The organism is Actinotignum sp. usb-actsch-213 (assembly GCF_059085665.1).
The window spans coordinates 57,672-105,282 of the sequence record NZ_JBHNSQ010000049.1 but is presented as its reverse complement, the minus strand read 5'-3'; the positions used below and the strand labels follow the sequence as shown (position 1 = coordinate 105,282).

General features: G+C 61.6%; 39 protein-coding genes and 1 tRNA gene (1 of these 40 running past the window's edge). 30 read left to right on the top strand and 10 right to left on the bottom strand.

The genetic code is table 11. The features are described 5' to 3' along the window. The first annotated feature begins 1,069 nt into the window (after positions 1 to 1,069). A complete protein-coding gene (locus AC5RK6_RS06025; RefSeq protein ID WP_320757245.1) occupies positions 1,070 to 2,260 on the top strand; it encodes a cobalamin-independent methionine synthase II family protein in 1,191 nt (396 codons plus the stop codon). Positions 2,261 to 2,442: 182 nt separating this feature from the next. Here AC5RK6_RS06025 and AC5RK6_RS06020 read toward each other — a convergent pair whose 3' ends face one another. After that, complete coding sequence (locus AC5RK6_RS06020) at positions 2,443 to 4,176, bottom strand: S1C family serine protease (protein ID WP_320757246.1); 1,734 nt, start codon at positions 4,174 to 4,176, stop codon at positions 2,443 to 2,445. A gap of 159 nt (positions 4,177 to 4,335) precedes the next feature. Then, positions 4,336 to 6,105, bottom strand: a complete 1,770-nt coding sequence (locus AC5RK6_RS06015; RefSeq protein ID WP_320757247.1) for a dolichyl-phosphate-mannose--protein mannosyltransferase — start codon at positions 6,103 to 6,105, stop codon at positions 4,336 to 4,338. 62 nt (positions 6,106 to 6,167) lie between these two features. On the opposite strand from AC5RK6_RS06015, the gene rsmI reads away from it, so the two are divergent. From rsmI to AC5RK6_RS05990, 5 genes are all read left to right on the top strand, one after another. Next, complete coding sequence (rsmI, locus tag AC5RK6_RS06010; protein ID WP_320757248.1) at positions 6,168 to 7,067, top strand: 16S rRNA (cytidine(1402)-2'-O)-methyltransferase; 900 nt, start codon at positions 6,168 to 6,170, stop codon at positions 7,065 to 7,067. 278 nt (positions 7,068 to 7,345) lie between these two features. Then, a complete protein-coding gene (argF, locus tag AC5RK6_RS06005; RefSeq protein ID WP_284894963.1) occupies positions 7,346 to 8,341 on the top strand; it encodes an ornithine carbamoyltransferase in 996 nt (331 codons plus the stop codon). Positions 8,342 to 8,462: 121 nt separating this feature from the next. Next, the gene (gene arcC / locus AC5RK6_RS06000) at positions 8,463 to 9,422 is read left to right on the top strand and encodes a carbamate kinase (protein WP_435706369.1); all 960 of its coding nucleotides are present in this window, start codon (positions 8,463 to 8,465) and stop codon (positions 9,420 to 9,422) included. Positions 9,423 to 9,439: 17 nt separating this feature from the next. Beyond that, positions 9,440 to 11,170: a YfcC family protein gene (locus AC5RK6_RS05995; RefSeq protein ID WP_284894964.1), complete on the top strand. Its 1,731-nt coding sequence runs from the start codon at positions 9,440 to 9,442 to the stop codon at positions 11,168 to 11,170. A gap of 214 nt (positions 11,171 to 11,384) precedes the next feature. Beyond that, positions 11,385 to 12,350, top strand: coding sequence for a helix-turn-helix transcriptional regulator (locus AC5RK6_RS05990; protein ID WP_284891096.1), 966 nt, complete (start codon positions 11,385 to 11,387; stop codon positions 12,348 to 12,350). Between the two features lie 33 nt (positions 12,351 to 12,383). Here AC5RK6_RS05990 and AC5RK6_RS05985 read toward each other — a convergent pair whose 3' ends face one another. Next, a complete protein-coding gene (locus AC5RK6_RS05985; protein WP_284891095.1) occupies positions 12,384 to 13,196 on the bottom strand; it encodes an isochorismatase family protein in 813 nt (270 codons plus the stop codon). 197 nt (positions 13,197 to 13,393) lie between these two features. On the opposite strand from AC5RK6_RS05985, the gene metG reads away from it, so the two are divergent. Continuing rightward, on the top strand, positions 13,394 to 15,220 hold the full coding sequence (metG, locus tag AC5RK6_RS05980) for a methionine--tRNA ligase (protein WP_284891094.1): 1,827 nt from the start codon (positions 13,394 to 13,396) through the stop codon (positions 15,218 to 15,220). Positions 15,221 to 15,281: 61 nt separating this feature from the next. Beyond that, positions 15,282 to 16,283: a TatD family hydrolase gene (locus AC5RK6_RS05975; protein ID WP_284891092.1), complete on the top strand. Its 1,002-nt coding sequence runs from the start codon at positions 15,282 to 15,284 to the stop codon at positions 16,281 to 16,283. 46 nt (positions 16,284 to 16,329) lie between these two features. On the opposite strand, the gene AC5RK6_RS05970 is transcribed toward AC5RK6_RS05975, so the two are convergent. Then, entirely contained in the window at positions 16,330 to 17,223 is an 894-nt protein-coding gene (locus tag AC5RK6_RS05970) for a hypothetical protein (RefSeq protein ID WP_284891091.1), read from the bottom strand. Between the two features lie 329 nt (positions 17,224 to 17,552). Between AC5RK6_RS05970 and AC5RK6_RS05965 the strand changes: the two genes are divergently transcribed. The 8 genes from AC5RK6_RS05965 to AC5RK6_RS05930 all read left to right on the top strand — a co-directional run bounded on the left by AC5RK6_RS05965 (position 17,553) and on the right by AC5RK6_RS05930 (position 26,251). After that, entirely contained in the window at positions 17,553 to 18,692 is a 1,140-nt protein-coding gene (locus AC5RK6_RS05965; RefSeq protein WP_284891082.1) for a resuscitation-promoting factor, read from the top strand. A 109-nt stretch (positions 18,693 to 18,801) separates the two neighbouring features. Beyond that, the gene (locus AC5RK6_RS05960; protein WP_284891080.1) at positions 18,802 to 18,993 is read left to right on the top strand and encodes a hypothetical protein; all 192 of its coding nucleotides are present in this window, start codon (positions 18,802 to 18,804) and stop codon (positions 18,991 to 18,993) included. Next, complete coding sequence (locus tag AC5RK6_RS05955; protein ID WP_284891079.1) at positions 18,990 to 19,394, top strand: Fic family protein; 405 nt, start codon at positions 18,990 to 18,992, stop codon at positions 19,392 to 19,394. Before AC5RK6_RS05960 ends, AC5RK6_RS05955 begins: the two co-directional genes overlap by 4 nt. A gap of 29 nt (positions 19,395 to 19,423) precedes the next feature. Next, complete coding sequence (locus AC5RK6_RS05950) at positions 19,424 to 19,744, top strand: hypothetical protein (RefSeq protein WP_284891077.1); 321 nt, start codon at positions 19,424 to 19,426, stop codon at positions 19,742 to 19,744. Positions 19,745 to 19,814: 70 nt separating this feature from the next. Beyond that, the gene (locus AC5RK6_RS05945; protein WP_284891076.1) at positions 19,815 to 20,450 is read left to right on the top strand and encodes an ATP-binding cassette domain-containing protein; all 636 of its coding nucleotides are present in this window, start codon (positions 19,815 to 19,817) and stop codon (positions 20,448 to 20,450) included. A 108-nt stretch (positions 20,451 to 20,558) separates the two neighbouring features. Beyond that, complete coding sequence (locus AC5RK6_RS05940) at positions 20,559 to 23,231, top strand: hypothetical protein (protein WP_284891075.1); 2,673 nt, start codon at positions 20,559 to 20,561, stop codon at positions 23,229 to 23,231. Positions 23,232 to 23,423: 192 nt separating this feature from the next. After that, complete coding sequence (locus AC5RK6_RS05935; RefSeq protein WP_284891099.1) at positions 23,424 to 24,377, top strand: ribosomal RNA small subunit methyltransferase A; 954 nt, start codon at positions 23,424 to 23,426, stop codon at positions 24,375 to 24,377. A gap of 26 nt (positions 24,378 to 24,403) precedes the next feature. Then, positions 24,404 to 26,251, top strand: coding sequence for an ABC-F family ATP-binding cassette domain-containing protein (locus tag AC5RK6_RS05930; RefSeq protein ID WP_284891074.1), 1,848 nt, complete (start codon positions 24,404 to 24,406; stop codon positions 26,249 to 26,251). Between the two features lie 105 nt (positions 26,252 to 26,356). On the opposite strand, the gene AC5RK6_RS05925 is transcribed toward AC5RK6_RS05930, so the two are convergent. The 3 genes from AC5RK6_RS05925 to AC5RK6_RS05915 all read right to left on the bottom strand — a co-directional run bounded on the left by AC5RK6_RS05925 (position 26,357) and on the right by AC5RK6_RS05915 (position 29,592). Then, complete coding sequence (locus tag AC5RK6_RS05925) at positions 26,357 to 27,547, bottom strand: ABC transporter permease (RefSeq protein ID WP_284891072.1); 1,191 nt, start codon at positions 27,545 to 27,547, stop codon at positions 26,357 to 26,359. After that, positions 27,547 to 28,608: an ABC transporter ATP-binding protein gene (locus AC5RK6_RS05920; RefSeq protein ID WP_284891071.1), complete on the bottom strand. Its 1,062-nt coding sequence runs from the start codon at positions 28,606 to 28,608 to the stop codon at positions 27,547 to 27,549. Before AC5RK6_RS05920 ends, AC5RK6_RS05925 begins: the two co-directional genes overlap by 1 nt. 207 nt (positions 28,609 to 28,815) lie before the next feature. Further along, a complete protein-coding gene (locus tag AC5RK6_RS05915) occupies positions 28,816 to 29,592 on the bottom strand; it encodes a TetR/AcrR family transcriptional regulator (protein ID WP_284891069.1) in 777 nt (258 codons plus the stop codon). Between the two features lie 70 nt (positions 29,593 to 29,662). Here AC5RK6_RS05915 and AC5RK6_RS05910 point away from each other — a divergent pair. The 4 genes from AC5RK6_RS05910 to AC5RK6_RS05895 all read left to right on the top strand — a co-directional run bounded on the left by AC5RK6_RS05910 (position 29,663) and on the right by AC5RK6_RS05895 (position 32,930). Next, positions 29,663 to 29,733: transfer RNA gene (locus AC5RK6_RS05910), tRNA-Gln, on the top strand. A gap of 68 nt (positions 29,734 to 29,801) precedes the next feature. Continuing rightward, positions 29,802 to 30,884: an NTP transferase domain-containing protein gene (locus AC5RK6_RS05905; protein WP_284891067.1), complete on the top strand. Its 1,083-nt coding sequence runs from the start codon at positions 29,802 to 29,804 to the stop codon at positions 30,882 to 30,884. A gap of 109 nt (positions 30,885 to 30,993) precedes the next feature. Beyond that, positions 30,994 to 31,977 (top strand): ribose-phosphate diphosphokinase, encoded by a 984-nt coding sequence (locus AC5RK6_RS05900; protein WP_274736270.1) that lies wholly within the window; start codon positions 30,994 to 30,996, stop codon positions 31,975 to 31,977. A 191-nt stretch (positions 31,978 to 32,168) separates the two neighbouring features. Next, complete coding sequence (locus AC5RK6_RS05895; protein ID WP_284891066.1) at positions 32,169 to 32,930, top strand: sulfite exporter TauE/SafE family protein; 762 nt, start codon at positions 32,169 to 32,171, stop codon at positions 32,928 to 32,930. A gap of 104 nt (positions 32,931 to 33,034) precedes the next feature. On the opposite strand, the gene AC5RK6_RS05890 is transcribed toward AC5RK6_RS05895, so the two are convergent. Then, the gene (locus AC5RK6_RS05890; RefSeq protein ID WP_284891065.1) at positions 33,035 to 33,622 is read right to left on the bottom strand and encodes a putative endonuclease domain-containing protein; all 588 of its coding nucleotides are present in this window, start codon (positions 33,620 to 33,622) and stop codon (positions 33,035 to 33,037) included. A gap of 1,007 nt (positions 33,623 to 34,629) precedes the next feature. On the opposite strand from AC5RK6_RS05890, the gene AC5RK6_RS05885 reads away from it, so the two are divergent. From AC5RK6_RS05885 to eno, 8 genes are all read left to right on the top strand, one after another. Beyond that, positions 34,630 to 34,782, top strand: a complete 153-nt coding sequence (locus tag AC5RK6_RS05885) for a hypothetical protein (RefSeq protein ID WP_284891064.1) — start codon at positions 34,630 to 34,632, stop codon at positions 34,780 to 34,782. 45 nt (positions 34,783 to 34,827) lie between these two features. Beyond that, complete coding sequence (locus AC5RK6_RS05880; protein ID WP_274736262.1) at positions 34,828 to 35,469, top strand: 50S ribosomal protein L25/general stress protein Ctc; 642 nt, start codon at positions 34,828 to 34,830, stop codon at positions 35,467 to 35,469. A gap of 162 nt (positions 35,470 to 35,631) precedes the next feature. Continuing rightward, positions 35,632 to 36,219 (top strand): aminoacyl-tRNA hydrolase, encoded by a 588-nt coding sequence (gene pth / locus AC5RK6_RS05875; protein ID WP_284891062.1) that lies wholly within the window; start codon positions 35,632 to 35,634, stop codon positions 36,217 to 36,219. 59 nt (positions 36,220 to 36,278) lie between these two features. After that, on the top strand, positions 36,279 to 39,917 hold the full coding sequence (gene mfd, locus AC5RK6_RS05870) for a transcription-repair coupling factor (RefSeq protein ID WP_284891061.1): 3,639 nt from the start codon (positions 36,279 to 36,281) through the stop codon (positions 39,915 to 39,917). 311 nt (positions 39,918 to 40,228) lie between these two features. Continuing rightward, positions 40,229 to 41,779, top strand: a complete 1,551-nt coding sequence (locus AC5RK6_RS05865; RefSeq protein ID WP_320757263.1) for a hypothetical protein — start codon at positions 40,229 to 40,231, stop codon at positions 41,777 to 41,779. Continuing rightward, on the top strand, positions 41,773 to 41,895 hold the full coding sequence (locus tag AC5RK6_RS05860; RefSeq protein ID WP_320757264.1) for an LPXTG cell wall anchor domain-containing protein: 123 nt from the start codon (positions 41,773 to 41,775) through the stop codon (positions 41,893 to 41,895). Before AC5RK6_RS05865 ends, AC5RK6_RS05860 begins: the two co-directional genes overlap by 7 nt. 141 nt (positions 41,896 to 42,036) lie before the next feature. Then, on the top strand, positions 42,037 to 42,381 hold the full coding sequence (locus tag AC5RK6_RS05855) for a hypothetical protein (RefSeq protein ID WP_284891057.1): 345 nt from the start codon (positions 42,037 to 42,039) through the stop codon (positions 42,379 to 42,381). A 219-nt stretch (positions 42,382 to 42,600) separates the two neighbouring features. Beyond that, positions 42,601 to 43,881, top strand: a complete 1,281-nt coding sequence (eno, locus tag AC5RK6_RS05850; RefSeq protein ID WP_016443220.1) for a phosphopyruvate hydratase — start codon at positions 42,601 to 42,603, stop codon at positions 43,879 to 43,881. 631 nt (positions 43,882 to 44,512) lie between these two features. On the opposite strand, the gene AC5RK6_RS05845 is transcribed toward eno, so the two are convergent. Then, a complete protein-coding gene (locus tag AC5RK6_RS05845; RefSeq protein ID WP_284891056.1) occupies positions 44,513 to 44,686 on the bottom strand; it encodes a hypothetical protein in 174 nt (57 codons plus the stop codon). A gap of 173 nt (positions 44,687 to 44,859) precedes the next feature. On the opposite strand from AC5RK6_RS05845, the gene AC5RK6_RS05840 reads away from it, so the two are divergent. After that, positions 44,860 to 45,468: an FtsB family cell division protein gene (locus tag AC5RK6_RS05840; RefSeq protein WP_284913004.1), complete on the top strand. Its 609-nt coding sequence runs from the start codon at positions 44,860 to 44,862 to the stop codon at positions 45,466 to 45,468. Positions 45,469 to 45,470: 2 nt separating this feature from the next. Then, positions 45,471 to 47,021 (top strand): DUF501 domain-containing protein, encoded by a 1,551-nt coding sequence (locus AC5RK6_RS05835; protein ID WP_394532162.1) that lies wholly within the window; start codon positions 45,471 to 45,473, stop codon positions 47,019 to 47,021. Here AC5RK6_RS05835 and nhaA read toward each other — a convergent pair. Further along, positions 47,018 to 47,611, bottom strand: partial view of a Na+/H+ antiporter NhaA gene (gene nhaA, locus AC5RK6_RS05830; protein WP_284891054.1) — the final stretch only. The gene runs 789 nt beyond the window's last position; only the last 594 of its 1,383 coding nucleotides appear in the window; its start codon lies beyond the right edge, outside the window — the gene reads right to left on this strand; the stop codon is at positions 47,018 to 47,020. The two genes, AC5RK6_RS05835 and nhaA, sit on opposite strands and share 4 nt — an antisense overlap.

The window sequence follows — 47,611 nt, the reverse complement described above, 5'->3', positions numbered from 1 at the left end:
AAAGGGGCTGCCGACTTATCTCACCTCGCCGTGCCGGTGAGGAAGATATGTTTTTCCGGGATGTACTTCGCGTGTACGACAAGTGCAGTACAGCTCTGAAAATGCATAGCACCCCAGCAGGGGCTCGTGTGACTATTGGGGTTTGTGAGGCCTGTGAGATTCGCGCGGGCCGGTTGTCGCGGCTTCTGGAAATCGAAGTGCAACGGCAACTACGTTAAGAAATTGTTTTGATGTCGTGGAGCTGCATCCTGTGGGGCTCGCTGTCGTGAGGGTGCATCCTGTGAGCTCTACTGTCGATGCATTGCTATTTATCGGCATCATGGCTCACATCGTCTACGCTTGTCTATGTTGAGCGGGTGATGACGCCAGGGCCGGTTAACAGGATGTACGTGGGTGACAGTTTTTCTGCGGTTTTATGTCCGTGACGTACATTCTGCGTCCCTAACGGTTCAAAATGCGCGGTTTGACACCTCTGCCCAGCCCGTGGCTGTTACGCGTGGGAGCCCGGAGGGAACGGGTTTTCCGTCAAAACATGTCATGCCACGGATATCAAGGAAGCAGGCTCGTTGAGGTACTCAAGCCTCATAGGCAGACTTATCGCTGCTGCAACAGGGCAAATCCCGGATGTAAAACCCACTTTTGTCTATTTATCCATTTAACTACCCACGCACCTGGCCTTATAGCCCAACCTATAACCCTCGTCTCATATAGTGGTCAACAGTTTGACGTGGCTTAATAATTCCCTCTAGGCTACTGGAGGTAGGTGCCCACAACGGGTATCACCTGATAACAACGCCGGCGGTACGGCCCCGGCGCCCCGATTCGGACGGAAAGGATGCACCATGGTTCTCACTGATCCTCGCTCTGCCATGACGATGCCCGCCGCCCGAATGCGAATGCTGGGCTAGCGCGGATTCCACTTGGCCTTCGGGCGATTCCGCGCGCGAGGACATCTCGCCCCGGTCCGTTACGTCTCACTGAGCACCCGCCGCTGCGGCGTCGTATCGTTGATGGGATACGCTGAGACGGACCGATCTCCATCACCACACCCAGTACAAAGGACTTTATAATGACGAAGATCAAGACCACTCATGTCGGCTCCCTTCCGCGCACCGATTCGCTGCGCGCGACCAACGAAGCACACCAGAACGGCCAAATTAGCGACGCTGAATTCAAAGAAAAGCTCGACGCGGAAGTTGCCGGCGTTGTTGCGCGGCAGAAGGACATCGGCCTCGATATTATTAACGACGGCGAATACGGCCACGTCATGACCGAAGTAACCAATTACGGTTCCTGGTGGTGGTACTCCTTCTCGCGCCTGGGCGGGCTGGAATTTACTGATAACGAATTCCACGCGGCTGCCACCGCGGGTGGGGGAGCGGTTGAGCTCGTCCCCTTCGATCAGCGCCGTGATTGGCAGCGCTTCAAGGATGCCTACACGGATCCGGAATCGGGAATTCACCAGGCCAAGCGCCAGGAAGTGGCCATGCCCACCATCACCGGCCCCGTGACCTACATCGGTGCCGAACAAACCCAGCGCGACGTCGATCTTACCCTCAAGGCACTCAAGGCCAATGGGCTTGATGCATCCTCCGGGTTTATCGCGGCGCTGTCTCCCGGCTCCGCAGCGCGTATTTCCAATACGCATTACAAGTCGGAAGATGAAGTCCTCACCGCGATGGCCGATGCCCTCCACGAGGAATACAAGATCATCACCGATGCCGGCCTGACCGTCCAGATCGATGATCCCTCGCTGGCTGAAGGCTGGGACCAGGTCAATCCGGAACCGACCGTTGCGGATTATCGCACCTGGGTGGCTCGCCGCATTGAAGCGATCAACTACGCGCTGGAAGGTATCGACCCGGAACTCGTGCGTCTGCACGTGTGCTGGGGTTCCTGGCACGGCCCCCACACCACCGATATTCCCTTCCGGGACATCGTGGACCTGTGTTTGAAGGTGAAGGCCCACGGCCTGACCTTTGAAGCGGGTAATGCGCGCCACGCCCACGAATGGAAGATTTGGGAAGATATCGCTCTGCCGGATGATAAGGTTCTCATCCCGGGCGTCGTCTCCCACTCGACGAACGTGGTGGAGCACCCCGAACTGGTGGCGCAGCGTATCGAGCATTTCACCTCGCTGGTGGGTCCCGAGCGCGTTATCGCCTCGACCGATTGCGGACTGGGTGGGCGTATTTACCCGTCCATTGCCTGGGCGAAGCTCGAAACGCTCGTGGAAGGCGCCCGCCTCGCCTCGAAGTAAAGTCTCCAAGGCAGCGGGCCTGAACACACCCGCGTCTTGAAGTACCGGAGCGGTATGTCGCTCTATGTGGAACACCGAAGGGGACCTGAACAGCTCAGCTATTCAGGTCCCCTTCTGGTATCCCTGCCGCGTTCCGGTGATCCAGTTCTATGGGGGTGCGGCTCCCGTGTGTCTCTGACCGTTTAGTTGACCGGCGATTCGCCTAGTGTTACCTCAATGGTTTGCGGGGCACCGCCGCCGCGCGAAATTTCCAGGGTGATGGTGTCCCCTACCTTATGGGTGCGCACCTGCTTGGCTACCTGGGCCGGGCTCGAAACCGATTGGCCGTCCAGGCTGAGAATCGTATCGCCTTCCTTCACACCGGCCTTCGCCGCCCCGGAATTTGGGCCGACGGCCAGCACGCTCACGCGACCTTGCTCGCTGAGTCCCACGGTAATCCCGAGGGCCGCATTCTTGCCCACGGTCACGCTATCGTCGCTCTTCCCGGCGCGGATCTGCTCCACGATGGACAGGGCGCGTTCAATAGGAATGGCGAAGCCGTACACCTGGGCGGAGGTGGTGCCCTGCGAAGCTGCACTATTCATTCCCACCACTTCACCCTGGGCGTTCATCATCGGCCCACCCGAGTAACCCGGTACCACATCGGCATCCGTGACGATCATATCCTTGAGGGTGTCAAAGCTCAGGCCGTCCTCGGTAGCCACCCGTACGTCCGTGCCCAGCCCGGTTACCTCGCCTTTAATTTCGGTGAGATAGCCCTGGCCGCGCCCGTTGCCCACAGCGCTGACCTTATCGCCCTGCTTAGCCGGGGTGCTAGCAATTTTTGCCGGGGTGAGCCCGGAAGCATCCTTGAGCTGCAGAAGTGCGACGTCGCGTTTCTCATCATGCCCGATAACGCTGGCAGCATAGGTTTTCCCGGTTGCCGGGATTTCGACCTGGATGGCATCCGATCCCATAACAACGTGGTAATTTGTGAGCACCTGGCCGTCCGCAGTGAGGACAATCCCGCTGCCGGCACCCATGCCGGATCCCATTCGCGCGTTAATAATGGCCACACCCGCCGGGCTAACTTTTTCACCCCGGTCAATCGGCCCATCCGCGCCGTGGTTACCACCCGGTAACTGGGTGGGGAAATCCCGCGGGATCGGCATATACGGTTCGGCCCCGCCCTGCTGGCGTCCGTCATTCGGGGCGGTCAGTCCGTCATTGTATTGGAAACTGAAAGGGTCTTTGACGGAAGGCGAGCTCGCCTGCGGTTCGGGAGCCAGGCCGAAATATCCCACCCCGGTGCCCACGAGCAGCGCGACCACCATACCGATAATGACAAGAATGGCGGTGGTGCCTTTCGACCGCCGTTTGACCGGCGCTGGCCCGAATTGTGGGGCGCCGCCGAATGGCGATGTGCCGCCGAATTGCGGCGCTGCTCCGAATTGCGTTCCGGCCCCGAATTGTCCGCCGTAGCTATACCCGTAGCCGGACTGCTGCTGGGAGGCACCGGGGTAGGAACTGGGATAAGTTCCCTGGTACGTGCCATGAGAGCCCTGAGGATAGGTCCTGGAATAACCCCCGCTGTATCCGTTCCCGGTGTAGTTCCCGCCGGCGTAGCCAGAATAGCTGCCTGCGGGGCTGCCTGCGGGGCTGCCTGCGTTAGCGCCCGCGGAACTGCCAGCCGAACTGCCCGGATAGGGCGGCTGCTCGGAAGTGTTCCCTGTGGAGGGAGCGCTGGGGTAGCGATACGCATTCGTGTAGCTATTCGATTGCGCGCCGCCGGCTTGCGTCCACGCATTTTGCGCGCCGCCGGCTTGGCTTGCGCTGGGCTGGCTCGGATTCACGTTCGGCTGGCCCTGTCCGGCAGGGTTCGCATTCGGCTGCTGCGCGCCCGGTTCACCCGAGTCATTACGCCACTCATCTGTCATGTGAAACGTCCTTTCCTCACTCCGCACCTAGCCGCCGCCGCGGCTGCCGCGGTGGTCCGGTCACATCGGGTAGCATGCCCGCCGAGTCTGGAAAGTTTCTGAACGTTGTCCGAAAATGCGAGCATCGCTAGTTTGCCGCTTGTCCCGCGCCCGCTCGCGCTAAATCCACGACGGCAGCCACATGTGCAGGCGCCAAAACTCATAGGAGACGGTTTGCCCGGTCCAGATCGGGTACCAGAACAGCGCCGCCAGCGTAATAAGAACGACGACGACGCCGCACGCCGTCAGCGTGCGGCGGCTAATCCGGCACCGCCACCAGCGCACGGGATAGGCGCGTATCCCAACCGGCTTATCCCAGACAAAGTCCGCGTGGCTCCAGGCGCCGTCGTCGTATCCATCCGCGCGCACGTGCCCGTTCCCGCGCGCGTGCGGGGCGCCGAGTGCACCGGTGATATAGCCGAGGCCGTAGGTGAGGGCGAGGGCTACGAAGGGGAGGAAAGCGATGGCGTAGAACTGGAAAATAGTGCGATCCATATATAGCGACCACGGCGCGGCCATGGCGAGGTACCCGCTCAGAATTGCCCAGGCGCGCCAGTCGAAACGAGTAAAAGCCACCCAGAGCACCACGGCAAGGGCGAGGAGCGCCAGCCACCACACCACCGGATTGCCCACCGAGGTGACCGCCTGCACGCAACGCTCGCCGCTCGGGCACTGCCCGGCCATTTCTTCGGAAGTCGGCCACCAGAAAGAGACCGGGCGCCACTGCACAAACCACTGCCAGACCGAGGACTGGTAGGTATGCGGGGTGGAGAGCCCGTTGTGGAAGTCCCACATTTGGCTGTGGTAATGCGCCAGGTCATTGAAAGAATTGGGGAGCCACGGGAAGGGGAGGGCCTCGGGGGTGCTGTGGCGCACGCCGGCCGCCCAACCGTGCCCCCAGGAGCGACTATCGCGGAACCAGGAGAACCAAGAGGCCACGTACGTGGCCGCGGCGGTGGGAACCAAATGGATAAAAGCGGGCATTCCCTCCTGGAAAACTCCGGCTCCTACCCAGAGGCGCAGCCCCACCGCGTGGCGGGCAGCCATACCCCAGAAGAAGGCCACCAGGCCAAAAACCGCCACGGCGTAAATCCCGGACCATTTCACCCCGCAGGCCAGCCCGAGGAATATCCCGGTGGCCAGCATCCAGGGGCGCCACCATACCCGCGGGCCCCAGGCGACCGGGCGGCCGTCCGCGCGCACCGGTCCGGCCGCGACCCGGTGCGCCAGGCGCTCCCGGATCCAATCGCGGTCACGTATAAGCGCCCAGAATCCGGCCAGCACGAAGAAAGCCAGGAGGTTGTCGAGGATCCCAATACGGGAGATGGTGATACCCATGCCATCCAGGGCCATCGCGATTCCGGCCACCCCGGCCAGCCACGGGTTGAGGAAGAGCCGCAGAGCGATGCGAACCAGCAGCGCCACCGCGAGCGTGCCGGCCAGCGCCACCATAAAACGCCAGCCGAAGGGGGAAGTTTCCCCGAACATGGCCTGCCCGACCGCCATGATCCATTTGCCGAGCGGGGGATGAACCACGTAGTCCCCGGCCGGTGACGTGTGGGAGAAGTCGCCCGCGGCGAAAGCGGCATCGAATTCGGTGCCCCCCTGCCAATCAACTTCGTAGCCCAGACGCAGCAGCGAATTCGCACCTTTGACGTAGTAGGTTTCGTCGAACATGATGCGGTCGGGGAAACCCAAGCGGAAGAACCGGGTAAAAGCGGCGATAAGGGTGACCGCGCCGGTGATCCACCATCCCAGGCGTTTTTCCCCGCGGGTGAGCCAGTCTAATCCGCGCGGGGCCAGTCCGAGCCGGCCGCGTAGCTCGTCTTCATAGCGCTCCGCGCACTCGCGCGGGAGGTGCCCGATGGGTTCGCTTCGTTTTTCGCTCACGTGCGGATTCTATCGATAACTAGGCGTCCGCGCCGTGGTGCTGCGCGTGGCAGAATAGCAGAATGAGCACAGGTCACTACGCGGGACAGCACGAAGGCCACCACCCCGATCAGCACGAAAGTCAGCACGCGGGAATTGTTCTTGCCGCCACACCCATCGGAAATGACGCCGACGCTTCCCCGCGTCTGCGCGCCGAAATTGCGCGGGCCGACACCGTGGCCGCGGAAGATACCCGGCGTTTTTACCAGCTCGCCGCGCGCCTCGGCATTGAGGTGAGCGCCCAGGTGCTCTCCTATTACGAACATAACGAAGCCGAACGCGGTGCCCACCTCATTGACCTGGCGCGCGGGGGCGCTCGGGTGCTCATGGTCAGTGATGCGGGTATGCCCTCTGTATCCGACCCCGGTTTTCGCCTGGTAGTACGCGCACGCGACGCCGGTCTTCCCGTGACGGTGGTTCCCGGCCCCTCGGCTCCGCTCACCGCGCTCGTCGCTTCGGGTCTTCCCACTGACCGTTTTACTTTCGAAGGTTTCCTTCCGCGTAAAACCGGGGAGCAGGCCGCCGCGCTCGCGGCTCTGGCCAGCGAAGAACGCACCATGATTTTCTTCGAATCCCCGCGCCGCCTAGGTGCCACCCTCGCCAATTTCGTCACCGCTTTCGGTGGCGGGCGCGAAGCGGCGGTATGCCGGGAGCTCACCAAGACGCACGAGGAAATCGTGCGCGGGTCCCTGGCCGAACTCGCGCGGCGTTTCGAAGCGGGGGCGCTCGGGGAAATCGTCGTCGTTGTAACCGGAAGTAGCGCGGCGGAAAGGGAAGAACAGGTGCGCACGCGGGCCGTGGGCGACGTCGCCGAACTGTGTCAGCTCGGCCTGCGCCGCAAAGACGCCGCAGCTTTCGTGGCCGCTCGCACCGGATTGCGCACGAATGAGCTCTACCGCGCCGCGCTCAACGAGGGCGATTAAAGCGCGAAAATATGCGGGTTTAGTGGGGTTTAGGACCTGAAAAACGCAGCTAAACCACGTTCCACCCGCGCTCCACCCGGATTTTCCTAGCGCGCGTGACCCAGATCATGCACAGTAAAAACAACCCCCGGGGAACCGGGGCCGGGACATGATCCTCTCGCCGCGAGGCGGGTACGGGTTGGACAGCCAACAGTGATCCCAGGGGCCAAAGAAGACCCCGTTACCGCTGGCCGCTCTGCCCGAACGGGACCACGGACCGCGCAAGGAAAGGAACGACAATGGCTGTCAATATCCGCGGACGCAACTTCCTCAAGCTGCTCGATTTTACGCCCGATGAAATCCGCTACCTGCTGCGTCTATCCGCGCAGTTCAAGGAACTTAAGCTCAGCGGTACCCCGCACCGCTACCTCGAAGGCAAGAATATTGTGCTGCTCTTCGAAAAGACCTCCACCCGCACCCGCTGCTCCTTTGAAGTGGCCGGCATGGACCTGGGCATGGGAGTGACCTACCTGGATCCGGGCAGCTCCCAGATGGGCAAGAAGGAATCCATTGAGGATACCGCCCGGGTGCTTGGCCGCATGTACGACGGCATCGAATACCGTGGCTTCTCCCAGGAACTCGTGGAAGAAATGGGCGCCAAGGCCGGGGTGCCGGTATGGAACGGCCTGACCGACCTCTTCCACCCCACCCAGATGCTCGCCGATATCCTCACCGTGCAGGAAAACTTTGAGGACGGCATTAAGGGCAAGAAGTTCGTGTTCTTCGGCGATGCGCGCAATAACGTGGCGAACTCGCTTATGGTGGTCTGCTCGAAGCTGGGTCTCCACTTCGTGGCATGCGGCCCGAAGGATCGCATGCCCGAAGAGTGGCTGGTGGATACCTGCAAGGAACTCGCCGCGGAGTCCGGCGGCAGCGTAACGCTCACTGAAGATGCCGCGGCTGCCGCGGCTGGCGCCCACGTGATCTACACCGATATTTGGGTATCCATGGGCGAACCGGACGAGGTATGGGCCTCGCGTATCGCGGAGCTGGAAGCTTACCGCGTCACCCAGGAACTCATGGACAAGGCAGATCCGGAAGCGATCTTCATGCACTGCCTGCCCTCCTTCCATGACACGAACACCACTATCGGCGCAGAAATCGCCAAGAAGTTCGGAGTGACGGAAATGGAAGTGGAAGACCGGGTCTTCGAAGGTCCGCGTTCGCGCGTCTTCGATGAAGCGGAGAACCGCATGCACACCATTAAGGCCGTTATGTACGCGACCCTCTCCTAGGAGGGTTCAGGCACGCGCCCGCGCGGCCGTGCCGAGATAAGCGCGGGCGACGATGCCGGGGGAGCTGGCTGCAGGTAGCAGAGCCACCCCACGGCGCGTCGCCCGCGCGTGAAAAGGACAGATGATGACTCAGGAAAATATCCACACCGCCGGCGAGAAAATTGTGGTCGCGCTGGGCGGCAATGCGCTCGGGAAGACCCCGGAGCAGCAGCTGGAACTTATTAAGGAAACCGCTCGGTCCATCGTGGATTTGGTGGCAGCCGGCAATGACGTCGTTGTCACCCACGGAAACGGTCCGCAGGTGGGCATGATCAAGGTCGCAACAGATAATTCGGCGGCCGCCGGGGAAACACCGTCGATTCCCTTCGCCGAATGCGGCGCCATGTCCCAGGGCTATATCGGTTACCACCTCCAGCAGGCCATTGAGGCTGAACTCGCGGCGCGGCAGATTGCCCGCCCCGTTATTTCGGTGGTCACCCAGACTGAGGTGGACGCCGCAGACCCCGCTTTCGGGCGCCCCACCAAGCCGGTAGGGGCCTTCTTCACCGAGGAGCAAGCCCGGGTGCTCATGGAGGAAACCGGGAACAAGTACGTGGAGGATGCCGGGCGCGGCTGGCGCTGGGTAGTGGCCTCCCCGCTCCCCGTCTCTATCGTGGAACGCGATGTTATTAGCTCCCTCGTGGCGGCAGGCACCATCGTGATCGCGGCCGGTGGCGGCGGCATCCCGGTGGTTAAGGAAGGACCGGGATACCGCGGAGTTGCGGCCGTGATCGATAAGGATCGCACCGCCGCGCTGCTGGCACGGGAGGTCGATGCCGATACGCTCCTCATCCTCACCGCAGTGGAGGCCGTTGCCATTGATTTCAACAAGCCCACTCAGCGCGACGTGCGCGAAATGACGGTGGCTCAGGCCCGCCAGTACATCGAGGAAGAACAATTCGCCCCCGGATCCATGCTGCCCAAGGTGGAGGCTTGCCTCGAATTCGTGGACGGCGTGGCTGGCAAGCGCGCCATTATTACCTCTCTGGAAAAGGCCGAACAGGGTATTTCCGGGGAGAGCGGCACCGCGATCATCGCTTAAGTCCGAAGGACACAATCATGACAACACGCACAAACGATGCCACAGCCGGCAATGGGGCCGGCGGCATGGATAACAACCTCGCCCCGGACGGGCGCGAACACCGCAGCGGCCGGGAGGACGCTGCGGGCGTCGTCGTCGCGGATCATGAAAGCGCTGCCGCAACCGCCGGCAGTGGCGATTCCAATGACGGCGATTCCGGTGCGAAAAAGACACGTAAGAAGCGGCGCGGTATTACGATTCCGGGCGCTTTCACGATTCTTTTCTTCCTCACCATCGTGGCGGCTATCGCCACGTGGCTGGTGCCGGCAGGCTCCTACGCGAAGCTGAGCTACAGTTCGGATACCGGCACTTTCTCGGTGCTGAGCCCACACGGGGATACCACCGAATATCCGGGTACCCAGGAAACCCTGAGCGAATTGGGGATGGATATTGATATCTCCCAGTTCACCTCCGGGGCCCTCAATAAGCCGATTTCGGTTCCGGGATCTTATGAATCCCTCGAGCAGAACCCGGCCAGTGTTGCCGATATTCCGGTCGCCATGGTGCACGGCACGATCGAAGCGGTAGACATTATGGTCTTCATCTTCGTGCTCGGTGGCCTGATCGGGGTGGTGAGGAAAACAGGTGCCTTCGAGTCAGGGCTCATCGCGCTGACGAAGAAAACTAAGGGCCACGAATTCCTCCTCGTCTTCGCGGTTGCCGTCTTCATGGTGGTAGGCGGATCGCTGTGCGGCCTGGAAGAAGAAGCGGTGGCCTTCTACCCAATCCTGGTACCAATATTCTTGGCGATGGGCTACGACTCGATTATCTGCGTGGGCGCCATCTTCCTGGCCGGGTCAATGGGAACCACCTTCTCCACCATCAACCCCTTCTCCGTGGTGATCGCCTCCAACGCGGCAGGTATCCCCTTCACGGACGGCATTATCTGGCGCGTGGGCGGCTGTATCGTGGGCGCCATCGTGGTGGTGTGGTACCTGCATCGCTACGCAAAAATGATTAAGAAGGACTTCACGAAGTCCTATGTGTACGAAGATCACGAAGCTTTTGAGAAGCAGTGGGCGATGACCACCCACTCGGATGATGTGCCAGCCTTCAACTGGCAGAAGAAACTCATCCTCGTGCTCTTCGTCTCCGCCTTCCCGATTATGGTGTGGGGCGTCATGGCTATGGGCTGGTGGTTCCCGACCATGGCGGCATCCTTCCTCACCATCACCATCGCGGTTATGGCGATTTCCCTCTTCGGGAAGGACCGGCTCAATGAGAAACAGCTGACGGACGCCTTTATCGAAGGATCTTCGAGCCTGGTGGGCGTCTCGCTTATCATCGGGCTGGCGCGCGGCATCAATATCGTGATGAACGACGGGCTGATTTCGGATTCGCTGCTCCACTCGGCAACGAACCTGGTCTCGGGGATGTCCGGCCCGCTCTTCATCATTATTATGCTGCTGATCTTCTTCGTGCTCGGTTTTGTGGTGCCTTCCTCCTCCGGTTTGGCCGTGCTGGCCATGCCGATTATGGCGCCGCTGGCCGATGCCGTGGGTATCCCGCGGTGGATCATCGTTTGTGCGTATCAATGGGGTCAGTACGCGATGCTCTTCCTGGCACCCACGGGCCTGGTCATGGCAACCTTGCAGATGCTCGATATGAAGTACCAGCATTGGTTCCGCTTCGTGTGGCCCATGGTGCTCTTCGTGCTCGGCTTCGGCGGGGCGGCCTGCGTGGCTCAGGTGCTTATCTACGGCGCATAGGCGCGAAGAATACGGCTAAAAATAGCCGAAACGCGTGGCTCCGGCGGCCTTGGTACCGCCGGGGCCACCGCGTGCATTCCACGGCCCGGGATTTCCGGTAGCGGCGGTTAATGCTTTTATAATGTGACGGTACGGCGCGAGGCACTCGCGCTCGCGATCCCGCGTGGTGGGCGACCGTGGTGGAATCGCGTGGTGAAGGCGACGGAGCTATGCAATGACGATTGGGCTGTTTTATTACACCTGGATGGTGGGACTCTTCATCCTCATGGGTTCGGCGACGGCGCTTGCGTGTTACCTCGTTTCGCGCCGGCGCATGTTTTTGTGTTGCGCCGCACTTTTTCTCGTCTATTTTTTCGACGTCGCAACCGTGGCCCGCACGGACTTCACCCACCCACGCAATATTGACAGCGTTTACCACATTACCGCGCCCGTGGAATCGATTACCCTGGGCGCGCTACTCATGGGCCTTATCTGGCTTACCTACGCCACGTTCATGACCGAACCGGAAGTGAAAGTGGAGTGGCGCAGTGCCCTTATCCCGGCCGGGATTTTCGTTGTGGGGAGCGCTGGCGCCTTAATGATTCCCGACCCGGGCTGGCGGGAATTTGTGTTCTTCTCTATGCGAGGCATCGTGGTCATAGGGATCCTCAGTGCGGCAACGTGGAATTACCTGCGTGCCACCACCGGGGTAGAGAAAATCCGCCAGCGCCGCCACCGGTGGCTCTACGTAACCACCTGGGTGACGGTACTGGGGACCTTCGCCTGGAATATTACGTTCATTTTCCTCGTGGCACCCCAGGCGCATAGCGCTTCCGCGCTCGCCTTCCTTCCCGAGCGCAATTTCCTGGAAAACCTCATGTATATCTGCTGGGTCATCCACGTGATGCGTTTCGGGGTGCGGGTGCTGCGCATCCACTTCGACCGGCCCCCGGAAACCGTCAACCACCTGGAGGAAGATTTCATCGAATCCTCCCTGGTGTTCTATTCCCAGGCGCGCGGACTATCGAAGCGCGAAGAAGAAGTACTCGGCTACCTTATGCGCGGGAAAACAAATGCCCAGATCTCCACTGAGCTCTACCTGTCTCCCTCCACTGTGAAGGTACACGTGCACAATATCCTCAAGAAAAGCCAGGTAGCTAACCGTGAGGAGCTGGTGAAAGATTTCTGGCGCTCGGTTTAGCGGGCCGCTTGCGGGCCGGCTGGCAGACCCGCGTTATTTCGCGGAGTCCATTCCGGGGCGGTAGTCGATATCGGAGAAATCGAAATCGGACTCATTGACTTCATCCGAAAAGTCGATATCTTCATCCTCTTCGGCGTAGTCGTCGAAATCGTCGTCATCGTAGAGCTCGTAATCTTCGTCGAGGTGCTCGAGTTCTTCCTCGGCAGCTGCTGCGTCGTCGTACGGATCATCGAATTCATCCGGCGCCTCAGACTCTTCGTAAAAACCGAAAGCTTCTGAGGATTGCAGCTGCTCTACGCCCGCTTCGTCCATCTCTACGCGGGCCGCGGCCCCGAGTTCCGGGGAGGTGGGCACGGTGAGGTCGGAAAAAACGCGGGTGCGGAAACCGTTACGGACCGCATCAATCGCGGTAGCGCGCACGCAATGCGATTCGGCAATACCCACCACGTCGACATCCGTGACCTCGGCGGTGCGCAGCACGTCTTCGAGGAGATTGCCTTGCGGATCGGTGCCCTCGAAACCTGAATAGCCCGAGGCGTACTGGCCCTTCTTGAACTGGACGTCAATGGGAAGAGCCGCGATGGATTCGTGCAGCTCCGCCTCCGGGGTATCGGCCACACCGTGGGGCGGCCAGCTATCCACAAAATCCGGATTTTCGGAAAAATGCGGGCCCGGATCAATATGCCAATCCTGGGTAGTGGCGATGAGAGCGTATTCCTCGGCGTTATCGGTGACAAAATCTGCAATGCGTTCGGCAACGGCGTTACCGCCATCTACCCCGAGGCTGCCGCCCTCGCAGAATGTGGGTTGTACATCAACAATGATGAGTGCGCGGGTCTCATCCATAGTCATCCTCCTGATGAAGCGGGTCATCACGCGGTGCGCGGCGGCCGGATGGTCAATCACTGTGGGAGCACCGCGCCCTTATAGTTTAGGCGCGGGGATGCGGGCGCGCTAGCGGGCACGCTTGCCGGTACGCACGCAGGCACGCGTGGTAGCCAGCTAGCGGGCGCGCTCGCCGACACGCTAGTAGAATGGTGGCTATGACTCATATTCTCTCCGCTGTTGCCTGGCCGTATGCCAACGGCCCGCGCCATATTGGTCACGTTGCTGGATTCGGTGTTCCCTCGGATGTGTTCTCTCGCTATATGCGCATGGTGGGGGAGGATGTCCTCATGGTCTCGGGTACCGATGAGCACGGCACCCCGATTTTGGTTTCGGCCGACGCGGAAGGAATCACCCCGGAAGAACTCGCGGACCGCAATAATCGCATTATTGTGGAGGACCTCGTGGCGCTCGGGCTTTCCTATGACCTGTTCACCCGCACCACCACGGTTAATCACGAGCGGGTTGTGCAGCAGATGTTTGAGGTATGCCGCGATAACGGCTATATGGTGGTGCACTCCACCCCGGTTGCCTTCGATCCGGAAACCGGGAACACTCTCCCGGATCGCTATATTGAAGGCACGTGCCCGCTGTGCGGTAACACCTCCGCACGCGGGGACCAGTGCGATAGTTGCGGTAACCAACTCGATCCGCAGGATCTTATCGACCCTGTTTCGAAGGTTTCCGGGAAAACCCCGCAATTCCGCGAAACCGAGCATTATTTCTTGGATTTGCCGGCGCTCGCGGAACGCCTGGGGCAGTGGCTTGATGAGGTGGAAGAATCTGGGAAGTGGCGCCCGAACGTTATCTCATTTTCCAAGCACCTTCTGGAGGATGTACGCCCGCGTGCCATGAGCCGGGATATTAGCTGGGGCATTCCGGTACCCGGGTGGGAAGATCAGCCCTCCAAGCGCCTTTATGTGTGGTTCGACGCCGTTATCGGCTACCTATCCGCCTCTATTGAATGGGCTCGCCGGCGTGAAGCGCGCGGAGTGGGGAGCCGGGAGGATTGGCGGGCCTGGTGGAATGATGCGGAGGCCCGCTCCTACTACTTCATGGGGAAGGATAATATTGTTTTCCATTCCCAGATCTGGCCGGCCGAACTTCTCGCCTATAACGGGGAGGGGAGCCGCGGCGGCCAGCCCGGGGCTTTGGGCACGCTCAACCTGCCCACCCAGGTAGTGGCTTCGGAATTCCTCACCATGGAGGGTAAGAAGTTCTCCTCATCCAAGGGTGTGGTTATTTACGTGCGTGATGTGCTTTCGCGTTACCAGCCCGATGCGCTGCGCTACTTTATTTCCATTGCCGGCCCGGAAACTTCCGATGCTGATTTCACCTGGGCGGAATTTGTGCGGCGTAATAATTCCGAGCTGGTGGCCGGTTGGGGGAACCTCGTCAACCGCACCGCGGCCATGATTGCCAAGAACTTCGGGGAAATCCCGGCGGCCGGGCCGCTCGAGGATGTGGACCGGGAGCTCCTGGAGGTGGTGGAAGCTGGATTCACCACCGTGGGTGATGCCATTGCCGCGCACCGCCAGCGCGCCGCGCTCACGGAAATTATGCGGCTGGTGGGGGAGGCCAACGGCTACGTTTCCGCCACAGAACCCTTCAAGATGAAGGATCCTTCCCAGCGTGAACGCCTGGGCACGGTGCTGCACACCCTCATCCAGGTGGTTTCTGATCTCAATACCATGATGAGCGTATTCCTTCCGCATTCCTCGAATACGGTGGATCGGGTGCTGGGCGGGGCCGGTGATATTGCCCCGATGCCGCGCCTGGAAGAAGTCACCGACCTGGATTCCGGTAAGCCCTACCCGATTATTACCGGGGATTATTCCGATCCGCATCCGTGGGCGCGGGTGGAAGTGCAGGTTGGCACCCCGATCTCGAAGCCGTCGCCGGTCTTCGCCAAGCTGGATACCAGCGTGGTTGATGAGGAACTGGAGCGCCTCGAGTCGTTGTTGAGGGCTAAGCGTGTGCAATGAATCGGTACGGGGCGGGGCCGCGCGTGACGCGGCACCGAATGGAGCGGTTCCGAATGGTGCCGTGCGCAATGAATTAGCGCCGGAAGAATTCGCGGCCCTCTCCGCGAAGGAGAAAAAGCGGGCCCGCCGCTGGTACCTGCCCGATGCTCCGGCCCGGCTTGCCGGCCCGGTTATCGATAACCACACCCATATTTGGGTGCCGGCTGGGGAGGGGCAGGCCGGCGGCTCGGGTCCTGCTCTTACCCCGCCGCGCGGGCGAATGCTGCCGAGCGAGGAAGCTGCCGCCATGGATGCCGCCGGGGTCTGCCACGCGATTACCTGCGCCTGCGAGGTCCCGGATCTGCTGCCAACGGTTGCGGTAGCGGAAGCGGACCGCGCCCATTTTTCCGCCGCGCTCGCGATTCATCCCAATGAGGCCGCCCGGCACCGCGGGATCACCGCGACCGGCCCGGATGGTTTAGCCCAGGAGCTCGCCGCACACCATGCCCTCAGCCTGGAGGATGCCATCGGCAGGGTGGCGGAGGCGGCCCGCTCCAGCGCCGTCGTTGCTATTGGGGAAACCGGGCTCGATTATTTCCGCACTTCCGAGGAGGGCCGCGCTGCCCAAATCGAGGCGTTCCGCGCTCACCTCGCTCTCGCGCGCGAGCTTGACCTGCCCGTTCAGATTCACGACCGCGAAGCCCACGCCGATTGCGTGGAGGTGCTGCGCCGTGACGGTGCCCCGAGTCGCGTAGTTTTCCACGCTTTTTCCGGCGACGCCGCGCTTGCCGAGCTGTGCAACCAGGAAGGCTGGTACGGAAGTTTTGGTGGGCAAATGACCTACCCGGCCAATGATGAGCTCCGCGCGGCCTTCCAAGCTTTTGATCCAGCGCTACTCCTCGCGGAAACGGATGCCCCCTACCTCACGCCGGTGCCCTGGCGCGGCCACCCAAACGCCCCCTACGTGATGGCGTGGACGGTGCGTTTCGGAGCTGAACTACGCGGCATGAGCGAAGCACAATGGTGCGCCCAGCTCCTGGAGAACACCGGGGCGGTGTACGGGGAACTGGGCGCGGCCTTTTAGGTTTGGGGTTTAGCCGGTGCTACGGCTTAGTTAGCTCTGCGGCTCCCTAGCTCTGCGGGCTTTCAGATTCGGGAGTTTGGGTGGAAGGCTCGCTTTGGGCAGTTGGCGCGGCTTGGTCGGAAGGCTGCTGCGCTTGCGGCTGCCCGCTACCTTGCGCAAGGAATCCCTGCTGTGCATAATCCTGCCGGCCGTAATTCTGGCCGTATGCCTGCTGCCCGTAGGCTTGCTGGCCGTAGGCTTGGCGGGACTGCTGGGCGTAAGGCTGCTGGCCCTGATATTGAGCTTGACCCGGGTAGCCCTGGCCGTAGCCCTGCGGGTACCCCTGCATCGGCGCGCCCTGTGCCGGGTACCCCTGCGCCGGATAGCCCTGCCCGTAGGGCTGCGCTGCGGGATAGCCGGGATAGTTTGGATAGCCCGGGTACGCGGGGCGCGCGGATTTCTTCGCGGACGTCCCCGCAGCCACACCCTGAGTGATCCCCACCAGCGCCAGAACCAGGGCCAGTGCGCCGGTCACCCAGAAAAGCACAGTGTACTGCGCCCCGAATTCGCGTAGCGCACCCACCGAACTATCCAAGGAGAGCGCCACGAGCCCACCCAGGGTGATCGCCCCGCCCAGCGGCGCCATCCACGAAAAAGCCTGGGCTGCCCGGCCAGCGGTGAACAAACCGAGCACTCCCGCCAGTAGCGCGAGGAGCAGACCGAAACCGTACAGAATCACGGGCAGCCACACGCCACCCGGATGCGCCAGACCAAATATAGAGGCGTTATCCTCCCCCATAGCTAGGGCCGGTGTGAAACACAAAATAATAAGAGCGATGCTCAGCACGGTGGTAAGAGCCGCCAGGCCGCGCAGTGCGCCGGTGCCACGCTTTGATGCGGAGGGAACGGGGTAGCTCGGAGGGACAGGCTGCTGTGCGTATCCGGGATATTGAGTGCTCATAGCCTTAAATGTAATCGATGTAACGCCCGCGCTGGGGGCGCGTTAGCTATGTCTCCCTGCCAGGGCCTCCCCAGCCCTACCCGGCAATGTGAAATAACGCTCAGATTACGGTGCGTCAGCTGGCGTCGTCGTCGTACCACGCACGCAAAAACCGCGAGAATTCGCGGAAAAGTCACGCGAGCACCATGTGAGCGTTCTTGAAAATCTCAAGAAAAACGAGCCTTCCCCTCCGAATCATTGTCCAAATGTTACGAAATGGTTACACTCGATATAGTTTCGTTATAAAAGTGAGGCCGGAGGGTACTCGCGCAAGCAACGGAGGAAGTTTAGTGGGGCGTCACAGCGCACAGGGAATGGGACTCGAGCAATTCGTTCGGGCTGAGGTTCGTACCCCGGGTCCGCGGTCGCGGGCTCTCATGATGGAACGCGGCGCGGTGAGCGAGGCGGTTCAGGCCGCGTTGGCCATTCGGCCGCAGGCCACCGGTACCGCATTCCAGGCACCCGCCGCGGTGGAGGATTCTGCCGCGAACGCCCAGCTCAACGCGTTCCCGCTTAGTCGGCGCGGGGTTGCTGCGCTCGGGGCCGTGCTGCTGGCCGGTAGCGGTATTGGCCTGATGTCGCATATGTCGATGCCCGCCAATGCGTACGCGGATGGTTTCCCGGTGGCTCGCGCGGCCGGCGCCACGGTTTCCGAATACTCTTTCACCGTTAATTTTGAAGGCGAAGAACGCACCCTCACCACCACGGCGGGCACCCTCGGGGATGCGCTGCAGGAAGCCGGGATCACGGTTTCTGGGGACGACGTTGTTTCGCAGAGCCTCGCCGCGCCGGTAACGCCCGGCTCCAAGGTCACCATCACCCGGGTGGAAAAGCGTGTGGTCACCGAAGAAGTCGTGGACGCGCACGGTTCCACCAAGGTGGACGACGCCGCGCTTGCCAAAGGCACCACCAAGGTGGAAACAGAAGGCAAGGATGGCATTTCTGCCAATACCTACGAAATCCGGGTGGAAAACGGTAAGGAAGTTGCTCGTACCCTGACCTTCTCCGCGGTCAAGCAGGCCCGCGTGGATGAAGTGGTCAAGGTAGGGACTTCGGAAAGTGCCGCCGCGGTGGCGGGCGCGAGTGCTGATGGGAGTGGCGCGGCCTCGGTGGCCAGCGTGGTTCCGGCCGGCACCGCCCAGGAAATTGCCTCGGGTATGCTCTCCGCCTACGGCTGGGGTCAGGACCAGTTCTCCTGCCTGGTCACGCTGTGGAACCGGGAATCGAATTGGAATCACCTGGCGGAGAACCGCTCCTCGGGGGCCTACGGTATTCCGCAGGCGCTGCCCGGCTCCAAGATGGCCTCCGCCGGCGCCGATTGGCAGACCAATCCCGCCACCCAGATCCGCTGGGGCCTGGGCTATATTGAGGGCCGCTACGGCAGCCCCTGCGCTGCGCTCGGGCATTCGAACTCCCGCGGGTGGTACTAAGCCTGTAGCGCTAAGCCTGCAGCCCTGATCCGTTACGTAACCGGTACGCAACTGCCGCTACTCAAGAGCGGTATTGCGCTGGTGCCGGGGGACTTATACGCTCATGATTATGAGCGCCACGATAACGATTAGTGAAAAACTAGCGCGCGATATTGCGGATATCGCGGCTCACTACGGAATGCGCGAAGAGCAGGTGTTACGCGAAAGCCTGGCGGCTCTTCGCAGCGAGCTTGAGGTCGCTGACCAGCTTGATGCACTGTATTCCAAGCGCGCTACCGCGATGGAGCGTTTGGGAAATTGAGGCGGCTCAACGAATGCGCGGTGGAACGCTGGTTGGCGCGGCGTGGATTTTATGTGCGCTCCCGGGCGGGGCTGCGCTCCTGCTTCCAGGGTGCCTTCGGGAAAATGTACGGGGTGGAACTGTACCCGAGTCCGCACGAAAAAGCCGCGAAAATCCTGCTGGAAGTAGAAACCCAGCATCCGCTTTTTGACGGAAATAAGCGGCTCGGGGCGCTGCTATGCGAAGCGATCCTCAACGAGTTCGGCTTCGCATTGATGATGAACGACGACGCGCTAGCTGACATGTGTTTCGCTGTCGCCGGAGGTCAATTACGGGATCTGGAACAGATAGCCGAGTTACTCGAAGAGAATTCGCGGCCGGGGTTTGTTAATGATTTGCATCCAGCACCGAAAGCTGAATAAACGTGACTATCGGGGTATACAGTTACACCATGAATGTGGTGAGAAGCACGGTGTTGGCCGGTGGGATGACGCTTATCTCGATGGTCGGGCTGCGGTCAGCCGGTCTACCCTGGTACGCCTGGGTTATTCAATTTGTGATTCTCGTGGGGGCCGGGTTGGCGTGGGGGAAATTCCTGGTTGGAGAATCTGCGGAATCTGGGTACACACAGGATTTTGAGACTTCCGGGGGTTCACCGGATTCCGGGGGTGTAGCTGGCCGGCAGCAGCGCCGCGCACTCGCCTTGCTGATCGGGGCAGTGGCTGCTGTGGTCCTTATTCTTGTGTATCTCTGCTTGGTTATGTGGGCGTGACCAACCGGGGGTAGGGGCCTTATAAGATCGCATGCTCCGTAAGTAGCTGTTTGAAGGGAGGCGGTTAAAAATGGATTGTAAGACCCTCATAGGTTTTGAAGCTGTGAGCTTGGTGTATTCGGTAGCTGGCAAGCCTAATAAGGTTATTTTTGATGATCTTACTTTCTCGGTGGAGCCCGGGAGCATTATGGCGGTAGTTGGCCGCTCGGGCTCGGGGAAAAGCACCGTCCTCGATGTGGCGTATGGAAAGCTGCCTCCCAGTTCGGGAAGGGTCTCCTGGTGCGATAGGGATCTCAGTTCTTTGCGTGAAAGCGAAGCGCAACATATCCGGCGCGCAAATATTGGGTACGTGGACCAGAAAGCGCTTTTACTAGGCGACCTAACTGTCCTCAAGAACGTTATGTGCGGGGGCGTTGATAAGACCACTGCACACTCATGGCTGGAAAAGCTTGGCGTCGCAGATATTTCGGAAAGCCGGGGAGCGAAGATTTCGGGTGGTGAAGCTCAGCGGGTAGCGCTGGCACGAGCGCTTGCAAAGCAACCTGATCTACTGATCTTGGATGAACCCACCTCGTCGCTCGACCTGGGAAACGCGCACGTGGTTGCCGAGATCTTACAGTTGGAGGCACGGCGGGGAGCCGGTATTCTTGTCGCCACTCACGATGACGTGATTGGGGCCATTGCTGACACGAAAGTGACCCTGTAAATGTTCCGGCCCAGTTGGAAGCGCAGTTCTGTTTACGTGCTCATAGCGCTGTTTTGCTTCGCGTGGGTCTTTGCCTCGCACATGGCATACTCCCTTGCCGGGGCCAAAATGGATGACGAATGGCGTGGACGTTACGACATTCTGGTCACCGATAAAAAGGCAGGCGAAGCTCTCTATTCCTCACGTGATAAAGCCGGAATGACGCTGCTGGAACAAAACTATGCAGCGCAGACCTTGCCGGAGTTGGAATCGCGAATACTCGAAGAAGTGAGAAAAATTGAGGGTGTGTCAGTCGCGGCACCGGTTGGTTTTCTCGGCAGTTACAAAGGATTTTGGGTACTTCCGCAAATTGCGTCGGATGGAATAGATTTCCAAACGTCACCTGTGAAGAGTTATCGCGTTACGTGGCAAGTGCGTGAGTCAGAAACTAAGGTTTTGGATAAAGGGACGGCGCAATATGACCTCGACGCCACAGGAATCATTGCTCGGCCCACGCCCACCGGCGGTGAGCCCACTGGAATTCAGTCGCATATAGGCATGCGACCAGAGCTCTACCGGTATCACTATCCAAGTGTCACCATCCCGGATGAAAACTCGGTTCTTCTCACGGCTTTTGCGCTGCCCGATGTGGCAACCAGTGTCGCAGTAGTAGATCCCGTATCGGAACGTGAACTTTTGGGATCGTCGGGAAAATGGCTCAATCCTCTCATTGAATTTGACAAGGTAGTTGAACGTAAATCAGACCTAGGGGACCGACTTAGCGCAGATGATCTCGCGGCTCTTCCGAACGGTGTTGTAGTTACTCAGCAAGACCTTTCTCTGGCACAGGAAGCAAGATCGGGAGAAGGGAGCGAGGTGATTGCGCCGCTCGCTGCAATGCCAGGAATGGCAGAACGTAGCCGCCCGGTCCCGTGGCGGGCATACGGAATGAACTCTCAGATATTTGGATACGTTGCTAACCAGGAGTTTTCACCGAATATCTCTATTTCTGTTGCCATAGAGAGCATTGACGAGCATGGAAACGCGGTGGACACAGTCGAGCAAAACATTGATCTGGCGCATGACAATGGCCCCTTTGGCTCGCGTGCGTTTTTGCTGCCTCTTCCAGAACAGGGTGGTGAAACCTATGGGCGAATAACTGAAAACTATACCAATGGGGCCTATGTTACTGCCGATAACGTTTTCGCTCCGAAACTCACTCCGGTTCCTGCGGGAGAAACGGTAGCGGAAGATGAAGCTTCGCGGCGAGCTCAGGCTGACGAGGAATATCGGGCTAGCTTTGTGGCGAATCCCGTAGGGATTGCTCCCCTTTATACTTCTTATAACGAGTCTGACTCTCTAGCCACGCAAGTAACTCCGCAGGAGCGTGGCGCAGAGATTACGTATCGCGCGACCTCTCCCTTAGACACCTCTCTTGGCTCGGTTGTTCGTGACGGTGGCGCACCTTTTGAGGTTGGCGAGTTCACTCCGCAGCAAACAAAAACCGATGACATACCTGGCATGGAGCCTCTCGGGGCGCTCGGACTCTATTCTTCAAATCACCTGATACAGGGAAGTGAACGAATCGACCACCTCCGCTCGGGGCTCGGTGTTGCGCTGAACCCACCATCGGCAGTGGTGTCTTACGAAAGCGCGGAAGCCCTTGCAGAGGAACTCCCGATCAACGCCATTAGGGTACGAGTCGCAAATCTTGAGGACCTAACTCGGGAAGATGCGCTAGTAGCTATCGGTAAAGTGGCTGATCGAATCCGGTCCTTAGGTGTAGATGCCAGGGTAGTGGCAGGCTCATCACTCGGGACTGCGAAGATTTGGGTACCGCAAACTGCGGGCCAAACCGATAGCGAGACCGGCCGTCAAGAAGTAGAAGCGCTTGGCTGGGTCGATCATCGCTATGTTGTGCTAGGCGCGGCGGATTTCATGGCAAGCCTCCTCACCACTCTAGTGCACTCAATCGCGCAGGCTGGCGGCTTCCTCATCATCGGCGTGATCGCGGTGGTGGGAGCGGTGGAATTTGCCGCGAGACGAACCAGATTCAATGTTCTCAAAAATCAAGGATGGTCCTCATCCTCATGCCTTGCAACCGTTCTTCGGGAAGAAGCGTGGGGGCTGATTCTCCTCGCATGTGCCCTTGTAACGACGGCACTGTTTTCAGTGGCGGAACAACCTCGATTACTAGCAAGCATCCCACTTGTTTGCGGGGCTGTTATCTATGCGCTCCTTCTTATCCTTCCGCTTCGTTACGCCAGTCGAAGGAGCAGCTCGAATCTTCCGCGAATCTCTCTTCTAGGCTGGTTAACCGTTGCTGAGGGACTGTTTATCGGAGTGTTCTGCTCGCTTCTTGGCGAAGTAGTAACAATGATCGCTTGGTTCCGAAATGGGGCCCGCGGGCTAGATATTGGCGAAGCTCTTGTTGAAGTATTGCTCCCAGTGCTTGTGGTCCTGGTGGCAGCGGCGGGCCTGGCAGTGAGCGTGCTGCTTCTCCTGGCGCGCAGGAAACAAACCGCTGTGCGGGACCTCAAAGAATTTGTGTACTGGAACCTGGGCTGGAGTACAAAGAAGATCCGTACCGTGCAGGCAGGTGTCTCATTCATCGTGGCCATGTGCTGTGCCTTAGTTGGTTGGATCGTCTCCGTGACATTGATCGGAGCCGGAATGGACCGCGGCCTGTATTGGATTGTTTTTTCTTCAGCTGCTGTCGTCCTGGTTCTCATCAACGGTCTCGGTGTGAACCCATCTACTCTCCCGCGCCGTTTTCGCGCGAGTCTACGTTTGCAGCGCTGAGAGGCGGGAAGGGACTTTCGTAACCCTGGGAATCGGCCATTCCTCCGGGCCTCGCTTCGAGAGTGTCAGTTAGCCGGGTACACTGCATCTGTGGTCGCCAATCATATTACTCAACAGGACTCGCCCGGGAACACGCAGCCCGGCAGCACACCGCTCGGTAGCGGCCCGGCCGGTGATACCCCGGCTGGCAGCATCCCGGCTGGAACTGCCCTCCTCACCCCGGTGGACGTGCGTGCGCTGTGCACGGCCCTGAATATCCGCCCCACCAAAACCCTGGGGCAAAACTTCGTGCACGACGGCGGCACCGTGCGCAAAATCGTGCGGGAAGCCGGGGTGGGCCCGGGGGATAAGGTCCTCGAAATTGGCCCGGGCCTGGGCTCTCTCACCCTGGCGCTCCTGGAAAGCGGCGCCTACGTATCCGCGGTGGAGATCGACGCCGCCCTCGCCGCAGCTCTCCCCGATACCGTGGCGCGCCGCCACAGCACTCCGGAGAATTTCGCGCTGTTGCACGCGGACGCCCTGAGTATCACCGGGCCCGAGCAGCTCGCTTGCCCGCCTGCGCTCCGCACTGGCCAGACCGGGGCCGCGGCCACCGGCACCGTAACCGCCAGCACTGGCGGTCCCGGCAGCACGCAGACCTTCGCCCCCACCGCTCTGGTGGCCAACCTTCCCTATAACGTGGCGGTGCCGGTGCTCCTCACCCTCATGGAAGCCCTGCCCAGCCTGGAAACCATCACCGTGATGGTGCAGCTGGAAGTCGCCGACCGCCTGGCTGCCGCCCCCGGCTCCCGCACCTACGGCGTGCCCTCCGTGAAAGCCGCATGGTACGGCAGCGCTACCCGCGGCGCGAAAATCTCCCGCCACGTTTTCTACCCGGAGCCGAATGTGGATTCCGCCCTTGTTCACCTGCGCTTGCGGCCCGTGCCCGGTACCGATGACCTGCGCGAACGCGTTTTTAAGGTAGTCGACGCCGCTTTCGCTCAGCGGCGTAAAACTCTGCGCAGTGCCCTGGGTTCCTGGGCCGGCAGCCCGGCCGCCGCCGAAACTATCCTCCAGCGGGCCGGGGTATCACCCCAGGCCCGCGGGGAAACCCTCACCATTGACGATTATGTGCGGATCGCGCAGGCCCGCGAACTCCCCAACTAAAAACCCCATTCCAAGGACCACCAGCTATGGCACATTTACTTTCGGTACATGACGTGGGCGTCAGCCTGGGAAGCAGCGATATTCTCAGCAACGTTTCCCTGAGTTTAGAGGACGGCAGCCGCATAGGCGTCGTCGGCCCAAACGGGGGAGGGAAAACCACGCTGCTGCGCCTCATCACCGGGCGGCTTGCGCCCACCAGCGGCGAGGTGATCCCGACCAATACCGCGACATTTGCCACGCTCACCCAGGCCGATGAGCTGCCCGATACCACGGTGCTCGAGGCGATTCACGCCGGAACCGCCCGCCACGAATGGGCCAGTGACGCGCGGGTGCGGGACCTGCATGCCGGGCTGCTCCCCGATATTCCCCTCCAGGCTCGGGTGCGTGAGCTTTCCGGCGGGCAGCGCCGGCGGGTAGCCCTGGCCCATACCCTCACCCGCGAGGCAAATATTATTATTCTTGATGAGCCGACCAACCATTTAGACGTGGAGGGTATTACTTTCCTGGCGCATTATATTAAGGAACGTTTCGGTGGGCCGCGCCCGCGCGGGGCGCTGGTGGCCGTCACCCACGACCGCTGGTTCCTAGATGCGGTGGCCACCCGCCTGTGGGAAGTGGTGCCCGGGGTGGAGGGTCCGCGCGGGCAGATTCCCGGCCGGGTGGAAACCTACGAGGGTGGGTATTCGGATTATATTTTCCAGCGGGCCGAGCGGGAACGCCAGGCCGCACTCGCCGAAGAAAAACGCAATAACTTATTGCGGAAGGAACTGGCGTGGTTGCGGCGCGGCGCCCCGGCCCGCACCTCCAAGCCGCGTTTCCGCATCGAAGCGGCGGAAAATCTTATTGCGGACGTCCCGGCTCCGCGCGATACCGTGGAAATGACGCGCATGGCAGCCTCCCGCTTAGGCAAAGAAGTGGTCAATCTTGAGGACGTCAGCCTGCGGTACGGGGTGGGTCCGGAAATTTTACGCGGGGTGACCTGGCGGATTGCGCCGGGCGAACGCGTGGGGATCTTGGGCGCGAACGGTGCCGGGAAATCCTCGCTGCTCGCGCTCATCGCCGGGCGGCTTGAGCCCACAACCGGGCACGTCAAACGCGGCACCACCGTGAAACTCGCCGAACTATCGCAGCACACTCGCGAACTCGACGAGGTTGCGGATTTGCGGGTGGTGGAGGCCGTGAACGACGTCGCAGCTCGCGTGCAGGTGGGGAAGAAAGAACTCACCGCGAGTCAGGTGACCGAGCGGATGGGATTCACCCGCGAACGTGCCTGGACGCGGGTCAGTGAACTTTCGGGCGGGGAACGGCGCCGCCTCCAATTCATGCGCCTGCTCATGGCCGAACCGAATGTGCTGCTCCTGGACGAACCGACGAATGACCTGGATACCGATACCCTCGCCGCGATGGAGGATGTGCTGGATGGCTGGCCGGGAACCCTCATCGTGGTCTCCCATGACCGCTACCTGCTCGAACGCATGACGGACCGGCAGATCGCGGTGCTCGATGGTCACGTGCGGGATTTGCCTGGCGGTGTGGATCAATATTTGCGGCTGCGTGAACAGGAACGAGAAGAGCGTGAGGGCGCCGGCGGCGTGAGCAACTCCGGGGCTGCGCCCGCCCCCTCCGGTGCCGGATCTGAAAAAAGTGCGAGTGCCCTCCAGCGCGAAGCCCGCAAAGAAGTGCAGCGTATTGAGAAACGCATGAACCGGCTGCGCGAGCAAATCGCCAAGCTGGAGGAGCGCAGTGCCGCCTGCGCGGTCAGCGGGGACTACGAGGAACTCGCGCGGATTGGCAAAGAGCTGAGTGAGGCAAGCGGCCAGCTTGACGAGCTAGAAGAACAGTGGCTGGAGGCAGCTGAAATAGCCGAGGGCTAAGGCGGGCGCACCCACCCAGCCAGAGCCGCCCTTCGGCCAGGTATATACACGTGGGGCCCGGGAGAAATCCCGGGCCCCACGTGCGTCGTCGTACTATATGAGAACTTAGGCGGCTTTACGGAAAATCTGCGTGAGCTTGACGCGCTCACCCATCCGCAAAATCGAGCGTTCGTAAATCTTGCCGGCCAGGATCGCCAGCAGGAAGACCCCAAGTGCGTTGATGCCAACCGCCGCCAGTTCTTCCACGAGCGGGACCTCGCCGACCGCGGTGCGCATCGGCATCATGAACGGACCGAAGAAGGGCAGCACCGAGAGAATCTTCGTGATCGCGGCCTCCGGGAGCGCCGGAATGAGGTAGATAGCGGTGTAGAAGGGGATGAACTGGACGAACATAACCGGGGTGTTGATTCCGGCCAGGTCTTCCTGGCGGGACACCGTGGCCGCCAACCCGCCCACCAGCGCGGTGGCGGTGAAATAGCCGAGTACCATCCACAGGACCGTGCGCGCCACCATCCCGGCCAGCCCGAATTCCTGGAGGAAACTGAGATCGGGAACCAGCCCGGAAATTGCCACACCGGTAATAATTGCGCCGATATAGCCGAAGAGGATCACTACCCAACCGGCTCCCAAGCCCAGTACTTTGCCGAGCAGCAGGACGCGCGGGCGGACCGTGGTCAAAATAATTTCCACCACGCGGGAAGATTTTTCTTCGACGACGCCGGCACCAACCGCGCCAATTCCACCCATCACCATGAAGAAAATCAGCATGGCACTCACCGAACCGATGAGGAAACCGATGGGATTAGCTTCGATGCCGGAGGGAGTGTAATTCACCGTCTGCACCTGAAGATTATTAATGGTATCCAGCTGGGCGAGGACCGTGGCATCCACCCCGGATTGTTCCAGCACGTAGGTGCTCAGCACCTTCTTGAGAGCGGGAAGTTCCTTCGGATTCGGGGACGTGGCCACGATCTGCGGATCGAGGGCGGTACCGGAAATACCGATCTCCGCTTCCGGTTCTTCAGCCGCTAGCTCGGCGGCGATATTAGTGGTCGGGAGGGCGGAAAAACCGGCGCCCTCGAGGTAGGGCTGGAGCTCCGCGGCGCTGGCTTCCAGGTAAATGCCCTGGGCTTGCGGGGCCGGGGCGGCTCCGTTAGCTTCATCATCCCCGCCCAGGAAGACGCGGCCCGCGAAGCCGGCCACAATAGCAATCACCCACATGACCGCCAAGGAAATCATGGTGGCGCGGGAAGCGAAAACGTTCTTGAACTCGCGTGCGAAAACGATGCGTACCATTACTTAGCCTTCTTTCCGAACAGCGAGCCGAACAGGCCACGCTTTTTCTTGGGGGCGGCCGCATCACCTTCCTCCGCGGAGGGCACCTGAACAACGTCGCGGAACAATTCCGTGAGGTGGGGGCGGCGCTGGGTGAATTCCACCACGGTGCCGGCGCGCTGGGCCGCATTGAGAAGCGCGGCGGTGGGATCGGCGATGGTTTCCGCAGCGGCCGTGTTGATACCGGTTCCTGCGGTGATACCGGCGGTCGGGGTTTCCACGAGCACCCGGGTAATCCCGGCGCTCAGCGGCGCCTCCGAGGTACCGGCCAGCGGATCGGGATGGACGGTAAATCCGGCCTGGCTGAGGGCCGTGTGCAGCGTGGCTTCCTCGGCACGTACCGCCAGCGCGTAGGGCGGATTACCGGAATTTCGCAGCTCATCGACGGTGCCACGGGCCACGATATTTCCACCCGCGAGAATCCCAACGCTATCGCAGAGGCGTTCCACCAGATCAAGCTGGTGGGAGGAGAAAATAACCGGAACACCCTCATCGGCCTTCTGGCGCAGCGTGTCACTCATGGTGCGCACCGCCACCGGGTCCAGCCCGGAGAAAGGTTCGTCAAGAATGAGGAGTTCTGGATCGTGAATGAGGGCGGCGGCCAGCTGCACGCGCTGCTGGTTACCGAGGGAAAGTTTCTGGACGGCATCCTCCCGGCGTGAACCCACCCCGAGGCGATCCGTCCAGCGTTCCATGGCGGCCCGCGCCGCATCCGGGCTCATCCCGTGCAGGCGCGCAAAATAGATCAGCTGCTTATCGACCGGCATTTTTGGGTAGAGACCGCGTTCTTCTGGCATATAGCCGATGCGCTGGCGCGCCGCGAAATCAATAGGGCCACCATTCCAGGTCACCTGCCCGGAATCTTTACTCAGGAGGCCGAGCATAATGCGCATTGCAGTGGTTTTCCCGGCGCCGTTCGAGCCGACGAAACCGAAGATTTCACCGGGGCGAACCGCGAAGGTGAGATTTTGCAATACTTTGCGCGACCCGAAACTCTTGGAGATGTTCTCAACGGAGAGCATGAGGGGTACGTCCTTGCTGTCGTGCGATTGATGAAAATTCTAGGGGTAGCACGCCACGCGCTCAGACACGGGCAACCGCCGCGCGCAAGACCGGTGACGTCACCTAGAGCGCCATCGTTCTATTTGCGTGTCGCTGTCCATTCTATGTCACGGCACGGGGCAAACCTAAAACTGCACTTCCCGCTCAATGCGTTCCTTTGCGCTGGCTCAGTGCCCACCGCGAGTGAGCAGGCGCGGTTGCGATTCCAGCCCGCGTAAGCCGTTCCACATAAAGTTCACCACGTGCTCCGCCACTGTTTCCTTATCGGGCTGGCGCACATCCACCCACCACTGGCCCACCTGGCCGAGTGCCCCGGCCAGAGTCTGCCCGTAAATGCGGGCATACTGCGGAGAAATACCATTGCGGCCGAGCATGGGCGCCAGTAAATCCGAGGCGTAATCAGCCACATCCGCGATCACGGTGGAGAAGGAATCCCCGCCGAGCGTAGCTGGCGAGCGCTGCACGAGGAGGCGAAAACCGTCGTCGTTATGCTCGATGTAATCCAGTACGGCGACGACGATGGACTCGAGCACCTCACGCTCGGGTAAGCCAATATTCATACGCGCGGAGAGCAATTCCGTGAGCGTGACGAGTTCACGATCCACCACCACGTTGTAAATGCCCTCTTTGGACCCGAAGTGTTCGTACACAACCGGCTTGGAGACCTGGGCGGCCGCGGCGATTTCTTCAATGGAAACACCGTCAAAACCCTGCGCCGCGAAAAGTTCGCGGGCCACGCCCACCAATTGTTTACGCCGGTCTGCTCGCGACATGCGCACCCGCTTCTTTTCCGAAGCGGGGGCCGGTGTGGTGGCCGGAGTGGAGGTGTTCGGGGAGGCAGCCGCGGTGGTGGCAGCGGTGTTCTGGGTGGGGTGGGTAAGCGTGTTATTGGCGGCGCGCGCAGCATCGATGCCGTTCGTGCCCTCAGGCGAGGTCTGTTTCATACTTAGTATTATGCCAGGAGCGCTTCGGTCGGTTAGACTATATCGGTGCCGGCCCGCGCGTCGGCAGTTTTCCGCCATGGTGTAACGGCAACACAGCGGTCTTTGGAACCGTTATTCTAGGTTCGAATCCTAGTGGCGGAACGTTTTCGGGCGTAGCGTCAGCGTCCGTGGCGAACTATAGGGCGCATCGCCGCCAGAAAAGGGAAGGCATGGATCTCTCCGCTGTCGTCATCCTGGCTGCTGGCCAGGGAACTCGCATGAAATCAGCCACCCCGAAACTTTTGCATGAGGTGTGCGGCCGCACCCTGCTTGGGCATGCCATCACCGCCGCCCGCAGCTTGAATCCCCAGCATATTGTTGTGGTGGTGCGTCACGAGCGGGAGCGGGTGGCCGCCCACGCTCGTGAGCTGGACGATTCTGTCATCATCGCCGACCAGGATGAGATCAAGGGCACCGGCCGCGCGGTGTGGTGTGGGATGGAAGCCCTGGGAGCCGATGTGACCGGCCCGGTTCTCGTTATGGCCGGTGATACCCCGCTTTTGGGTGGGGAGATTCTCGGGGAGCTTGCGCGCGCTCATGGGAACGGTGCTTACAAGAACGACGCCGCCGCTACCGCCCAGGCGCTCCCTGCCAGCCCCGCTGTCACCGTGCTGAGCGCCCGGGTTCCCGACCCGGCTGGCTACGGGCGGATTGTGCGCGATAGCCAGGGAACCATCTGCGCCGTCGTAGAAGATAGAGACGCAAGTGCGCAGCAGCGTGCCATCGACGAAATCAATACCTCCACGTATATTTTCGATGCCGCGTTTTTGCGCGAGGCGCTGGCGACCCTGGGCACCGATAATGCCCAGGGGGAAATGTACCTGACCGATGTGGTGGCGCGGACGTACCAGCTCGGAGCTGGGGTTGGTTCCTATGTGAGCAGTGATTACTTGGCTGCGGAAGGTGCGAATGACCTTGTCCAGCTGGCGGCCCTGCGTCGGGAAATGAATCGGCGCATCGGGGAGAAGTGGATGCGCAGCGGGGTGAGCATTATTGATCCGGCCACGGCGTGGATTGATGTCCAGGTGGAGTTGGAGCCGGATTGCGTCGTCGAACCTAATAGTATTTTGCGTGGAGCCACGCGGGTGGCGCGGTTCGGGCACGTGGGCCCCGGGGAACTGAGCAATGTCATCGTGGAAGAAGGCGCGCGGGCGCGGCATGTGTACCTGCGCGATTGCCTCATCCCAGCCGGGAAATGCGCCCGGCACGCGGTGGCGCTCGGGGAAGCCGCCCAGCACCGCTGTGGTGGGTAAACACTGTTCTGGCGGTAAACGCCGTTTACCAGGTAGCGGGTAGCGCCGCGATCACATAAGCTGACAACGTCGAAAAACCCAAGCAGGCGAAACACATCGGGGGAGCACAATGAGTACGGGAATGCGGGTATCGAACGATAAGCGGCTGGTCCTAGCCACGGGCCGCGCTTATCCGGAGCTGGCGGAGGAGGTGGCACGCTGCCTCCACATCAGCATGCTGCCCACCACCATCTACGATTTCGCAAATTCAGAAATTTACATCCGCTATGAGGAGTCAATCCGCGGGGCGGATGTTTTTATTATGCAGGCCTTCAGCAGCCCCATTAATAAATGGCTGATGGAGACGCTGCTCATGGTGGATGCCGCCAAACGTGCCTCGGCCAAGCGCATCACCGTGGTGGCGCCGTACTACCCCTACGCCCGCCAGGATAAGAAGCATAAGGGCCGCGAACCGATTTCGGCGCGACTGGTGGCTGATCTACTCAAGACGGCCGGCGCGAACCGCATTATGAGCGTGGATTTGCACGCCGCGCAAAGCCAGGGTTTCTTCGACGGGCCGGTGGACCACCTGTGGGCGATGCCCACCCTGGTCGAATACGTCCGCTCGATTATTACCGGCGACGACGCCGTTATGGTCTCACCCGATGCCGGCCGTATTAAGGTGGCTGAGCAGTGGTCTTCGCGCCTAGGTGGAATTCCGCTGGCTTTTGTGCATAAGACCCGCAATATTGAGAAAGCCAATTCCGCGAAGGCCAACCGCGTGGTTGGTGACGTGGCAGGCAAAACCGCCATTATTGTTGATGACATGATCGATACCGCCGGTACGCTGGTCGGCGCGATTCGCGTGGTCAAGGATGCCGGCGCCAAGGACGTTATCGTGGCGGCCACCCACGCGCTGCTTTCCGGGGAAGCGGTGGAGCGGCTTTCGAACGCTCCGATTCGCGAACTCGTGGTGACCGACACCGTGCCGATTCCCGATGAGAAGCGTTTCAAGGGCCTGACGGTGCTCTCCATTGCCCCCACCCTGGCCCGCGCCATCGACGAAGTCTTCGAGGACGGCTCGGTGACCTCGCTATTTGACGGCGCGTACTAAAGGTGAGGTAGCCTCACGAGGAGGCGCTGGTGCGCTTTGAGCGCGCCGGCGCCTTTCTTGTTGTAGTGGTAGCGCGGTGCTTTCTGGGGGGGGGAAAAAAGTACCGGGCTCTGTTTGCGGCTGGGAAGCCGGTACGTTGTACGGTTTGGCGCGGATACTTTGCGCGGCTGGGAAGGGAGATAACGCACGTGGTGGTCACATCGACTTGGGCGCTGTCCGTACTTGTCTTCGCTACCGGCCTGCTTGGGGGCATCGTGGGGTACCTGACCGGGGTGGCCTCGCTGGTTACCTACCCGGCGCTGCTGGCCCTCGGGTTCCCGCCAATTACTGCCAATGTCACGAACGCGATCAATAATTTCGGGAGCAGCCTGGGGTCGGTACTCACCGGCTGGCGTTCCATGCGGGCCGTGCAGGCTTACCCGTTGTGGCCGCAGATGTTTATCAGCGCGGTGGGCGGAGCTATCGGCGCGGTACTGCTGCTGGCTTTCGATCCGAAAGTTTTCGAGTTCGTGGTGCCCTGGCTGGTGCTCATCGCTACCCTCTCCACATTGATCGGCCCCTACCTGGAACGACGCGGCATCCACGCGAATATTCCGGTTCCCACCTTCCTGGTGCTGGTGGGAGTGCTGGGCGTGTACGGAGGTTATTTCGGCGCGGCCTCCGCGGTTGTGTATCTTGGCATCGCCGCGATCCTCACCCCGATGACCACCCACGAGGCACTCCTCCTCAAATCCCCGGTTCTGGGCTGCGCCAATCTCACGGCCCTGCTCTTTTTCATCTGGTCCGGGGAAGTGGATTACGCGGCGGCGCTGACCATGATGCTCGGCGGGTTGTTGGGCGGGATGGTCGGCCCGCACCTTCAGCGTTTCCTCCCCGGAGGTGTGGTGCGCTGGCTGGTCGGCATATTCGGAACCGCGCTCGCGGTTTGGCTGTTGCTGCGAGCATTGGGGTAGGGCGGCGCGGCGAGGTAGACGGCATTGAGCAAGCCCTATAAGAATGTGCGCGGCTGCCGTAATTCCGGGTCGGCCACCTACTCAGTTCCTTACCCTCTACCGGCTCATTCCCTCACCCGCCACCCGCGCTGGCGGAAGGCCTCGGCCAGGCGAGCGGTTGCGGGAACTTCGCCGCTCGTGATGCGCGGAAGCACGGGCTTGCCCGGGTTGAACATCATGCGGACGAGCCGCCGGGGAAGGCGGAGATCCGGGTGGAAAACCTGTAGTTCGATCCAGCCGTAACTGGTGCGGAGCTCGCGCCGCTGGCGATCCTTGACCTGCTGAGAGGCGTCTCGGTGAGGTGCGCCGTCGTACTCCACAATGATGCGCTGCTCCTCGAAGAGCATATCGGGCTGGCCGAGCGAGCGCCCGTCCGGGGCGAGAAGCCGCTGGTTAAGGCACGGCTCCGGGAATCCCGCCATGGCAATAATGAGCCGCAGCAGAGTCTCCATTGGCGAATCCACGCCCACCCGCGCCCAGGCCAGCGCCGCGCGAAAGTGTGCCACAAAATTCCAGCTCGGGTGTTCGGCCAGGAATATTTCCAAGCCCTCGCGGGTGGCGTAGGGCGCCGACCTCCCCTCGAAGCGCCGGCGAGGAATGCGCAGGAGCGCGTCGATTGCCGCAATGAGCTGGTAAAACGATAGATCCGGCACGCTCGCCAGCACTGCCCGCGGCCGCGACGCAATGCGCAGGTTCCCGCCGGGCGTGCGGATCGTTTCTATGTCGCTGTCCAGCAGCTGCGTGCGATCCCAGCGGATAAGGGGGTGGGAATGTGGGTAGTTTTTTTGAAGGGGATGAGAGGTTTACCGGTTTAGAGCTGTCCCATGTCACTAGACGAGGTGGTAGTGGTAATCCCCAAAGGCGCACTGCGGAGCTCCCTGTTACCACGCTTGTAGGAAATCTATGAAGGAGAGCAAGAAGAACGTCGACTTCCGTTATGTCACGTTTGGTGTCCCGATAAATTCCGGGTGCTAGCCGCTCGAAACGCCGATGTCTGGTGAAGGACCTAGGTAACCCAAGCTTATCGAGCTGCGGGAGACTAAAGATGGGAGGATGTAGTGGAAGATCTCGGATTCGTTTGCTCATGGGGTGAGTATTGAGCCTCACGGTCATTTGGGCAAGGTGCTATCCACAGGAACAAGAGGTTATCCACAAGCGAAAGCCGACCGGGAATCGCTTGAAGGTGCCGCTAGCGTGCCTCCACAGGTGCGCCAAAACAAAATGTACGTGGGTGACAGTTTTTCGGCGTTTTAATGTCCAGGATGTACATTTTGTGGGTCTTAAGGTTCAAAATGCACGTTTTGTGGGTGGGAAAGGGTGGTACGACGACGGCGCCAGCTGGCGGGGCGGATTCTAGCGAGGCGGATGGTGTGGCAACGTGGGCATTCCGGGGTTGAGCAGCCCGTGACGGCGTGGCTGCGTGCGTATGCCCAGGTCAGGCGGGTGTGAGTGCGTTGCGGTGAGTCGAGGTTTTTGGGCGCGGGTCGCGGGTGTGCCAGTGGGTGTGCCAGTGGAGCGGGCTGGCGGTGAGGCGCTGGTAGGGCAGGAAGGGCACGGGGTATGTGAGGAGCGGCAAAAAACTTTGTTTTTTGCCGCCGTCGCCCTAAAATTGACGGCGTTGCTTCGGCGAGGGAGGGAGCTCGAAGCGCGGAATCACCTGGTGAACCTGCGGGCAGGGGAGCTGGGAACGGGATCCGCGCTCGCGAACTTTTCCGTTATCGACGCGGCAGGCGCTCCTTCGGGTGGCCTGCTTTACGAGGCCACCACCCGGCGCGGTCTGCGCGCCTCGGGTGTTCATATTGACAATATCTAGGTCAGCCCGTCATTCGGGTGACCGGTAATACAACGAAGGAGAATCATGGCTATTGATGCTGCCAAGCTGACTGCCGAAACCCGTGATGAATTTGGCAAGGGTGCGGCTCGCCGCCTGCGCCGCGATGGGCGCGTTCCCGCGGTGCTTTACGGGCACGGGATTGAGCCGGTGCACGTGCACCTGGATGCGCACGACATGTTCCTCGCGGTCAAGGGCAATCCGAATGCCCTGGTCAGCCTTACTATTGATGGTGAATTGAGCCTCGCGCTGGTCAAGGACATTCAGCGCAATCCGCTCTCGCGCTCCATTGAGCACGTTGACTTCCTGCGCGTCAAGCGCGATGAAAAGGTCGAGGTTGAAATTCCGGTGGTCGTTGTGGGCGAACCGGCTCCGGGCCTTATCAACACCCTCGAACTCCTCAATATTCTGGTGTCTGCCCCGGCAATCGATATTCCGGAATCCATCGAGGTCAACGTCGAAGGTCTCGAAGATGGCGCACGTATCACCGTTGCGGACCTCAAGCTTCCCGAGGATGTGGAAGCCCTGGTTGACGGTGAAGAAATCGTCTCCCTGGTCATGGAGCCTCAGGTTGATAAGGCGCTGGAAGAAGCCGATGCCGCTATGGCCGAAGCTCAGGCAGAAGAAGCAGCCGAAGAAGCGGCAGCTTCCGAAGGTGCCGGCGAGTAAATCAGCAATGCACCCCACTCGCCACGAGTGACTTTCACGCGGCCGCGGACGCAATGTCCGCGGCCGCGTGCCATGTCGGCGTCGTCGTAAAAAATACGAGGCACGCAGGAACGCAACAATCTCGGGTAAGCGGGTACGGTTGAAGATGCACAGGAGGAACGCATGTACGCTGTTGTTGGATTAGGTAATCCCGGTGCTACCTATGCCGGAACTCGCCACAATTGTGGGTATATGGTGGTGGCGGAGCTTGCCGCGCGCTGCGGGGGGCAGTTGCGCTCGCACGGCGCCACCCAGACGAACCAGCTTTCCGCGCGGGTGGGGGTGATGCCCGGGCAGGCCGGTGAGCAGGTCATTCTTGCCACGTGCCAGTGCTATATGAATACCTCGGGAGGGCCGGTGAGCTCGCTGCTGCGCTATTACGACTGCCCGGTGGAGAACCTTATTGTGGTTCACGATGAACTTGATCTTCCTTTCGGAACGCTGCGTCTCAAGCGCGGCGGGGGCGAAGGCGGGCATAACGGGCTCAAGTCGATTTCGCAGTCCACGGGCTCGAAGGATTATATTCGGCTGCGCTTCGGCATCGGCCGGCCGCCCGGGCGCCAGGACCCTTCCGATTTTGTGCTGCGCCCTTTTAGTTCGGCGGAGCGCAAGGAGCTTGACGTGCTCATCGCACAGGCCGCGGACGCCGTGGAGGATGTGCTACGTAACGGGCTGGAAAGCGCCACGATGCGTTTGCATACGAAGCATTAGCCGGTGGCGCCGAGCGTGAACCAAAACCCCAGAAGGACGAGGAAGGAAACGAGCGTCCCGTGCAATTAGAATCCTTGCTGCCGCTCATCGGCGCCGATCCCGCTCTGAGTGGCGCCGCCGCTTCGACCGCTACTCGCCTGGATATTCCGATGCCGCGCGGGGTGGTGCCCCCGGCCCTGGCCTACCTTACGCACGGCGGTGATTCGGTAACCGGCCCCGCCGCATCGCATCCCCTCCACGTGGCCATTACCGCGTCGGGGCGGGAGGCCGAAATCCTCGAGGGCGCGATGCGCGCGTACCTCCCGGCCGAGCAGATCGCGGTATTCCCCTCCTGGGAAACGCTCCCGCACGAGCGCCTGTCCCCGCGTTCGGATACGGTGGCCCGCCGCCTGCTCACCCTGCGCCGCCTGGCCCATCCGGAAGAATTCGAGCCGCTGCGCCTGCTCATTATGCCGGTGCGGGCGCTGCTCCAGCCCATTACCCGCGGGCTGGGTGATCTGGCGCCCGTGCGCATCCGCCTCCATGAGGATGCCCCCATGGAGGAGGTGGAAAACGCGCTGGTGAACGCTGCTTACACCCGGGTTGATATAGTGGAACGCCGCGGCCAATTCGCGGTGCGCGGCGGAATTCTGGACGTTTTCCCGCCCACGGAACGCCATCCGATCCGCGTGGAATTCTTCGGAGATACCGTGGACGAAATCCGCACTTTCTCCGTGGGCGACCAACGTTCCATGGAGGAACGCGAGGAGCTCTACGCCCCGCCCTGCCGCGAAATTCTCCTCACCGAATCGGTGCGTACCCGCGCCCGCGCGCTCATCAGCGAGCTGCCCGGCGCCACCGATATGCTCGACAAAATCGCCGCTGGCATCGCCCCGGAGGGCATGGAGTCCCTCACGCCGGTGCTCGTGGACGGCATGGACGCCGTGGTGGATGTGCTTCCCGCCACCGCCCGCCTCCTCATTATCGAGCCGGAGCGCGTGGACCAGCGCGCCGAGTCGCTGATTGCCACCACGGAGGAATTCCTGGCGGCGGCCTGGAGCGCGGCGGCGGCCGGGGGTACGCCGCCGGTTCAGGCCAATGCGGCGAGTTTCGCGAGCGTCACGGCCACCCGGGCGGAAGCGCTGAAACGCGGCCAGGCCTGGTGGACGCTCGGCGGCTTTTCCGGAAACGTCGCCTCCACTGGAGGCACCACCAAGAACGACGACGCCGGCGCCGCTGTCGCGGCGCGCGAACCGCGCAAATTCCTCGGGAAAGTTGATGAGGCTCTCGCCGCTATCGGGGAGCAGGCACGGCGCGGGGTGCGGCAGGTGCTGGTGGTGGACGGGCCGGGCTTGGCGCGCCGCTACGCGGAACAGCTCGGTGAGCTGGGCGTTCCCGCCAGCGCGGTAGCGGAGCTCCCCGCGCATTTCGAGTCCGGGGTGGTTTACGTGGTGGCCGCGCCCATCGCCGAGGGTTTCGTTATGGAAGGCCAGCAGCTCGGGGTGTACGCGGGCGCGGATCTGACCGGGCGGGGCGGTTCTTCCACCCGGGATATGCGCACGCTGCCCAAGCGGCGCCGCAAGAATGCCGTTGATCCGCTGTCTCTTACTCCCGGGGATTTTGTGGTGCATGATCGCCACGGGGTGGGCCGTTTCGTGCGGATGGAAAAGCGCGCGATTGGCGGTAAAGGCGGGCAGCGCGAATATATTGTGCTGGAGTACGCGCCGTCGCGGCGCGGTGGGCCGCCCGATCAGCTTTGGGTGCCCACCGATCAACTTGACCAGGTCTCGAAGTATTCGGGCGGCGAATCCCCGAGCCTCAATAAAATGGGCGGGGCCGATTGGGAGAAAACGAAGTCGAAGGCCCGGGCTGCCACCCGCAAAATTGCTTCCGAGCTTATTCGTCTCTACGCGCAGCGCATGGCAACTCCGGGTATCGCATTTTCGCCGGATACTCCCTGGCAGCGCGAGCTCGAGGACGCTTTCGCCTACGTGGAAACCCCCGATCAGCTGCACACCATTGACGAAGTGAAAGCCGATATGGAAAAGCCGGTTCCCATGGATCGCCTTATTTCCGGGGATGTGGGCTACGGCAAAACAGAGATTGCGGTGCGAGCGGCTTTCAAGGCGGTGCAGGATGGCCGCCAGGTGGCGGTTCTGGTGCCGACCACCCTGCTGGTGGAGCAGCATCGGGAGACTTTCGAGGAACGCTACGCCGGTTTCCCGGTGCGGGTGGCGGCGCTTTCGCGTTTCCAGAGCCCGCGCGAATCGGAGGAGGTCATTTCCGGGCTCGCCGCTGGCAGTATTGATGTGGTGATCGGCACCCACCGCCTGCTCACGGGAAATGTGCGTTTCAAAGCCCTCGGCCTGGTGGTGATTGACGAGGAGCAGCGTTTCGGCGTCGAACATAAAGAGACGCTCAAGCAGATGTACCCGAATATCGATGTGCTCTCGATGTCGGCCACCCCGATTCCGCGCACGCTGGAAATGGCGGTCACGGGAGTGCGGGAAATGTCCACCCTGGCCACTCCGCCCGAGGAACGCCACCCGATTCTCACCTACGTGGGTGCGCGGGAAAATCGCCAGATCAGCGCCGCGATTCGCCGCGAGTTGCTGCGCGACGGCCAGGTTTTTTACGTGCATAACCGGGTGGGGGATATGGGCCGGGTGGCCGCGCAGCTCGGCGAGCTGGTGCCCGAGGCGCGCATCGCCGTCGCCCACGGAAAAATGAGCGAACGCGATCTGGAAAATGTTATTCAGAATTTCTGGGATCACGAGATAGACGTCCTCATCTGCACCACCATCGTGGAAACGGGCCTCGATATTTCCAATGCGAATACGCTCATTGTGGATAATGCCGATAAGCTCGGGCTTTCCCAGCTCCACCAGCTGCGCGGGCGCGTGGGCCGCGGGCGCGAGCGTGCCTACGCGTATTTCCTTTATGATCCGGATCGCGCGCTCACGGAAACGTCCCTGGAACGCCTGCGAACCATCGCCGCGAATACCGACCTCGGGGCCGGCACCCAGGTTGCCATGAAGGACCTCGAAATCCGCGGGGCGGGCAATATGCTCGGCGGCGAACAATCCGGCCATATTGAGGGCGTTGGTTTCGATTTGTACGTGCGCATGGTCTCCGAAGCGGTCGCGAAAATACGTGGGGAGATTCCGGGCGACGACGACGCCAGCAGCGATGTGCGCATTGAGCTGCCGGTGGAAGCCTACCTGCCCGAAGATTACGTGCCTTCCGAACGGTTGCGCCTGGAGATTTACACCAAGTTGGCGGCTTCGCGCGGGGAGGCCCAACGCGAGGAAATTCGCGCGGAATTGCGCGACCGCTACGGGGAGATTCCCGAGGTGGCCGCGCGGCTTTTCCGGATAGCGCAGCTGCGTGACCTGGCGCGCAGTGCCGGGCTGGAGGAAATTACCCAGATGGGGCGCAATGTGCGTTTCACACCGGTGGCGCTGCCTGACTCGCGGCAAGCTCGGCTCAAGCGCTTGTATCCGGGGGCGATGCTCAAGCCGGCGGTTCGAGTCCTCATGGTTCCTGTTCCGCCGGCGCCTGCCGCTGGAAGCGGCGGGTCTGGAAGCACACGGCCGGTGTCGCTCGGGGTGGCGCAGACGTCCGCGCGCCTCGGAAGTGGAGCACCCATGGAAGGTGATGAGCTGCTCGAGTGGGTGTCCAATCTCATCACCGCGGTATTTATTTCCTCAGTGGGGTAGCAGCGGGTTTAGCAGCGGGCTATTCCGGACTTGCGGCCGGTGTTCCCGGCTCGCTGGCCTGCCCGCATACGCACCGCTGTGACGGTTTTGCATTTGAAGCATCTTTATTAATACTGCCGTAATTTGATAACTTAAATCGTACGTTGTGGCGGTGGAATCGATGGGCTGGGCTACGGGTACCCGCGTGGAAAGCTGGCGCGCTCGTGTGCTTATGTTCGTTAGGGGCGCCTAAGTCCAAGAAATGGGATGACGCAACGGCACCGATGGTGGCGGCTACCTGTGGCGTGGCTGCTGAGAGCGTAAGGAAGAATATGAAGAAAGTACTCAGAGGTGTCGTGGCTGCCGCGACCGCCTGCACAGTGATGCTGGGCGGTGCGGGCGCGGCTCTCGCGGATTCGACACGCCTGAACGAAGCCACCGCGCCGCTTGCTTCGGAGGTGTCTTCGGGTGCCGGAGCTGCGGGCGCTGCCGATGCAGGCGCGCCGGCCCCTGCCGCCGCTGCTGATACCAGTACTGCCGACTACGCTGCGGGCAAGATTAATGAAGCCTTGGGGGCTACCCCTGCCGATCAGGCCGATGCCTGGATGGTCAGTGCGCTGCAGAATCAGGCCTCTCACTACTCCAAGGCCTATGTGGACCAGCGTTTCGTTGCGGCCGCCCAAACCTATGTGAATGCCTATTCCAACGGGGTATCCGAGCTGGACAAGGCCATTGTTGAAGTAACCAAGACGGCTAAAACCGTTGCGGAAATGGATCGCCGGGTCAACGAAGAATTCCAGAAGTCCGCGGCCGGAAATAAGAGCGAAGTTGTCCAGAAGATTCGTTCCTGCATCGACCTCGCCAAGCAGGGCAAGAGCAAGGAATTCAACCAGTGCCTCAACGGCATTATCGTGCTGCAGAATCTCGAAGCCTACGAGAAGATGATTATTGCGGGTGACGCGGTGCTCAACGGGGATGTTTCCTATATTGATGCGGACACCCTCGCCCAGCTCAAGAAAGACGTTGCCTACCTGCGTGAAGCGGCGGCGTACCGCCCCGAAGCTGAGAAACTGACCGGGAAGACGTGGTGGAAGGATATTGATCCGGCTACCATTACCCCGCTTGGGGATGCTGAATATGCTCGCCTGGAACAGCTGCGCTGGATTATCTCCGGCGAAAAGGAATTCAACGGCGTGAAAACCACCTACGGGCAGAGCTCGAACCGGGTGCGTGATTTGGTCCGCAAGGCGGGCTCTCTCAAGGCCAAGGCTGATACCGCTGCCCTTATCGCGGGCTTGCAGAACCCGGTGGTGCGCAATGCGGCCCAGCAGCTTTTCGATGCTGCCCCGGATAACTACGCTGCCGATACCTTCTCCCATGTGCTTCCGCTCCTTGATGCCTGGGCTACCAAGCTGAGTGAAGCGAAAGCCGCTATTGAAGCCGAACAGGCCGCTCAGCTCAAGGCCCTGGCCGCGCTGGATTGCGCTCCGCAAGCCGCGCGTACCCAGGCCGAAGCCGATATTCAGGCAGCCACCGCTGCGGCACTCGAGAAACTCAATCCGGTTGTGGACGAAGGCGTGCTCGCTGAGATCACTGCCGAACACGCAGCAACCGTGCGTGGCGCCGTCCATAACGTTGCTTCCCTCAAGGAATGCACACCCGCGGACCCGACCCGACCCAGCCGGCGCAACCGACGCAGCCTGCCGACCCGACCCAGCCGGCGCAGCCGACCGATCCGGATCAGCCCTCCCAGCCGGCCGCTCCGGCTCAGCCCGCGGATCCGACCGCGTCCGCGCAGCCCACTGTGCCGGCACCCGCGGACCCGGCCCCGGCCGAATCCTCCAAGCCGGCCACTCCTGCTAAGCCCGGCAAGACCGTGGTGAAGAAGTCGGCGAAGAAGCTCCCGAATACCGGTGCGGAAGCCGCCTCCTTGGCGCTCCTCTCCGGTGTCCTGCTCACCGGCGGGGCGCTCGCGGTGCGGCGTCGTCGTGCCGCCTAAACGCGACCATTAAATGAGCTGATGCTCGGGCGGGCCCGGCACGTGCGATATACAAGCGCGTGCCGGGCCCGCTTTTTCGAAAAACTAGTGACGTTTCATTTTTTTGCTCTAGGATGATAAAAGCACAACAAAGGAGTTGTTATGACGATGAACGTGAGTCCGAATCTTCTAAAGAATTTTGCGCGGCGCACGTACGGCGTTGCGGGTGCGCTGTTGGTCATCGCGATTTTCCTCCAGATTGCGGGGCCCTTCGCCATGCTGGAGCTCAATGAGCTTTCCGCTGGCACCGCCGATCCGGTCAAGGTTGGCGTGGCCTATGTGGTCAAGGTGCTCATGGACATCTTTACCCTGCAGCTGGCCGGGGTTGCCGCGCTCATCGCTTTCCTGGCTCACCCCGTGCTGACCTCGGTGGTGAAAGAGGAGGGGAGCGGGGCGGGCGTCGTCGTCGTACCTAACGGCGCAGCGGAAGAAACCACGGCGCACTAAACTCTCCGCGCAAGTGCGTGAGCTAGTTAGCACCCGGGCGGTTCGCGCGCGGTGCCAAAGTCCCGAGTGGGCGAAAATCTTCGCGGCTCAGGGCGAAAACGCCGAGTTAATCACGGCCTGAGCATGACGCGCGCGGGTGTTTTGAGAGACAATAGAAACAGCGGATATTCCGCGCAGGTAGCCACAACTATGTGGCACGGTCTATATGAAGGAGTACCTGTGGCATTCATTGAGGCAGTTAACGCCCGCGAAATTCTCGACTCCCGTGGCAACCCCACCGTTGAGGTTGAAGTTGTCCTGGATGATGGCACCTACAAGCGCGCATCGGTTCCCTCCGGCGCGTCCACCGGCGCCTTTGAAGCCGTGGAAAAGCGTGACGGTGATAAGGGTCGTTACCTCGGTAAGGGTGTCGAGCAGGCAGTGGAAGCGGTGAATGAAATCATCGCTCCGGAAATCATTGGCATGGACGCCAATGATCAGCGCGCTCTTGACGCGCTGCTCATTGACCTGGACGGCACGGATAACAAGGGCAAGCTCGGCGCGAACGCCATCCTGGGTGTGTCCCTCGCCGTGGCGCACGCCGCCGCCGAATCGGCCGGCCTGCCGCTCTACCACTACATTGGCGGCCCGAACGCCCACATCCTGCCCGTTCCCATGATGAACATCCTCAACGGTGGCTCGCATGCCGATTCCAACGTTGATATTCAGGAATTCATGATCGCCCCGATCGGCGCCGAAACCTTCAAGGAAGCGCTGCGCTGGGGTGCTGAGGTGTACCACACCCTCAAGAGCGTTCTCAAGGAACGCGGCCTGGCCACCGGCCTGGGCGATGAGGGCGGCTTCGCCCCCAACCTGGATTCCAACGCCGAAGCTCTGGACCTCATCGTCGAAGCGATCGAGCGCGCCGGCTACACCCCGGGCAAGGACTTCGGTCTTGCCCTGGACGTTGCCGCCACCGAATTCTTCGAGAACGGTGTTTACAAGTTTGAGGGCGGCACCAAGTCCTCGGACGAAATGATCGCCTACTACGAAGAGCTCGTGGAGAAGTACCCGCTCGTGTCCATCGAGGATCCGCTCTCGGAAGACGAATGGGATGCCTGGAAGAAGCTCACCTCCGAAATCGGTGACCGCGTCCAGATCGTTGGCGACGACCTCTTCGTCACCAACCCCACCCGCCTCCAGAAGGGCATCGAAACCAAGGCCGCGAACGCGCTCCTGGTGAAGGTGAACCAGATCGGTTCGCTGACCGAAACCCTCGAAGCCGTGGAGCTCGCGCACCGCAACGGCTTCCGCACGATGACCTCGCACCGCTCCGGCGAAACCGAGGACACCACGATTGCGGATCTCGCGGTGGCCACCAACTCCGGTCAGCTCAAGACCGGTGCTCCGGCCCGCGGCGAGCGCATCAACAAGTACAACCAGCTGCTGCGCATCGAAGATGAACTCGGTGAGGACGCAGTCTACGCCGGTCGCGCTGCTTTCCCGCGCTTCAAGGCCTAAGCTTCTGGAAGCTCCGGGCTGGCTAGCTGGGTAATCAGGTAGCCCGGTGGCCCACGGATAGCGCTGAGCGCCGCTCCTTCCTTTCGGGGGAGGGGCGGCGCTTTGTTGGGTGGCCGTTTGGTGCGCGCATCCGAATCGCCGCGGCGGCAGGTGCGGGGTGTTTTTCCGAGGTGTACTTCGCATGTACGACATCTGCACTACATCTCTGAAAACATATACCGCCCGGCCTGGGCCTCGTGTGACTATTGGGCGTTGTGAAACTCGTGAGATTCTTAGGGGATGATCGTCGCGTTTGCCCGAAAACAAAATGCAACGGCAGCTACGTTAAGAAATTGTTTTGATGTCGTCAGGTTGCATTGTGTGACCTTGGCGGGGGCGCGCCCTATTCGCGGGCGGTGATGCCGGGCGCCTAGACTGGTAGCCATGAGTGTTCGCCGTCCCCCCTCGCGCCCCGAGCGCAACCGCCGCATCTCCGCGCGCGGAGTTCTGGGGAATCAAGGATCTGAAGCGAACCAAGGAAATCAGGCGAAGCGCCGCGACGCGGCGCTAAACCGCAGGGATGCTGCGCCGAATCCCCGGGACGCCGGGGCAAACCCCCGCTCAAGTGGTACCCGGCGAAAAGGATCCGACCTCATGCCGCGCGGTAAAGCAGGTAGTCGGAAACCGAAGCGACCCGATAGGGGAGCGCGCGGCGATGCGCAGGCGCGCTCAGCCCACTCAGCAGCCCGTTCACCTCACTCGGCTGCTCGTTCAGCCAGCTCTCCGGCTCGCGCCGGGGCTGCTTACCGCAGTGAAACGCCATCACGCCCGGGTGCTACCCCGCGGCCCGGAACCAAGCCTCGCACCGGAGGAAAACCGTGGCAGGGGGGAAATCAGCGCCAAGCCACCAGTAACCGCTCGGATAAAAGCAGCCGGCCCGGGCGGGGCGGTACGCCAGCGAACAAAGTTGGGAGAAAAGGCCAGCGCCGGGCCATAAAAGTGGAAACCGGCCAGCGCCAGCACACCGTGAGCTTGCGAGCCGTAGCTATCGCGCTTTTTACTATCCTCGCCATCATTATTGTGACCCCCACGGTTTCGCGCTTCTCAGAACAGCAGCACGAATTGCGGGCGGTGCGTGCAGAGCTGGAAAACGTGCAGCAGCACACCCGGGAACTCGAAGTGGAAAAGGCCCTGTGGAACGACCCGGATTACGTGCGGGCCCAGGCTCGGGTGCGGCTTGGCTACGTTGTTCCCGGCCAGCGGCTCTTCGTGGGCGCGGACCCGAATGAGGGCACCGCCCAGGAGCAGCTGGAAGAACGGGTCGCCACCGTCAATCGCGAACGCCGCGCGAATACTCCGTGGTACATCACCGGCTGGGATTCCATCACCATCGCGGGTAATTCCGTGGACGGGCAGATCGATAACCCGGACGAAGCCCCGATGTACACGCCGCCCACGCCGCAACCGGATGGAGCCACGCAACCGGAAGTCGAAACCCCGGCGGATGGCTCGGCTCCCGCCCCGGCAGATCAGTCCGCAGAACAACCCGCGCCGGAAGACGCCGCAAACCAGGCACCCGATACCGCGCCCGCCCCCGAAGGAGAATAAGCATGACCGATGTCCTCACCGAGCGCGATGTCACCCCCGAGCTTCTCACCCGTATCGCCGCGAATGCCACCCCGCTGCGCCCCACCGACCGCGCCGAGGTAGCCGCCCAGCTCGGGCGCGTCCCGCGCGGCCTCGTCGGCATCGGGGCACGCTGCGCCTGCGGCCGCCCCGCGGTCACCATCACCCTGCCGCGCCTTGGCCACGGCGAACCCTTCCCGACCCTCTTCTACCTGTGCCTGCCCTACCTGGTCAAAGAGATTTCTCGCCTGGAAGCGCGCGGGGAAATGGCCACCATGACCGCTGCTTTATCCGACGACGCCGCATTGCGCGCCGCTCACCTGGCCGCCCACGAATCCTATATAGCGCGCCGCTCCCTGCTCGGTGAGGTCCCGGAAATTGCCGGGGTGTCGGCCGGTGGCATGCCCGAGCGGGTCAAATGCCTGCACGCGCTGGCCGGCTACGCGCTGAGCGCGGGGCGGGGAGTATGCCCGCTGGGGGACCGTGCCCTTGAGCTCGTTGGCTGGGACGCCACCACCTGCCACTGCGAGGATGCACCCGCCGCGCCCTCGCAGCGGGTTGCCGGTATTGACTGCGGCACCAATTCCATTCGCCTCCTCATTGCCGATGTTCCCGGAACGGACGGCAGCGCCCTGAGTGATATCACCCGCCAGATGGAAATTGTGTACCTGGGCCAGGGTGTGGATGCCACCGGGCACTTCGCCCCCGAAGCCCTCGAACGCACCCTCAACCAGGTCGATATATACGCGCGCCTCTGCCGGGAAGCGGGAGTGACCTCCATTCGCTTTGCTGCCACCTCCGCTACGCGTGATGCCTCCAACCGGGCGGACTTCCTCGATGGGGTGGTGGCCCGGCTCGGGGTGCGCCCCCAGGTGCTCACCGGCGCTCAAGAAGCCCAGACCTCTTTCTCCGGCGCAATTTCCGCGCTGAGTTCGCCCACCTCCCCGGTGCTCCTTATTGACCTGGGTGGTGGCTCCACCGAACTCGTGCTCGGGCGCGCGGACGGCAGCGTGATAGCCAGCCATTCCATGGATATTGGCTCGGTGCGGATGCGCGAACGCCACCTGCGTCACGATCCACCCACCCCGACCGAACTGGAAAATGCCCGCGCCGATATCCGCACGGCCTTAGACGAAGCAGAAAAGCACGTTCCCCTCGGGCAGGCTGAACAGGTGGTCGGGGTGGCCGGTACCGTCACCTCGGTAACCGCCACCTGGCTGGGCCTGGACACCTACGATTCGGCGGCCGTGCACGGCACCGCGATGCCCTTGGCCGATATCGATAAGGTCACCGACTGGTTTATCCACGCGCCCCTAGAGGAGCGCGCCGCGCTCGGCTTTATGCACCCGGGGCGGGCCCCCGTGATCGGAGCCGGGGCGCTGGTATGGCAAGAAGTGGTGCGTCGCATTGCCGAGCGTTGCAGCGCCGCGGGCCGTCCACTCGCCACCATCACCACCTCGGAACACGACATCCTCGACGGCCTGGCCCTGTGGGCTGCCCGGGAAGCCCAGCCTCCCGCCCGGCCCGCCGCTTAGGAGGCAGAGTCCGGGCTGCTACTGGCGGCGTCGTCGTGCAAGGTACCGGAAGCGCGGTGATGCCGCACCCGCACCCGGGTAGCGAGCGCCCCGAGAACCACAGAGAGTAGTGTGCCGAGGAGTACGCCCACGCGCGCGTGAGCTTCGTGCGGGTCGGTGGGCGCGAAGGAAAGCTGCGCGATAAGCAGCGAGACCGTGAAGCCGATACCGGCCAGGATTGACATGGGGAAAATATCGCCCAGGTGCAGGCCCTCGCCCAATTTGAGGCGGAAAACTTTCACGAAAAGCCAGGTGCCGCAGAAAATGCCGAGGCATTTGCCCAGCGGGAGACCCAGGTAGATGCCGATGGCAACCGGGTCGGTGAGCAGCGCGGTGATTCCGCCGGCATCGGTAATATTCACGCCCGCGGCGAAGAAGGCGAAAATCGGCAGTGCAATCCCGGCCGACCAGAAAATAAGCCGTTCGCTATAGCGTTCCGTGAGCGGGGTGTCATCCGCGTCGGTGGTGGACGTGGGGATCATAAAACCAAGGACTACCGCGGAAATGGTGGCGTGGACTCCGGCGCGGAAGAAACAGTACCAGCACACCAG

Coding starts and splice junctions, on each gene's coding strand:
- metG (WP_284891094.1), top strand. CDS start 13,394: ATGACTCATATTCTCTCCGCTGTTGCCTGGCCGTATGCCAACGGCCCG.
- arcC (WP_435706369.1), top strand. CDS start 8,463: ATGATGACTCAGGAAAATATCCACACCGCCGGCGAGAAAATTGTGGTC.
- AC5RK6_RS05970 (WP_284891091.1), bottom strand. CDS start 17,223: ATGAGCACTCAATATCCCGGATACGCACAGCAGCCTGTCCCTCCGAGC.
- AC5RK6_RS05925 (WP_284891072.1), bottom strand. CDS start 27,547: ATGGTACGCATCGTTTTCGCACGCGAGTTCAAGAACGTTTTCGCTTCC.
- AC5RK6_RS05940 (WP_284891075.1), top strand. CDS start 20,559: ATGGATGACGAATGGCGTGGACGTTACGACATTCTGGTCACCGATAAA.
- AC5RK6_RS06025 (WP_320757245.1), top strand. CDS start 1,070: ATGACGAAGATCAAGACCACTCATGTCGGCTCCCTTCCGCGCACCGAT.
- AC5RK6_RS05835 (WP_394532162.1), top strand. CDS start 45,471: ATGACCGATGTCCTCACCGAGCGCGATGTCACCCCCGAGCTTCTCACC.
- AC5RK6_RS05920 (WP_284891071.1), bottom strand. CDS start 28,608: ATGCTCTCCGTTGAGAACATCTCCAAGAGTTTCGGGTCGCGCAAAGTA.
- pth (WP_284891062.1), top strand. CDS start 35,632: ATGTACGCTGTTGTTGGATTAGGTAATCCCGGTGCTACCTATGCCGGA.
- AC5RK6_RS05915 (WP_284891069.1), bottom strand. CDS start 29,592: ATGAAACAGACCTCGCCTGAGGGCACGAACGGCATCGATGCTGCGCGC.
- AC5RK6_RS05960 (WP_284891080.1), top strand. CDS start 18,802: ATGAGCGCCACGATAACGATTAGTGAAAAACTAGCGCGCGATATTGCG.
- AC5RK6_RS05905 (WP_284891067.1), top strand. CDS start 29,802: ATGGATCTCTCCGCTGTCGTCATCCTGGCTGCTGGCCAGGGAACTCGC.
- AC5RK6_RS05930 (WP_284891074.1), top strand. CDS start 24,404: ATGGCACATTTACTTTCGGTACATGACGTGGGCGTCAGCCTGGGAAGC.
- AC5RK6_RS05855 (WP_284891057.1), top strand. CDS start 42,037: ATGACGATGAACGTGAGTCCGAATCTTCTAAAGAATTTTGCGCGGCGC.
- AC5RK6_RS05880 (WP_274736262.1), top strand. CDS start 34,828: ATGGCTATTGATGCTGCCAAGCTGACTGCCGAAACCCGTGATGAATTT.
- argF (WP_284894963.1), top strand. CDS start 7,346: ATGGCTGTCAATATCCGCGGACGCAACTTCCTCAAGCTGCTCGATTTT.
- AC5RK6_RS05990 (WP_284891096.1), top strand. CDS start 11,385: ATGACGATTGGGCTGTTTTATTACACCTGGATGGTGGGACTCTTCATC.
- AC5RK6_RS05865 (WP_320757263.1), top strand. CDS start 40,229: ATGAAGAAAGTACTCAGAGGTGTCGTGGCTGCCGCGACCGCCTGCACA.
- rsmI (WP_320757248.1), top strand. CDS start 6,168: ATGAGCACAGGTCACTACGCGGGACAGCACGAAGGCCACCACCCCGAT.
- AC5RK6_RS05995 (WP_284894964.1), top strand. CDS start 9,440: ATGACAACACGCACAAACGATGCCACAGCCGGCAATGGGGCCGGCGGC.
- AC5RK6_RS05945 (WP_284891076.1), top strand. CDS start 19,815: ATGGATTGTAAGACCCTCATAGGTTTTGAAGCTGTGAGCTTGGTGTAT.
- AC5RK6_RS06020 (WP_320757246.1), bottom strand. CDS start 4,176: ATGACAGATGAGTGGCGTAATGACTCGGGTGAACCGGGCGCGCAGCAG.
- AC5RK6_RS05985 (WP_284891095.1), bottom strand. CDS start 13,196: ATGGATGAGACCCGCGCACTCATCATTGTTGATGTACAACCCACATTC.
- AC5RK6_RS05950 (WP_284891077.1), top strand. CDS start 19,424: ATGAATGTGGTGAGAAGCACGGTGTTGGCCGGTGGGATGACGCTTATC.
- AC5RK6_RS05900 (WP_274736270.1), top strand. CDS start 30,994: ATGAGTACGGGAATGCGGGTATCGAACGATAAGCGGCTGGTCCTAGCC.